54 protein-coding genes (2 of these 54 running past the window's edge) are annotated in these 56,476 nt (G+C 68.6%); 21 read left to right on the top strand and 33 right to left on the bottom strand.

The features are described from left to right. Positions 1-165: the 5' portion of a tautomerase family protein gene (locus tag H0X95_RS22245; RefSeq protein ID WP_006486465.1), read on the bottom strand. The gene continues 219 nt to the left of window position 1, outside the view; 165 of the gene's 384 nt are visible here — the first part of the coding sequence; its start codon is at positions 163-165; the stop codon falls past the left edge of the window. Between the two features lie 113 nt (positions 166-278). Here H0X95_RS22245 and H0X95_RS22240 point away from each other — a divergent pair, with 113 nt between their 5' ends. The 5 genes from H0X95_RS22240 (at position 279) to H0X95_RS22220 (ending at position 4,971) form a co-directional block, all read left to right on the top strand. Next, positions 279-1,136 (top strand): LysR family transcriptional regulator, encoded by an 858-nt coding sequence (locus H0X95_RS22240; RefSeq protein ID WP_059722573.1) that lies wholly within the window; start codon positions 279-281, stop codon positions 1,134-1,136. A 37-nt stretch (positions 1,137-1,173) separates the two neighbouring features. Continuing rightward, a complete protein-coding gene (locus H0X95_RS22235) occupies positions 1,174-2,097 on the top strand; it encodes a DMT family transporter (protein ID WP_059722571.1) in 924 nt (307 codons plus the stop codon). A gap of 67 nt (positions 2,098-2,164) precedes the next feature. Beyond that, positions 2,165-2,944, top strand: coding sequence for a sensor histidine kinase (locus tag H0X95_RS22230; protein WP_059722569.1), 780 nt, complete (start codon positions 2,165-2,167; stop codon positions 2,942-2,944). A 76-nt stretch (positions 2,945-3,020) separates the two neighbouring features. Beyond that, positions 3,021-4,364, top strand: a complete 1,344-nt coding sequence (locus tag H0X95_RS22225) for a hemolysin family protein (RefSeq protein ID WP_006486244.1) — start codon at positions 3,021-3,023, stop codon at positions 4,362-4,364. 22 nt (positions 4,365-4,386) lie between these two features. Then, positions 4,387-4,971 carry a thiamine phosphate synthase gene (locus H0X95_RS22220; protein WP_059722731.1) on the top strand — a complete coding sequence of 195 codons (585 nt, stop codon included), beginning with the start codon at positions 4,387-4,389 and terminating at the stop codon, positions 4,969-4,971. A gap of 57 nt (positions 4,972-5,028) precedes the next feature. Here H0X95_RS22220 and H0X95_RS22215 read toward each other — a convergent pair whose 3' ends face one another. Beyond that, on the bottom strand, positions 5,029-6,681 hold the full coding sequence (locus H0X95_RS22215; protein ID WP_059722730.1) for a DUF3459 domain-containing protein: 1,653 nt from the start codon (positions 6,679-6,681) through the stop codon (positions 5,029-5,031). Positions 6,682-6,999: 318 nt separating this feature from the next. On the opposite strand from H0X95_RS22215, the gene H0X95_RS22210 reads away from it, so the two are divergent. Both H0X95_RS22210 and H0X95_RS22205 read left to right on the top strand, forming a co-directional pair. After that, positions 7,000-7,707 carry a class I SAM-dependent methyltransferase gene (locus H0X95_RS22210; RefSeq protein ID WP_006497276.1) on the top strand — a complete coding sequence of 236 codons (708 nt, stop codon included), beginning with the start codon at positions 7,000-7,002 and terminating at the stop codon, positions 7,705-7,707. A 97-nt stretch (positions 7,708-7,804) separates the two neighbouring features. Continuing rightward, positions 7,805-8,473, top strand: coding sequence for a glutathione S-transferase (locus H0X95_RS22205; protein ID WP_012493186.1), 669 nt, complete (start codon positions 7,805-7,807; stop codon positions 8,471-8,473). A 6-nt stretch (positions 8,474-8,479) separates the two neighbouring features. Here H0X95_RS22205 and H0X95_RS22200 read toward each other — a convergent pair whose 3' ends face one another. Further along, positions 8,480-9,133 (bottom strand): DUF1345 domain-containing protein, encoded by a 654-nt coding sequence (locus tag H0X95_RS22200; protein ID WP_006486145.1) that lies wholly within the window; start codon positions 9,131-9,133, stop codon positions 8,480-8,482. Between the two features lie 133 nt (positions 9,134-9,266). On the opposite strand from H0X95_RS22200, the gene H0X95_RS22195 reads away from it, so the two are divergent. After that, positions 9,267-9,998, top strand: coding sequence for a metallophosphoesterase (locus H0X95_RS22195; RefSeq protein ID WP_006493108.1), 732 nt, complete (start codon positions 9,267-9,269; stop codon positions 9,996-9,998). 34 nt (positions 9,999-10,032) lie between these two features. On the opposite strand, the gene H0X95_RS22190 is transcribed toward H0X95_RS22195, so the two are convergent. Then, positions 10,033-10,734: an RES family NAD+ phosphorylase gene (locus H0X95_RS22190; RefSeq protein WP_006490695.1), complete on the bottom strand. Its 702-nt coding sequence runs from the start codon at positions 10,732-10,734 to the stop codon at positions 10,033-10,035. Then, a complete protein-coding gene (locus H0X95_RS22185; protein ID WP_006490694.1) occupies positions 10,731-11,150 on the bottom strand; it encodes an MbcA/ParS/Xre antitoxin family protein in 420 nt (139 codons plus the stop codon). Before H0X95_RS22185 ends, H0X95_RS22190 begins: the two co-directional genes overlap by 4 nt. Before the next feature lie 235 nt (positions 11,151-11,385). On the opposite strand from H0X95_RS22185, the gene H0X95_RS22180 reads away from it, so the two are divergent. Beyond that, positions 11,386-12,168: an ABC transporter substrate-binding protein gene (locus H0X95_RS22180; protein ID WP_006490696.1), complete on the top strand. Its 783-nt coding sequence runs from the start codon at positions 11,386-11,388 to the stop codon at positions 12,166-12,168. A 1,075-nt stretch (positions 12,169-13,243) separates the two neighbouring features. Beyond that, positions 13,244-13,627, top strand: a complete 384-nt coding sequence (locus tag H0X95_RS22175; protein ID WP_012493184.1) for a GtrA family protein — start codon at positions 13,244-13,246, stop codon at positions 13,625-13,627. A gap of 28 nt (positions 13,628-13,655) precedes the next feature. Here H0X95_RS22175 and H0X95_RS22170 read toward each other — a convergent pair whose 3' ends face one another. Continuing rightward, positions 13,656-15,146, bottom strand: coding sequence for a sigma-54 dependent transcriptional regulator (locus tag H0X95_RS22170; protein WP_059722728.1), 1,491 nt, complete (start codon positions 15,144-15,146; stop codon positions 13,656-13,658). A 444-nt stretch (positions 15,147-15,590) separates the two neighbouring features. Then, a complete protein-coding gene (locus H0X95_RS22165; protein WP_012493182.1) occupies positions 15,591-16,508 on the bottom strand; it encodes a metal-dependent hydrolase in 918 nt (305 codons plus the stop codon). Between the two features lie 581 nt (positions 16,509-17,089). On the opposite strand from H0X95_RS22165, the gene H0X95_RS22160 reads away from it, so the two are divergent. From H0X95_RS22160 to H0X95_RS22150, 3 genes are all read left to right on the top strand, one after another. Next, the gene (locus H0X95_RS22160) at positions 17,090-17,431 is read left to right on the top strand and encodes an FKBP-type peptidyl-prolyl cis-trans isomerase (protein WP_006479474.1); all 342 of its coding nucleotides are present in this window, start codon (positions 17,090-17,092) and stop codon (positions 17,429-17,431) included. Positions 17,432-17,457: 26 nt separating this feature from the next. Continuing rightward, positions 17,458-18,231, top strand: a complete 774-nt coding sequence (locus H0X95_RS22155) for a helix-turn-helix transcriptional regulator (RefSeq protein ID WP_006482167.1) — start codon at positions 17,458-17,460, stop codon at positions 18,229-18,231. Positions 18,232-18,357: 126 nt separating this feature from the next. Beyond that, entirely contained in the window at positions 18,358-19,866 is a 1,509-nt protein-coding gene (locus H0X95_RS22150; RefSeq protein ID WP_059722568.1) for an MFS transporter, read from the top strand. An 81-nt stretch (positions 19,867-19,947) separates the two neighbouring features. Here H0X95_RS22150 and H0X95_RS22145 read toward each other — a convergent pair whose 3' ends face one another. Further along, positions 19,948-20,418 (bottom strand): winged helix-turn-helix transcriptional regulator, encoded by a 471-nt coding sequence (locus tag H0X95_RS22145; protein WP_171984176.1) that lies wholly within the window; start codon positions 20,416-20,418, stop codon positions 19,948-19,950. Between the two features lie 154 nt (positions 20,419-20,572). Between H0X95_RS22145 and H0X95_RS22140 the strand changes: the two genes are divergently transcribed. Next, the gene (locus H0X95_RS22140) at positions 20,573-21,808 is read left to right on the top strand and encodes an MFS transporter (RefSeq protein ID WP_058902864.1); all 1,236 of its coding nucleotides are present in this window, start codon (positions 20,573-20,575) and stop codon (positions 21,806-21,808) included. 133 nt (positions 21,809-21,941) lie between these two features. Here the strand turns inward: H0X95_RS22140 and H0X95_RS22135 are convergent, their stop codons facing one another. From H0X95_RS22135 to H0X95_RS22090, 10 genes are all read right to left on the bottom strand, one after another. Further along, positions 21,942-23,108, bottom strand: coding sequence for a glycosyltransferase family 4 protein (locus H0X95_RS22135; protein ID WP_006482818.1), 1,167 nt, complete (start codon positions 23,106-23,108; stop codon positions 21,942-21,944). Further along, positions 23,108-24,292 carry a glycosyltransferase family 4 protein gene (locus tag H0X95_RS22130; protein WP_196446222.1) on the bottom strand — a complete coding sequence of 395 codons (1,185 nt, stop codon included), beginning with the start codon at positions 24,290-24,292 and terminating at the stop codon, positions 23,108-23,110. Before H0X95_RS22130 ends, H0X95_RS22135 begins: the two co-directional genes overlap by 1 nt. Beyond that, the gene (locus H0X95_RS22125) at positions 24,289-25,755 is read right to left on the bottom strand and encodes an O-antigen ligase family protein (RefSeq protein ID WP_006482820.1); all 1,467 of its coding nucleotides are present in this window, start codon (positions 25,753-25,755) and stop codon (positions 24,289-24,291) included. Before H0X95_RS22125 ends, H0X95_RS22130 begins: the two co-directional genes overlap by 4 nt. Before the next feature lie 10 nt (positions 25,756-25,765). Next, positions 25,766-26,911: a glycosyltransferase family 4 protein gene (locus tag H0X95_RS22120; RefSeq protein ID WP_059722565.1), complete on the bottom strand. Its 1,146-nt coding sequence runs from the start codon at positions 26,909-26,911 to the stop codon at positions 25,766-25,768. Between the two features lie 43 nt (positions 26,912-26,954). Further along, entirely contained in the window at positions 26,955-27,914 is a 960-nt protein-coding gene (locus H0X95_RS22115) for a glycosyltransferase family 2 protein (protein ID WP_059722563.1), read from the bottom strand. A 62-nt stretch (positions 27,915-27,976) separates the two neighbouring features. After that, positions 27,977-30,202, bottom strand: a complete 2,226-nt coding sequence (locus tag H0X95_RS22110) for a polysaccharide biosynthesis tyrosine autokinase (protein ID WP_006497287.1) — start codon at positions 30,200-30,202, stop codon at positions 27,977-27,979. Between the two features lie 50 nt (positions 30,203-30,252). Further along, positions 30,253-31,431 carry a polysaccharide biosynthesis/export family protein gene (locus tag H0X95_RS22105; RefSeq protein ID WP_006482941.1) on the bottom strand — a complete coding sequence of 393 codons (1,179 nt, stop codon included), beginning with the start codon at positions 31,429-31,431 and terminating at the stop codon, positions 30,253-30,255. Then, positions 31,425-31,868 carry a low molecular weight protein-tyrosine-phosphatase gene (locus H0X95_RS22100; RefSeq protein WP_006482944.1) on the bottom strand — a complete coding sequence of 148 codons (444 nt, stop codon included), beginning with the start codon at positions 31,866-31,868 and terminating at the stop codon, positions 31,425-31,427. Before H0X95_RS22100 ends, H0X95_RS22105 begins: the two co-directional genes overlap by 7 nt. A 30-nt stretch (positions 31,869-31,898) precedes the next feature. Next, positions 31,899-33,311, bottom strand: coding sequence for a UDP-glucose dehydrogenase family protein (locus H0X95_RS22095; protein WP_006497289.1), 1,413 nt, complete (start codon positions 33,309-33,311; stop codon positions 31,899-31,901). Positions 33,312-33,385: 74 nt separating this feature from the next. Next, positions 33,386-34,759 carry an undecaprenyl-phosphate glucose phosphotransferase gene (locus H0X95_RS22090; protein WP_034203384.1) on the bottom strand — a complete coding sequence of 458 codons (1,374 nt, stop codon included), beginning with the start codon at positions 34,757-34,759 and terminating at the stop codon, positions 33,386-33,388. Between the two features lie 431 nt (positions 34,760-35,190). Here H0X95_RS22090 and H0X95_RS22085 point away from each other — a divergent pair, with 431 nt between their 5' ends. After that, positions 35,191-36,747 carry a mannose-1-phosphate guanylyltransferase/mannose-6-phosphate isomerase gene (locus tag H0X95_RS22085; protein ID WP_059722562.1) on the top strand — a complete coding sequence of 519 codons (1,557 nt, stop codon included), beginning with the start codon at positions 35,191-35,193 and terminating at the stop codon, positions 36,745-36,747. 130 nt (positions 36,748-36,877) lie between these two features. Here H0X95_RS22085 and H0X95_RS22080 read toward each other — a convergent pair whose 3' ends face one another. The 8 genes from H0X95_RS22080 to H0X95_RS22045 all read right to left on the bottom strand — a co-directional run bounded on the left by H0X95_RS22080 (position 36,878) and on the right by H0X95_RS22045 (position 43,920). After that, positions 36,878-37,819, bottom strand: coding sequence for a DUF6566 family protein (locus tag H0X95_RS22080; protein WP_006482942.1), 942 nt, complete (start codon positions 37,817-37,819; stop codon positions 36,878-36,880). A 735-nt stretch (positions 37,820-38,554) separates the two neighbouring features. Then, positions 38,555-39,136, bottom strand: coding sequence for a DUF3501 family protein (locus tag H0X95_RS22075; protein WP_006482947.1), 582 nt, complete (start codon positions 39,134-39,136; stop codon positions 38,555-38,557). A 29-nt stretch (positions 39,137-39,165) separates the two neighbouring features. Beyond that, on the bottom strand, positions 39,166-40,503 hold the full coding sequence (locus H0X95_RS22070; RefSeq protein WP_006482946.1) for a heterodisulfide reductase-related iron-sulfur binding cluster: 1,338 nt from the start codon (positions 40,501-40,503) through the stop codon (positions 39,166-39,168). Between the two features lie 123 nt (positions 40,504-40,626). Beyond that, positions 40,627-41,049 (bottom strand): rubrerythrin family protein, encoded by a 423-nt coding sequence (locus tag H0X95_RS22065; protein WP_006497294.1) that lies wholly within the window; start codon positions 41,047-41,049, stop codon positions 40,627-40,629. A 265-nt stretch (positions 41,050-41,314) separates the two neighbouring features. Then, positions 41,315-42,583, bottom strand: a complete 1,269-nt coding sequence (locus tag H0X95_RS22060; protein ID WP_006482940.1) for an RNA polymerase sigma factor — start codon at positions 42,581-42,583, stop codon at positions 41,315-41,317. Then, positions 42,580-42,996, bottom strand: a complete 417-nt coding sequence (locus H0X95_RS22055) for a VOC family protein (RefSeq protein WP_058902855.1) — start codon at positions 42,994-42,996, stop codon at positions 42,580-42,582. Before H0X95_RS22055 ends, H0X95_RS22060 begins: the two co-directional genes overlap by 4 nt. 25 nt (positions 42,997-43,021) lie before the next feature. Continuing rightward, positions 43,022-43,441 (bottom strand): YciI family protein, encoded by a 420-nt coding sequence (locus tag H0X95_RS22050; protein WP_006482945.1) that lies wholly within the window; start codon positions 43,439-43,441, stop codon positions 43,022-43,024. A 125-nt stretch (positions 43,442-43,566) separates the two neighbouring features. Then, positions 43,567-43,920, bottom strand: coding sequence for a YciI family protein (locus H0X95_RS22045; protein ID WP_006482933.1), 354 nt, complete (start codon positions 43,918-43,920; stop codon positions 43,567-43,569). Between the two features lie 206 nt (positions 43,921-44,126). On the opposite strand from H0X95_RS22045, the gene H0X95_RS22040 reads away from it, so the two are divergent. The 4 genes from H0X95_RS22040 (at position 44,127) to H0X95_RS22025 (ending at position 48,604) form a co-directional block, all read left to right on the top strand. Further along, a complete protein-coding gene (locus H0X95_RS22040; protein ID WP_059722560.1) occupies positions 44,127-45,983 on the top strand; it encodes an ExeM/NucH family extracellular endonuclease in 1,857 nt (618 codons plus the stop codon). Between the two features lie 297 nt (positions 45,984-46,280). Then, positions 46,281-46,667, top strand: a complete 387-nt coding sequence (locus tag H0X95_RS22035; RefSeq protein ID WP_006487804.1) for a DUF883 family protein — start codon at positions 46,281-46,283, stop codon at positions 46,665-46,667. 64 nt (positions 46,668-46,731) lie between these two features. Continuing rightward, entirely contained in the window at positions 46,732-47,316 is a 585-nt protein-coding gene (locus H0X95_RS22030) for a BPSL1445 family SYLF domain-containing lipoprotein (RefSeq protein ID WP_006479499.1), read from the top strand. Between the two features lie 235 nt (positions 47,317-47,551). After that, entirely contained in the window at positions 47,552-48,604 is a 1,053-nt protein-coding gene (locus H0X95_RS22025) for an AI-2E family transporter (RefSeq protein ID WP_058902853.1), read from the top strand. 46 nt (positions 48,605-48,650) lie between these two features. On the opposite strand, the gene H0X95_RS22020 is transcribed toward H0X95_RS22025, so the two are convergent. The 7 genes from H0X95_RS22020 to H0X95_RS21990 form a co-directional block, all read right to left on the bottom strand. Beyond that, positions 48,651-49,163, bottom strand: coding sequence for a hypothetical protein (locus tag H0X95_RS22020; RefSeq protein WP_058902852.1), 513 nt, complete (start codon positions 49,161-49,163; stop codon positions 48,651-48,653). A 196-nt stretch (positions 49,164-49,359) separates the two neighbouring features. Further along, positions 49,360-50,376: an NADP-dependent oxidoreductase gene (locus H0X95_RS22015; RefSeq protein ID WP_006487809.1), complete on the bottom strand. Its 1,017-nt coding sequence runs from the start codon at positions 50,374-50,376 to the stop codon at positions 49,360-49,362. 37 nt (positions 50,377-50,413) lie between these two features. Beyond that, positions 50,414-51,202 carry an SDR family oxidoreductase gene (locus H0X95_RS22010; protein WP_006497301.1) on the bottom strand — a complete coding sequence of 263 codons (789 nt, stop codon included), beginning with the start codon at positions 51,200-51,202 and terminating at the stop codon, positions 50,414-50,416. A 234-nt stretch (positions 51,203-51,436) separates the two neighbouring features. Then, positions 51,437-51,673 carry a hypothetical protein gene (locus H0X95_RS22005; RefSeq protein WP_080403574.1) on the bottom strand — a complete coding sequence of 79 codons (237 nt, stop codon included), beginning with the start codon at positions 51,671-51,673 and terminating at the stop codon, positions 51,437-51,439. A gap of 9 nt (positions 51,674-51,682) precedes the next feature. After that, a complete protein-coding gene (locus H0X95_RS22000; RefSeq protein ID WP_059722558.1) occupies positions 51,683-52,273 on the bottom strand; it encodes a phosphatase PAP2 family protein in 591 nt (196 codons plus the stop codon). Between the two features lie 80 nt (positions 52,274-52,353). Then, on the bottom strand, positions 52,354-53,670 hold the full coding sequence (locus H0X95_RS21995) for an Nramp family divalent metal transporter (RefSeq protein WP_043205679.1): 1,317 nt from the start codon (positions 53,668-53,670) through the stop codon (positions 52,354-52,356). Then, complete coding sequence (locus H0X95_RS21990) at positions 53,619-54,695, bottom strand: helix-turn-helix domain-containing protein (RefSeq protein ID WP_006487833.1); 1,077 nt, start codon at positions 54,693-54,695, stop codon at positions 53,619-53,621. Before H0X95_RS21990 ends, H0X95_RS21995 begins: the two co-directional genes overlap by 52 nt. A gap of 496 nt (positions 54,696-55,191) precedes the next feature. Here H0X95_RS21990 and H0X95_RS21985 point away from each other — a divergent pair, with 496 nt between their 5' ends. Both H0X95_RS21985 and H0X95_RS21980 read left to right on the top strand, forming a co-directional pair. Beyond that, positions 55,192-56,115 (top strand): LysR family transcriptional regulator, encoded by a 924-nt coding sequence (locus H0X95_RS21985; RefSeq protein ID WP_006487817.1) that lies wholly within the window; start codon positions 55,192-55,194, stop codon positions 56,113-56,115. A gap of 98 nt (positions 56,116-56,213) precedes the next feature. Continuing rightward, positions 56,214-56,476 carry the 5' portion of an OsmC family protein gene (locus tag H0X95_RS21980; RefSeq protein WP_058902850.1) on the top strand. It continues 139 nt past the right edge of the window, so 263 of the gene's 402 nt are visible here — the first part of the coding sequence; the start codon lies at positions 56,214-56,216; its stop codon lies beyond the right edge, outside the window.

Raw genomic sequence — 56,476 nt, 5'->3', positions numbered from 1 at the left:
ACGGCCGAACACGAAGTTCTCGGCCGCATGCTCGGTTACGACCATGAAGATGTCGTCCTCCGGCACGTTGAACGTGTGCATCAGCGCGCGGTGCACGCCGTCGACGAGGGCCCTGCGGTAGGCGGCCGGTTTGCCTTCGCGTACGGCGATACGGGTGAATGGCATGGTGCTGCTCCTGTCGGTGAGTGACGTTGAAGAACGAAAACACAGCGTCAGGTTAGGCGCGCCAACTTATAATGAACAGTCATTGATGAATATTTCATTCATTTTCATCTGAAATGAAAGTACTCAATCTCGATGCCGTCCGTGCGTTCGTGCTGGTCGCCGACCTCGCCAGCTTCACGCGCGCCGCCGATGCGCTCGGCACCACCCAATCGGCCGTCAGCCTGAAGCTGAAGCGGCTGGAGGCGCATCTCGGCAAGCCGCTGCTGGCGCGCACGCCGCGCGTCGTCAAGCTGGCCGCCGACGGTGAGAATTTCCTGCCGGCCGCCCGCGCGCTGCTCGACGCGCACGAACATGCGCTCGGCGCGATCTCGACCGGCACGGTGCGCCTGTCGCTCGGCGTCAGCGAGCACGTCGCGGTGCCCGACCTGCCGGCCGTGCTCACGAGCCTGCACCGGCAGGATCCGGGCCTGTCGCTGGAAATGCATCTCGGGGCGTCGACGAGCCTGCTGCCGCAATACGACGAACGGCGGTTCGACGCGGTGATCGTCCGCCACGAGCCCGGCGAAGATCCGCCGCGCGACGACGGCACGCTGCTGTTCACCGAGCCGCTGACCTGGCTCGCCGCGCCCGACTGGGCGCCGCGCGCCGGCGAGCCGCTGCCGCTCGCGGTGCTGGCCGGCCCGTGCGGCGTGCGGGCCGCCGCGCTGCGCGCGCTCGACCGCGCGGGGCTGCCGTGGCGCGAGCGCTTCACGGGCGGCGGGGTCGCGGCGGTCACGGCCGCCGCCGCGGCAGGGCTGGCCGTGTGCCCGCTCGCGCGCCGCGTCGCGCCGCGCACGCTCGTCGACGTCGGCGCGAAATTCGGGCTGCCGCCGCTGCCGCAATCGCAGGTCGTGCTGTATTCGCGCGTACGCGACGCCCGCGCCGCGGCCGCGTTGCGCAGGTTCGCCGACAGTCTTGCAATCTCGGCGTAAACTAGCGGGCTCCGCCGCAATCTCCAGACGAATTCCGATGAAGCCCGAAGCCCGCAAGCACCTCCGCGCCAACCTGCTGATGCTCGGCGCCGCCGCGATCTGGGGTTCCGCTTTCGTCGCGCAACGCCTGAGCCTCGACGTGATCGGGCCGTTCCTGTTCACGGGGCTGCGGTTCCTGCTCGGCGCGCTCGTGCTGGTGCCGCTGCTGACGGTCAATACCGCGTCGCGCGCGCAGCTCGCGGCGATCCGGCGCGAACCGGCTTTGCTGCTGCCGGGTGTCGCGCTCGGCGGGCTGCTCTCGGTGTCGATCTCGCTGCAGCAGTTCGGCCTGCAATACACGCGGATCGCCAACGCCGGCTTCATCAGCTCGCTGTACGTCGTGATCGTGCCGCTGATGGGCGTGTTCGTGCGTCACCGGATCGGCGCGGGCACGTGGTTCGGCGCGTTGCTGGCCGCGATCGGCCTGTATTTCCTCAGCATCGACGAGCACTTCTCGGTGCTCTACGGCGACTGGTTCCAGCTCGCGGGCGCCGTCATCATCGCCGCGCACGTGATGGCGGTCGGCCATCTCGCGAAACGTCACGATCCGCTCGTGCTCGCGTTCCTGCAGTTCGTCGTGTGCGGCGTCGCGTGTCTCGCGGTCGGGCTGGCCGTCGAACCGGTCAGCGTCGCGATGCTGCGCGGCGCGCTGCCGACGCTGCTGTACGGCGGGCTGCTGTCGGTCGGGGTCGGCTATACGCTGCAGGTCGTCGCGCAACGCGACGCGGCGCCCGCGCACGCGGCCGTGATCTTCAGCATGGAAGGCGTGTTTGCGGCGATCGCCGGGTGGGCCGCGCTCGGCGAAACGCTGACGCTGCGCGCGCTGGTCGGCTGCGCACTGATGCTCGCCGGCCTGCTCGCGTGCCAGTTGCTGCCGAACGGCGACGCACGGAAAAAGGACGAGGACGCGCTGCCGGCGTGACGCCCACCGTCCCTATAATGGCGATTCGCGTGACTTTCACGCCAACCGCTTCCGACAGGCCTGCTCCGTGACGTCCACTTCCGTCGATCCCGCCGCCGACCTGCTGCGCGAACGCGCAGCGCACTACGCCGCCCAGGCGGCGCTGTTCCTGCGCGACCAGGCGCTCTCCACCGCGTCGCACGACCTGCGCAGCCCGCTGAATGCGATGCACAGCTGGGCCTACGTGCTCGAGCGCCAGCTCGCCAATGCCGATCCGAACCTGCAGCGCGCGCTCGCGGGCATCCGCACGGGCATCGACCAGCAGGTCGCGCTGATCGACGGCGTGCTCGACGCGCCGCGCGCGGAAACGCGCACGCTCGCGCTCGCGCCGCGGCCGTTCGCGCTGCGTGCGCTGCTCGACGACACGATCGCGCTCGTGCGTGTCGCGCTCGCCGACGCACGCCAGGTCGCGCTCGACACGACGCTGCCGGACGGCGAGCCGTCGCTCACGGTCGACCGCGAACGCGTCGCGCAGGCGCTGTGGACCCTGCTGACGACGGCCGTCGAGGCCAGCGCCGCGGGCAGCCGCGTCGCGTTCGCGTGCACGCGCGACGGCGCGCAGTTCACCGCGCGCGCCACCTGCACGGTGAACGCCGACGTACTCGTCGACCCGGAACAACCGCACGCGTTCGAATCGTTCGCGCGGCGCGAAATGCTGCGCGAGCGCGACGCGAAACGCAGCGCGTGGACACTCGCGCTGTGCCAGCGCGTCGCCCTGGCGCACGGCGGCACGTTCACGCACGACGTGTTCGCCGACGGCGCGACCGCCACGATCACCTTCTCGATTCCCTGCGAGGCGCCGGTGTAAGCAAGCGGTCGCCCGATACATTACGAATTCCTTTCTGGCTCTATACTGATGGGCCTGTCATAACCGGAGCGATTCTTTGTTACAGATCTTCGCGCTCATCGGCGCGTTGTTCCTGGTGGCCCTGAACGGGTTCTTCGTTGCGGCCGAATTCGGCCTCGTCAAACTCCGCGCGACGCGCGTCAAGACCCTCGCCCGCAAGCACGGCCTGCGCGGGCGCATCCTCGCCGTCGTCCACGGCCGGCTCGATGCGTATCTCTCCGCATGCCAGCTCGGCATCACGCTCGCGTCGCTCGGCCTCGGCTGGGTCGGCGAACCGGCGTTCGCGCAACTGATCGGCCCGCTGCTCGACCTGATCGGCGTGCAGTCCGAACGCGTCGTGCATCTGATCTCGCTGGTGTTCGCGTTCTCGCTGATCTCGTTCCTGCATATCGTCGTCGGCGAACTGGCGCCGAAATCGATGGCGATCCGCCAGTCGGAGAAGGTCGGCCTGTGGGTCGCGCTGCCGCTCTACGCGTTCTACTGGGCGATGTATCCGGCGATCTGGGTGCTCAATACCAGCGCCAACGCGGTGCTGCGGCTCGCGGGGCTGTCGGCCGACCACGGCGGCGACGCGCACTATTCGACCGACGAGCTGAAGCTGATCCTGCGCAGCCGCCGCAGCGCGGCCGGCAATGCGGCCCAGCCGGCGCGCGGCACGTACAGCAACGACGAATGGAACACGCTCGCGCATTCGCTCGATTTTTCGTCGATGACCGTGTCGGACCTGATGCGGCCGGCCCATGAAATGATCGGCCTGCGGCGCGACCTGCCGCTGCCCGACAACATGGAGATCGTCGCGCGGCACCGTTTCAGCCGCTATCCGCTGTTCGAGGATGCGTCGCGCGAACAGGTGAGCGGGCTGATCCACCTGAAGGACCTGCTGCTCGCGCGTCACGCGGGCGCCGCGCTCGACGATCTGTCCGACTACGTGCGCCCGGTTCAGTACGTGAAGCCCGACACGCCGGCGCTGGAGCTGTTCCGCCGCTTCCGCAAGGGCGCCCCGCACTTCGCGCTGGTCGGCAACAAGGGCGAGAAGCCGATTGGCTTCCTGACGCTCGACAACCTGCTCGGCGCGCTGGTCGGCCAGATCCACGACGAGTTCCGCCAGGGCGATGCGGACTGGAGCCGCCTCGACGACGGCACGCTGATGGGCAAGGGCAGCCTGCCCGTCGTGTCGCTCGAGCAGGCGCTCGGCATCGACATCGACGAAGGCCGCGCGGAATCGGTCGGCGGCCTCGTGATCCAGGCGTTGAGCGACCTGCCGACCGAAGGGCAGCGCGTGTCGTTCGACCGCTTCGACGTCGTCGTGAAGAAGATGAACGGGCCGCGCATCGTGCTCGTGCGCGTCTATCCGAAGATCGCGAAAGAGGCCGACGAATGACGGCCGCACGTTGCGGCGCACGATGAACGCGCCGCTGCCGCGCTGCTGCGTGATCACGCCGGAACCGGCGTCCGCGTCGGCGGCCGATCGGGCCGCGTTCCTCGACCGGCTGTCGGCCGTGCTCGCGCGCGGCGAAACGCTCGTGCAACTGCGCGTGAAATCGCTCGACGCGGCCGCGTTCGCGGCGCTGGCCGCCGCGGCGCTCGCGCGCTGCGACGCCGCCGGTGCGCACCTGATGCTGAACGGCCCGATCGACGCAGCCGGCGTGATGCGGCTCGACGGCGCCGGCTGGCATCTGGACGGCGCCGCCTTGCGCGGCGTCACGCAGCGGCCGCTGCCGGCCGACCGGTGGGTGTCCGCCGCGTGCCACTCGCAAGACGACCTGCTGCTGGCCGCACAGGCCGGCGCGGATTTCGTCACGCTGTCGCCGGTGCTGCCGACGCTCAGCCACCCCGGCGCGCCGACGCTCGGCTGGACGCGATTCGACATGCTGGCCGCCCAGGCCGCGATGCCCGTGTTCGCGCTCGGCGGCATGACGCGCGCGCATCTCGACGACGCGCGCCGTCATGGCGCGTACGGCATCGCGGGGATTCGCGGGTTCTGGTAATTCGGGGCCTTCCGGGCGCGACTGCGCGCGGTCCCGCCGCGTCACAACTTCATCGGCTCATGCATTCAGGTTCGCACGCATCCCGCGCCACGAACCGTCGTCGATGCGACGCACGTCGTGCGTCAACGCGTAGCGATTGACGTCGCCCGTCAGCCACGCGACGAGCGAATACGGCGGCAACTCGCCTTCATCGACCCGGTCGCGCGCGCGCGCCGGCGTCTCGAACACCACCCGCCCGCCCGGTGCGTCGAACGGCACCGCGTCCGGCGACAGGTTCAACGCGATCGTCAAGGTTTCGTCGTCGGCGAGCCGCCACGATGCGCACAGCGCGTCGGCATCGCCGTCGCCGTCCGCCTTCAGCGCGCGTGCGTCCTGCGGCCGGCAATCGGACAGCCTTGGCGCGATCAGCTTCGCGCGCACCGCGAGCGCCGACTGCACGAAATGCGCACGATCGACGTCGCGCGCGGTTTCGTCGAAGACCAGCGGGATCTGCGGCGTGAGCAACGACAGCGCGAGCGCGGCCAGTCCGGCCGCCTGTCCGTGATCGCCGTGGCCGCTGTCGCGCCATGCGCCATCGGACAGCACGAGCGACGTCAGCGCCAGTCCGCCATCGGCGGCCATGCCGTCCGCCGACGCGGCCGGCTGGTACGCCGCGCCCGCCGCGGTCAGCGCGCGGGCGAGCGTGTGAATCGACTGGTGCGTGGAAATGCCCTCGTGGGCCGACGTGTCGCGCCCCGTGAGCCGGTGCAGCGCGCGTTCGCCGCAGCCGTTCCACTGCGCGTCGAAATGGGTATCGGCCAGATGCGCGGGGTGCCGCTCGCTGCCGAGCACGAGATGGATCAGCCGGTCGGCCGGCACGGCCGCGCGCACGCGGTCCGCGATCTCGCGCAGCCACGACACGCCGATCCGGTCGGCTTCGCGCAGGCGCAGCCCGTCGCAACGGTATTCGTCGATCCAGTACAGCGCGTTGTCGCAGAAGAAATCGCACACTTCCGGATGATCGAGCGCGAGCGGCGCGGCCTGCAGCGGATCGTCGCGCGTATGGAAGAACGGCCCTGCGTAGTGGCGCAGCGCATCGGTGCCGCTGCCGAAGCGCGCGTAGTCGAGCTCCAGCAGCACCGCGAGACCGTAGCCATGCGCGGCATCGATCAGCGCCTTCAGCGCGTCGGGGCCGCCTTCGGCCGCGAGCGGCGCGAACGGCAGGCTGTCGTGCGGCGACGCGAGCAGCTCCAGCGCGGTGACGCCGAGGCGCGCGAGCTGCGGCAGGCGACGGCGCACGGCGTCGAAGCCGCCCACCGCGTGCGGGCGAATCGCGTAGAGCGCGATGTCTTCCCACGCGCGCCCGTGCCAGAACGTATTGCGCCACGTGAACGCGCGCGGATCGACGACCTCGCTGGGGCCATCGAGCCCTTCGGGTTGCGAGCGCGACGCGGGATCGGGAATCGACACGGTATCGTCGAGCCGATAGCGGTAACGCGCACCCGCGCCGCAGTCGACGAAGACTTCGAACCAGTTCGGGCCGGCGCTCGTCATCGGCACGAGCGTCGGGCCGTAGCCGATATCGAGTTCGAGCTGGACGTGGGTGCTGCCCGGCGCCCACACGCGGAAATGCGTGCGCGGCGTCGGGCTGAGCGCGCCGCAGGGCTGCGCGCCAAACGGCAAGCAATGGATGTAGTGCTGCGCGTACGGATCGTGCGGACAATCGGACATCATGCGCTCCTCGTGCGTACCGAGCGGCATGGCCGCGCCACTGGCGCAGCGCATCGGGGCCCGGCATGCGACGGCCAGGCTGGGGAGAGAAACGAGTATGCGCCGGATTCGCCACCGCGATGCACCGTGGTCAGACATTTTTAAATGCGAATCGACCCCGGCCAACCACCCGTGGAAACGGGCGACCGTCACGCGCCGGCGAGTCGGGTAGTCGGCATACCGGAATGATCGCTCGCCTTGTTGCGCCGGCCGCGCGCCCCTACGCTCTGCGTGATGCTCGCGGACACGTCGTCCGCGCACCGACCCGAGGACTCCGCCATGTCGCTTCCCGCCAGCGCCGCGAAATTCGATCCGTCACGCGCCCACGAATACGCCGAGCAATCGCGCATCGCGCTGGCCGGCTACGATGCCTGCCACGAACTCGCCGCGTGCATGCTCGCGTCGGCGATCGGGGCGGCCGATGCCCGGATTCTCGTCGCGGGCGCGGGCGGTACGGGGCAGGAAATCTGCGTCACGGCCGCGCTCGAACCGGGCTGGCGGTTCACGGCCGTCGACCCGTCCGCGCCGATGCTCGCGCTCGCGCGCTCGAACGTCGAAGCAGCGGGTTTCGGCGCGCGTACCGCGTTCGTCGAGGACGGCGTCGACGCATTGCCCGACGCGCCCGCGTTCGACGGCGCGACACTGATCGGCGTGCTGCATCACGTGCCGGGCGACGACGCGAAAGTCGCGCTGCTGCACGCAATCGCGCGACGCCTGAAGCCCGGCGCGCCGCTCGTGCTCGCCGGCAACCATCGCCGCTACGCGGACCATCCGCGCCTGCTCGATGCGTGGCAGCAGCGCTGGCGCATGAAGGGCGCCACGCCCGACGCGGTGCGCGCGCAACTCGCGAAAATCCTGCAGGGCGCCGATCCGCCCGCGTCCGAGGAAGCCGTGTTCGCGCTGCTGCGCGACGCGGGCTTCGACGCGCCGCTGCGCTTTTTCGCGAGCCTGTTCTGGGGCGCGTGGATCGCGGTGCGACGCGCCTGACGGTTCGATGCGGCCCGCGATGGCCCGCCCCACGCGATTCGCGAACGCGCCGCAGGCACTCGGTATGATGTCGTTCCCGCCCCCTTCCGGCCTCGACATGCTCACCGTCCATCACCTGAACAACTCGCGTTCGCAGCGCGTGCTCTGGCTGCTCGAAGAACTGGATGTGCCATACGAGATCGTGCGCTACGCACGCGATCCGAAAACGATGCTCGCGCCGGCCGAATTGCGCGCGATCCATCCGCTCGGCAAGTCGCCCGTCGTGACCGACGACGGCCGCACGTTCGCCGAATCGGGCGCGATCATCGAATACCTGGTCGAACGCTACGGCAACGGGCGCCTCGCGCCGCCGCCCGGCTCGCCCGAGCGGCACGACTACACGTACTGGCTGCACTACGCGGAAGGGTCGGCGATGCCGCCGCTGCTGCTCAAGCTCGTCGCGCTGCGGATCGCGCATGCGCCGATGCCGTTCTTCGCGCGGCCGATCGCACGCAAGATCGCCGCGACGCTGCAATCGGGTTTCGTCGATCCGCAGATCGATCTGCATCTCGGCCATGTCGACGGCGCGCTCGCACGCAGCGGCTGGTTCGTCGGCGACGGCTTCAGCGCGGCCGACATCCAGATGAGCTTTCCGCTCGAAGCCGCGACCGCGCGCGGCGGCGGCAGCCGGTATCCGGCGATCGCGCGCTTTCTCGACACGATCCATGCGCGGCCGGCGTACCAGCGGGCGCTGGAGCGCGGCGGCCGGTACGACCTGCTCAAGTAACCGGCGTCAGCTCAGCAGCCCCGCCGCGACGTTGATCGACAAGCCGAGCACGGCCATGTTGAAGTAGAACGACAGGATCGACTGCGCGAGCACCGAGCGCCGCGCGGAGCGGTTCGCGAGCGACACGTCGGCCGTCTGCGACGCGACCGCGAGCGTGAACGCGAAATACAGGAAATCCCAGTAATCGGGCTCCGGGTGTTGGTCCGGAAAGCGGAGCGCGCGATCGCTGCTCGGCGAGCCGTAATAGAGCCGCGCGTAGTGCAGCGTGAAGATGGTCGGGATCAGGAACCACGCGCCGAACAGCGTCGCACCCGTGATCGCGTAGTGGCTGAGCCCCGCACTGAAGCCGACGCTCTTCGCGGTCGCGAGCTCGATCGCGATCGCCGCCACGCTCGCGACGGTCGCGAGGCACACGACCGTCAGCACGGTCGTCGCGTTTTCGTCCTCGCGGATCGCGACTTCGCGCACCTTGTGATGATGCGCGGTGACCATGCGCACCCACATCAGCACGAGATACAGCCAGACCGCGCAGTCCCAGCCAATCAGTGCGCGCGCGGTCGGGCGCAGCGGAAACGGCAGCAGGACCGCGCACAGCACGCCGGCGACGAACGCCGCGACCATGCGCGGCCGGTTGCGTAATACCTGCGGATAAAGCGTCATCGTGTGATTCCGAAAGCGGATGGAAAGGATTCGGCCGGTGCGCGGGAAAGCCGCCGCGCCGGCGGGTAACGCGCCCCGATTATCGCCATTCCGTCGTGACGTGGCGATGGGCGCGAGCGCCTAAGATAAGGGGATGACTGCCCCCGCCCTGCTCTGCCGCCATCCCGCGAACCCGGCCGGCCGCGACTTCGTCGTCGGCGACCTGCACGGCTGCGTGGACGTGCTGCGCGCGCTGCTGCACGACGTCCGCTTCGATCCGGCGCGCGACCGGCTGTTCTCGGTCGGCGATCTCGTCGACCGCGGCCCGGCCTCCGACACCGCGCTCGACCTGCTCGACCGGCCGTGGTGTCACGTCGTGCGCGGCAATCACGAGGAAGTGCTGAGCCTCGTCGCGCGCGGCAAGCTGCCGCCCGACGCGTGGCGCAGGATCGGCGGCGACTGGGGCGCCGACCTGCCGCCGGAACGGCTGCGCGCGCATGCGGCGCGCGTCGACGCGCTGCCGCTCGTGCGGGTGATCGGCGACGGCCCGACGCGCTTCAACGTGCTGCACGCGGAATTCTTCGGCTCGGACGCGGAGCTCGATACCGGCAGCTATCCGCACGACGTGCGCGAGCGGCTGATCTGGGGCCGCGATCTGGTCCAGGGGCTCGCCGATCCGGCGCGGCAGGCCGGGCTGTCGCTGACGTGCACCGGGCACACACCGGTGCGTGAGCCGCAACGGATCGGCGCGCAATGGTTCATCGACACGGGTGCGTTCGCGCCGGCCGGGCGGCTCACGCTCGCCGAGCCGCGCACCGGCCGCACATGGTCGATGACGCAGACCGAAGCGCGCGAACGCCACGCGGGCGACTGGCCGCTCCCCTGACGCGCCGGCCGGCGCCTGCGTCCCCACGCGAACCCTAGCCGACCTGATTCAGTTCGAACACCGCATCGACGGCCGAGCCGTTCCAGTTGTATTCGAGATAGGCCGCATGCTGGCAGTCGCGCAGCAGCGTCGTGCGGAACGCGGCGAGACACTCGCCGCGCGGATCGCGCACCGACGGATAGACGATTCCCGCGCCACCCGCGTTGCGCACCGCGCGACCGAAGGCCTGCCCCGCGCGGTAGTCGACCGGGTCCAGCAGCGCGGGATCGCGCTGCGGCCACGTGCGCACGTCGGCGACGTCGCCGTGCGCGAACACGGTATAGAGCCGCATCTGCTGGCGCATCGGCGGCTCCTTCGTCGCGGCGAGGAACAACCCGCTATGATAGCGCGTTTCGGCAATCGCCGTGTCGCGCGAGCGGGTGCAGTAGAACACGCCGTAGCTGCCGTCCGAAAACCGGCTGCCCAGCGGATTCAGGTGCGTGAACGCGGCCATGATCGGCCCCCAGCCCTGCCCGTAGCGGCGCTCGGCGGGCGGCACGAGCTCGAGCGTGCCGACTTCGTTGCGGATGCGGTCGTTGGTCAGCGATTCGAGTGCATAGAGCGCGTCGAAATCCTCCGCGGACGCGACGCGGTCGAACAGGTTGATGGCAGGAAAACGGGTGGGAATCACGCGATAGGCCGGTGCCCAGTCGACGGTGGTCGTGGGCCACCGGGTGACGTCGGTCGGTGTCGTCACGCCCAGCCACCCCGCATCGCATCGAGATATTGGCGAACGGCCACCAGATCGCCGACGTTGCCGGCCAGCATCCGGTCGAGTGCGCGCTTGCCGCCGAACGGCGCCGCATCGTTGGGCCGCTTGACCCACGCATCGGCCGCGGCGGGCTGCGGCAACAGGATCTGCAACCCCTTGTAGATGCCGAGCAGCAGCGACAGGCGCTCGAGCGTATCGCGCGGCAGGCGCGCCGATTCCGGCGCGGCCTTCCACTTGAAGAACGTCGAGCGGCCGGGCGACCCGAGCAGCACGATCTGCTCGTCGATCGTCAGTTCCCAGTCGCGCGCGATGTTGAAAAACGCGCGCAGGCCGGCCGCCGACATCTGCGCGACCGAAGCGTGCGGCAAGGCGGAATGCGAATCGTAGGCGGGCTGTGACATGACGGTTAGTCTCGAAACGAATCTACTAACAAGATTAGTCCATTCTCGTATTTTTGCAAGGGTCGCACCCAGCGATCGCGCACGTCCATCCGACAAATCGATATTTTTTGTCCATTCTGGACTCTGATTTTATTTTCTGCGTTAATGGCCGTGCGGACCCCGCGTCACGGCGCGGATCGTGTCCGTGGAGACCGTGTCGCACAGAAACCGGATGCACCACGCCAAGGAACGCACCATGAAGAGACTGATTGCCGCTGTTTCGATCGCCCTGCTCGCGGTATCCGCAGGCCCCGCCGTCGCGAAGGACTGGACCACGATCCGCTTCGGCACCGATGCCAGCTACGCGCCGTTCGAGTCGAAAGCGCCCGACGGCAAGCTCGTCGGCTTCGACATCGACCTCGGCAACGAGATCTGCGCGCGCCTGAAGGCGAAATGCGTGTGGCTCGAGAACGATTTCGACGGGATGATTCCGGCGCTGAAGGCGAAGAAGTTCGACGCGGTGCTGTCGTCGATGTCGATCACGCCGCAACGCGCGCAGCAGATCGGCTTCACGACGAAGATCTACAACCAGCCGACGCGGCTCGTCGTGAAGAAGGGCTCGCCGCTGCTGCCGACCGCCGAATCGCTGAAGGGCAAATCGATCGGCGTCGAACAGGGCACGACGCAGGAGACGTATGCGAAGGCGTACTGGGGCAAGCAAGGCGCGAACGTCGTGTCGTACCAGAACCAGGACGGCGTGTATGCCGACCTGATCGCCGGCCGTCTCGACGCGGCGCTGCAGGATGAAGTGCAGGCCGCGATCGGGTTCCTGAAATCGCCGCGCGGCGCGAACTACACGTTCGTCGGGCCCGAGCTCGTCGACGAAAAGGTGCTCGGCATCGGCGCGGGCATCGGCTTGCGCCAGGAAGATACCGACCTGAAGGCGAAGATCGATCGCGCGATCCTCGACATGGTCAAGGACGGCACCTACAAGCGGCTCGCGTCGAAGTACTTCGACTTCGACATCTACGGCAGTTGAAAACGGCGTCGCGCGCGTACGGATACTGCTTCCGTCGCGCGCGTCCGACCGCCCCTCCCCTTGCAACCGGATGGCAACGGCATCGAGCGGTTCGCCGTTGCATCGAATGCAGGTCGTCTTGCGTCGTATGCGGCACGCGGCAGGACCCCTGCATTATTGTTTGGACTGCAGATCGACTCCCTGAGACAACGACACGCCATGCGAATGGATGTCGTGCCGTTCGGGTCAATAGGCGAAGATCGGGCGTCGCGGTACCGGCGCCCGTGTGCACATGCCCATGCGGACCGGGTTCGCGTGCAGGAAAGTGCCGACCCGGCGCGGATGACCGGCAACCAGCCGGATCCGCCTCGCACCGGGCGCGGAGAGATGGCCTGTCGAGGCATGCCGGTCGGCCGCAAGCGCGACGCTCGAGCGGCGATGTCCCGAATCACTGCGATCGCGGCCAGCGGACCGCGGCGTGTGATGATCGATCATTTTTCTACCCCGTTTGCTGTCTGATGTTTGTTCCGGCAACCGGACGATGCCGATGCCCCGGCGATCAGGCGACGACGTCCCGTGCTCGCCGCGACGCGGCTGCTGCCCCGCGCGCGGCCGCCGCATCCCCGCGGACTGCGTCCTGGCCGGTACCGAAGGCTTGCGCCGCCTGACCGGACGGACCTCGCGTCGTCGACTCTCGCATGTCCCTCTTCGCAAGGACCGGGCCAGCGCTGCGCGAGCCCGGCCGGACAAGGCGATGGTCAGGCCGGCTGACGGCCGGCACGGGTGTGGCATACGGGAAGTTACGAAACTGAAACATCGGGGCTGCGGCGCGCGCCGGCCCGGCAACGGCGGGGCCTTGCGGAATAAGGCTGAACAATGGAGCGCGGAATTTTTACCGGCGACGGACCGGCCGACCGGACCGGTTCGGCGCGGCAATTCCTCCGGCGGCCGACGCGAAATGTTTCATGCGCTTTACATGCCGGCGCCGGCGCCGGCGCCGGCGACGCGTACCGTCCATCGCGCTGGACGCGGCGGCCGATCGCATGGCTATACTGCGACTCCGCTTCACGCAACTTCACGCCGACCACCGCCCACGATGCTCCGTACCTTCGCCGCCGAACGTGCCAGACTGATCCGCTTCGGCGTGTCGGGCCTGGGCTCGACCGCGCTGCATGCGCTGATCGCCGCCGCGATGTTCGCGCTGTGCGACGCGACGCCCGTCGTCGCGAACGCGAGCGCGTTCGTCTGCTCGACGGCGTTCTCGTATCTCGCCAATACGCTGTGGAGTTTTTCGTCGCCGGTGACGTGGGGCAACTTCATGCGCTTTCTCGCGGTCGCGATGGCCGGCCTCGCCGTGACGATGCTGCTGGCGCACGGCACCGACGCACTCGGGCTCGCCCGCGCGTGGAGCATCGTCGCGGTCGTGCTGTGCGTGCCGCCCGTCACGTTCGTGCTGCACCGGCTGTGGACCTATCGCTGAGCCGGCCCGCACGGATCGCGCCCGCCGCTCAGCCGACCCGCTGATGCCCCGCGTCGCCCGACGGCGCGCCGTCGTGCCCGCCGCTGTCGCCATTCCCGCCGTTGCCGCCGTTGTTGTCGTGATCGTTCAGCCCGTGCTCGATCATCATCCGGTAGAGCGTCACGCGTGAAATGCCGAGTTCGGCGGCGGCCTTGTTGATCCGGTGGTCGTTGCGCAGCAGCGCATTCTCGATCGCGGTGCGTTCGGCCAGCGCCCGCGCCTGTTCGAGCGTCACCGGTTCGGTTTCGCCGGGCGTGTCGAGCCCGAGATCGTGCGGCGTCAGCAGCCGGCTCTCGGCCATCACGATCGCGCGCCGCACGCGGTTGATCAGTTCGCGTACATTGCCGGGCCACTCGTAGCGCCGCATCGCGTCGAGCGCGGCCGACGTGAAGCCGCTGATCTTGCGGCCGCTGTCGGCCTTGAATTTCTGCAGCACGTAGTGCGCGAGGATGTCGATGTCCTTGCCGCGCGCGCGCAGCGGCGGCTCGTGAATGCGCAGCACGCACAGCCGGTGATAGAGATCCGCGCGGAAGCGCCCGGCCTCGACCGCGCCGTCGAGATCGACGTGCGTGGCCGAGATGATCCGCACGTCCACCGCGATCGATTCCTGCCCGCCGAGCCGCTCGATCTTGCCCTCTTGCAGGAAGCGCAGCAGGCTTGCCTGGCTTTCGACCGGCATGTCGCCGATCTCGTCGAGAAACAGCGTGCCGCCGTTCGCCGATTCGATCCGGCCCGCGCGCCGCTGGTTCGCGCCGGTGAACGCGCCGCGTTCATAGCCGAACAGTTCCGACTGCAGCAGGTGATGCGGAATCGCGCCGCAGTTGATCGCGACGAACGGCCCCTTGCCGCGGCCGGAGCGCTCGTGAATCGCGAGCGCCGTCAGCTCCTTGCCGGTGCCCGACTCGCCCGAGATGAACACGCTCGCGTCAGTCTTCGCGACCTTGCGGATCGTGCTGAACAGCTGCTGCATCGCCTCGCAGTTGCCGATCATCCCGTGTTCGCCGATCGACGCCGCGTAGGCGGCGCCGTCGACGCGATCGAGCGCGGCCATCCCGCGCGCATGGCCGAGCACGTGCGAAATCCATTCGTACGGCAGCGGCAGCGTCACGTAATCGAAACAATAGCTGCGGATCAGTTCGCGCACGGCGGGGCCGATCGTGATGCCGGCCTGCGCGATGGAAATCCAGCCGATCGCCGGCTGGCTCAGACACATCTTCAGCGCGGGATAGTCGCGCGACGTGAAGCCGGTGAAATCGACGAGCCCCGCGGCCACGCTCACGCCGGAGGTCATGTTCTGCGCGGCGCCGGCCGTCTTCGCGACCGCGATCTCCCAGCCGAGCCCGCGCAGTTGTGCCAGCAACGGCTCGTCGGGCGTGCGCATGATCACGAACAGCTTGCGTCCGGCCTCGGGGGCGGTGACGGACACGTCCGTCATCTCGGGCGCCGCCTGCCCGTTTGCGTCGGGTGACCTTGCAACCATCGTTGTTCCCCGCTTGGCGTTGGTATCGCGCGCCGGCTCGCCGCCGCGTACGACGGACACGATCGAACCGACATATTGGCCGTATTTCCGTCCGAATAAAATCCCCCTGCGCATGAATCGCGCCGGAGGTCGACGTTGTCATGAACGGTATATCGATGCGGCCGGCCCGCGGCTAGATGGGTGTTATCCCGGTGGCGGGCGCCGCGCGCGACCGGAAAGGCCCGGCCCCGAACGCGCAAAGCCGCGCCGGTGCTGGCGCACGGCGATCGTGGAGGACGCGGCGCACGCCCGATTCGTGCGCCGGCCCATGCCGCGCAACCGGTCCGCCGGGCAGGCGGACGCCCGGGCAACCGGTTCCGGTTGATTTTCGTCAATCGTCGGAAGAAGCCGGCTGATGCACGAACGCAACATGCGCGGCGCCCCGCCGTGCGGCGGGGTGAGGGGTCAGCGGCCCGACGCGAGCGGCGCGGGCGTGTTCGCGCGGCCGCGGCCGGCCGGCGCGCCGCCGTGTTCGCCATAGGTGGCGGCCAGTGCATCGACCCGCGCGAGATGGTGGCGATTGTCGTGATCCCACGGGTGGAAGCCCGGCCGGAAAAAGCTCAGCCATTCGCCGGCGATGCGCGGGAACAGCCCGCGACGCGGCCCGTACAGGAACGCGATCATCCGCAGCATGCCGCGCACGTGATGGCCGGCGCCGCGATCGCGCCACAGCAGCGTCGCATGCATCAGGAACACGGTCGGCCAGAACGTCAGCGTCGTCAGCAGATACACGCCGATGCGGATCAGGTAGCGACGCAGCCCCGGCTTCATCGCGGCATTCCACACGTCGAACGACACGGCCTTGTGCTCGGTTTCCTCCAGCGCGTGCCAGATCCACATCTGCCGGTAGCCTTCGACCGAACCGTCGAGGCGCGTCGGGTCGCGCAGCAGCCAGTCGGCGAGCATCGCCGTGTAATGCTCGGCCGCCACCGTATGCGCGAGCTGCACCGAATGCGGCAGCTTGCGCTTCATGTAGCCGAGCACCGTCCACACGCGCTGGTCCAGCTTGCGCGCGGGTAGCCGGTTCGCCTGCATCAGCTCGTTGTATTCGATGTGCTCGCGCGTATGCATCGCTTCCTGGCCGATGAAGCCGAGCACCTGCTGCTTCAGCACGGGATCGTCGATCCGGTCGCGATAGTTGCGCACCGAATCCATGAAGAAGCGCTCGCCGGCCGGAAACAGCAGCGACAGCGCGTTGAAGAAATGGGTCACGTGCGACCCGAGGCCATGCCAGTCCTTCGCGCGTTCGACCGGCAGGTCGAAGCGCAGGTCGCGGCGCACCGGCATGATCCCGGCTGCGGTGGCGGAAGCGGCTGACTTCATGTTCATCGTTCTCCTGTTGCGGAGCCGTCCGGCGCATCGTCCGACGCGGCCGGCGCAAGCCCGGGCGGCGCATCGCGCGCCGCCAAAATCCTGACATCGACAGATGTAACGATAGGCCGCGCGCGCCGGCGCATGCAAGCCGCGCGGTAGATGCGCGCTTCCAAACAGGTCACGGTCGGAAAGACGGAAAAAACGGCGCTCGAACGACATTCGGCCGGGCCGCGATTCGAACGCGGGCGTGCGCGTCGGGGCGAGGCGCCGGATGCGGCGCGGCGCCCCGCCAGCGGCCCGCCAGCCCCGTGCGGCGGGCCTTTCGCGGGATCGGGCAACGCTCGTGCAGCAGGCTGTCACGTGAGCCGTTCGCATCGATTCATACGCGCCGCGCACCGTCGCGGTGCACCCTCGCCCGCGCGGCTCGCGAAAAATTCAAACACGCGTTCCAATTGCGTTCCGGGCGCTCACGCCGGCACGCCCCGCCACGCTGCGCCGCTCAGCGTGAAACGGCGCGAAATCCACGCGCGCCGGCCCGCTGCGCGCTCGCCTACAATAGCGGTTTCACGCAACCTCTTTCAGGAGAAATCATGTCCGTCATCACGACCGAATCGGGCCTCAAGTACGAAGACCTGACCGAAGGCACCGGCGCGGAAGCGCAAGCCGGCAAGACCGTCAGCGTCCACTACACGGGCTGGCTGACCGACGGTCAAAAATTCGATTCGAGCAAGGATCGCAACGACCCGTTCGCGTTCGTGCTCGGCGGCGGCATGGTCATCAAGGGCTGGGACGAAGGCGTGCAGGGCATGAAGGTCGGCGGCGTGCGTCGCCTGACGATCCCGCCGCAACTCGGCTACGGCCCGCGCGGCGCAGGCGGCGTGATTCCGCCGAATGCGACGCTCGTGTTCGAAGTCGAACTGCTCGACGTCTGACCCTGCACCCGGCCGTTTCCTTCCCGATGGAACGCATCGCCTCCCCCGCCATCGCGCTGCGCCGCTACGCCACGTGCGAAGCGTCGGACGTGCACGACTTCCACCAGGTCGTGCTCGGCGTCGATGGCGCGATGGTGATGGCGGTGGACGGAATCGGCCAGCGCATCGACCGGCACGCGGCCTGGCTGATTCCGGCCGGCGCGCGTCACGACTACGCGGGCCTCGGCGACAATCGCCAGCTCGTGATCGACCTGCCCGCCGCGTCGCTCGCGGTACCGCAGCGGCTGTTCGACCATGCGCGGGCCGTGTCGATCGACCCGGCGCTCACGTCGCTCGTCGCGCAGGTCGCGGCGGCCGCCGCGCAACACGATGCGCCGGACGGCGACGCACGGCAGGCCGCCGCGCACCGCTTTCAGTGGCAGGCCGCGGCGCGCCTGTGCGACGCGCTGCTCGACGATGCGGGCATCGCCGCGCCCGCGTCGGGCCTCGATTTCGCGCGCATCGACCGCTGGCTGCGCGCGCGGCTCGCCGAACCGCTGCGCATCGCCGATCTCGCCGCGCACTGCGGCTACGGGATGCGGCGCTTTCATCAACTGTTCGTCGATGCATTCGGCGAAACGCCCCATCGCTACCTGCAGCGGCTGCGGCTCGACGCCGCGATCGTGCTGCTCGCCGACGGCCGGCATGCGCTGGTCGACATCGCGGGCAGCGTCGGCTTCGCGGACCAGAGCACGTTCACGCATGCGTTCACGAAGCGCTTCGGCGTGGCGCCGGGACGCTGGCGCGGCGAACGGCATTGAACGCATCGGCCTCGCTGAATACGCATCGACGCACGTAGCCAGCGGCACGCATTCGCGTCGGCATCCGTATCGACGCTTCGCGTCCCGCTGAAACATCGCCTGTCCGTCGCCGCCTACGATGGACGCATGGATACGACCACACCGTCCCCCGCTTTCCCGCCCGCGCTCGCGCGCGTCGTCGCCACCGTCAGCATCGGTTTCGTCGTCACGCAGCTCGACGTGACGATCGTCAATATCGCGCTCGCGCATCTCGCCGCCGACCTGCACCTGCCGGTCGCCGGCCTGCAATGGGTCGTCGATGCGTACACGCTCGCGTTCGCGGTGCTGATGCTGTCGGCCGGTGCGCTCGGCGACCGCTTCGGCGCGCGCCGCCTGTACGTCGCCGGCCTCCTGCTGTTCGCGCTCGCGTCGCTTGCATGCGGCGCCGCCGTCGCGCCCGCGATGCTGATCGCGGCCCGCGCGCTGCAAGGCGTCGGCGCCGCGGCCATGCTGCCGAATTCGCTCGCGCTGCTCAACGACGCGTGCCGGCACGACCCGCGCCTGCGCGCCCGCGCGGTCGGTGGGTGGACGGCGGCCGGGTCCATCGCGATCGCGGCCGGCCCGGTCGTCGGCGGCCTGCTGATTGCCGCATGGGGCTGGCGCGGCATCTTCCTCGTGAACCTGCCGCTGTGCGCGGCGGGGCTCGCCGCTACGTTCGCGTGGGTGCCCACGCGCCGCGAGCAGGTTGCCCCGGCACGCTCGGCCCGTTCGCTCGATCCGCGCGGCCAGTTCGTCGCGATCGCGATGCTGACCGCGCTGACCGGCGCCGTGATCGAATGGCGGCCGCTCGGCTTCACGCACCCGGTCGTGACCGGCGGCTTCACGCTGGCGGCGCTGGCCGCGCTCGCGTTCGTCGCGATCGAATCGCGCACGGCCACGCCGATGCTGCCGCTGACGCTGTTCCGCCGCCCCTCGTTCAGCGCGGCCGTGCTGTTCGGGATCTGCGTGAACCTCACGTACTACGGCACCGTGTTCGTGCTCGCGCTGTACCTGCAACGCGCACGCGGCGAATCGGCGTTGGAGGCCGGGCTCGCGTTCCTGCCGCTCACCGGCGGGTTCCTGCTGTCGAATCTCGCGAGCGGACGCGTCGTCGCCCGCCACGGCCCGCGCATGCCGATGGTGGCCGGCGCGCTCGTCGCCGCGCTCGGCTACGGGTCGCTGCATGTCGTCGATGCCGCGACGCCGCTGGGCGCGCTGCTCGTGCCGTTCCTGCTGATTCCGTCGGGCATGGGCTTCGCGGTGCCCGCGATGACGACGGCCGTGCTCGCATCGGTCGCGCCCGACCGGGCCGGCATCGCGTCGGCGGTGCTCAATACCGCACGGCAGGCCGGCGGTGCAATCGGCGTCGCGGCATTCGGTGCGCTCGCCGGCGGCGGCGGTGCAGCGCAGGTCGTCAGCGGGTTGCGGATCGAAACCGCCGTGTCGGTCGCGCTGCTGCTCGCGGCCGCACTGCTCGCGACCCGTGTGCGGACCGATGCGGATCGCGGTGCCTCTCCCGCGCCTCGGGCGACGCCACCGGTCGATCGCACGCGTGCGGTCACGCGTCACCGAGGTGAGGCTGGATCAGGTAACGCCGACGAAAGAAGGTCTGCGTGAATCGACTCGCGTAGCCGGCAGTGCCGCGCTCGTGCTGTCGCGCCGAATGCCATCCGACGGCACGACCCTCGCGCATGACGCTCACCGACGCGCCGCGCCCGCTTCGTCATCGATCTTCTTCACGACCGTATCGGCCGCCTTCAAAGGCCGGCCGTCGTCGTGCCGCAACGCGAGCTTGCGGATCGCACGCCCGGTGCCGCGATCGATCAGCACCGAATGCCGCTCGCCGCGCGCGAACAGGTTGGCCTCGCCCCACTGCCGCAGCATCACGATGACCGGAAACAGCCCCTCGCCCTTTTTGGTCAGCACGTACTCCTGATACGCGGTGCCGTCGGACGCCGGCACGACGGCGAACACGCCTGCGTCCACCAGCATCTTCAGCCGGTCGGACAGGATGTTGCTCGCGACGCCGAGGCTCGCGCGGAAATCGCCGAAGCGGCGCACGCCGTCGAACGCATCGCGCACGATCAGCAACGCCCAGCGATCGCCGACGATATCGGTCGCGCGCGCCACCGGGCACGGCGAATCCGCAAGACTTTTCTGCCTGGCCATGTTGCTCTCCGCAATCACGCCGGCCGCCTTCGCAGGCATGCCGGCCATCCGGGCACGGGCCGCTGGCCCGTCACCCAACAGGTTGCATTTTAAAACTACTTTCCCTACACTCCAACCCAGTTTCAAATTGCAACTACATTGCGTGAGGCAACCCATGGAATCGTCCTGCCATTCCGGCACCGTTGCATCGAACGCGCCAACCGGCGCGATCCATCCGGCTGAGGGCGCCCGCCTGTCGTCGGCACGTGTCGTGCTGCTGGCCGTCTGCTGCGCGGCGAGCGTCGCGAACGTCTACTACGCGCAGCCGCTGCTCGATTCGATCGCGCGGGATTTCGGCGTATCGCTGGCCGCCGTCGGCGGCGTCGTCACCGCGACGCAGCTGGGCTGCGCGCTCGCGCTGCTGTTCGTCGTGCCGCTTGGCGACCTGCTGAACCGCAAGCGCCTGATCACCGTGCAGCTTCTGCTGCTGACCGCGGCCTGCATCGGCGTGGCCGCCGCGTCGACACGCGTCGCGCTGCTGGCGGGAATGGTCGCGGTCGGATTGCTCGGCACCGCGATGACGCAAGGACTGATCGCGTGCTCGGCCGCCCTCGCCGGCGCGGGCGAACGCGGGCGCGTGGTGGGCGCCGCGCAGGGCGGCGTCGTGGTCGGGCTGCTGGCCGCGCGCTCGCTGGCGGGTGTCGTCACCGACATCGCGGGGTGGCGGGCCGTCTATCTCGTATCGGGCGCCCTCGCGATCGCGATGCTGGTCGTGCTGTCGCGGCTGTTGCCCGCTATGCGCGAACCGCGCGAACGCATCGGTTACGCGGCGCTGCTGCGGTCGATGGTGGCGCTGCTGCGCGACGAACGTGTGTTGCGCGTGCGCGGCGCGATCGCGCTGCTGATGTTCGCGGCGTTCAGCATCTTCTGGAGCGCGCTCGTGCTGCCGCTGAGCGCGCCGCCGCACGCGATGTCGCACACGCAAATTGGTGCATTCGGCCTCGTCGGCGCACTCGGGGCGGCGGCCGCCGCCCGCGCGGGCCGGCTCGCGGATCGCGGGCGCGGCGAAGCGACGACCGGCGCCGCACTCGCGCTGCTCGCATGCGCGTGGCTGCCGCTCGCGTTCGGCAATACGTCGATCGCGCTGCTGATCGTCGGCATCGTGCTGCTCGACGTCGGCGGACAGGCCGTGCACGTCGTCAACCAGAGCATGATTCTCGGCGCGCGGCCCGACGCGCATGCGCGCCTCGTCGGCTGCTACATGCTGTTCTATTCGGCCGGCAGCGGGCTCGGCGCGATTGCGGCGACGATGATGTACGCGCGCGCCGGCTGGACCGGCGTCTGCGTGCTCGGTGCGGCGGTGAGCGTGGCCGCGCTCGGCGTGTGGGCCGCGACGCTCAGGCGCGCGTGAGGCGCGCCGGCCGTGCGGATCGAACGGGAAAAGCCGGCCCGCCCTCGGCGGGCGGCCGGCACGCGAACCGGCCGCGCACGCGCGCCGGTCGGGCTTTCGGTTCCGCTGCGGTTCGGCGGCGCGCCGCGGGCGTTCAGCCGGCTGCCTGAATCGCCTCCTCGTACACGCCGGCCACGCGGCGCGCGATCACCGCATTGTCGAAATGATCGCGTGCATAGCGCTTGCACGCGGCCTCGTCGGGCAGCGCGATCGCGCCCGACAGCGCACCGCCGAGCCCTTCCGCGATCGCATCGGCGCCCGTCGACGGCAACACCAGATCGTTCGACAACCCGGCGACCGCCTCCGGCAGCCCGCCGACCGGCGTGACCAGCACCGGCGTGCCGGACGCCAGCGATTCGACGGTGATCAAGCCGAAGCCCTCAAGCGCGACCGTCGGCACGACGCTGACCGTCGCCGCACGATACAACGCCGCGAGATGATGATCGGGCACGAAACCGAGCAGCTTCACGTTGTCCTGCAGCCCCGCTTCGTCGATGCGCTGCTGCAGTTCCTCGCCGATCTTGCCCTTGCCGGCGATCAGCAGCAGCACGTCCGGGTGACGGCGCTTGACGAGGCCGATCGCATCGATCAGGTCCTCCAGCCCCATGCGCCGCACGAGCCGGCGCACGGCCAGCACGATCGGCCGGTCCTGCGGCAGTTGCAGCTTGTGCCGCGCCTCGGCGGGCGTGAGCGGCGTGTCGAACTGCGCGGTATCGACGCAGCCCGGGATCACACGCACGCGCGACGGATCGATCCCGTAGCGGTTCGTCAGGATCTGGCCGAATGCCTGCGACAGCACGATCAGCCGCGACGAGCGCGTATAGACGGCCTGTTCGAGATAGCGCTTCGCGCGCTGTCCGAGCGACGCGGCGCCCTCGACCTGGCTTTCGTCGGCCCACGGCCCCTGGAAGTGCGACACCTGCGGAATCCCGCGCGTCACGTCGAGCCCCGGGAACGTGTACAGCGCGAAGTGCGACGAAATCACGTCCGGCCGCGCGCTGCGGATCTCGTCGCGCAGCGCGCGCCGCGCGGCGAGCATCCGGCGCGCGAGCGGCTCCGACGCGGGACCGAAGCCCTGGATCGCCCCGCCCGTGTCGTCGGCGACCTTCGGCGAGCCGGCGACGAGCCCGCGCACCTCGACGCCCGCGCCGGGCAGCGCGCCGACGAGCGAGTAGTACATCCTGTCGAGGCCGCCCGCGCGTTCGGGAAACCAGTGCATGCCGATCTGCAACGATTTGATCGGCCGGGAAGATTGGGACATCACGGTTGCTCCTGCGTGATTGCATGCTCGACCCGCTCGAAGGCGGACGGCTGCGTGGGTTGGCCGATGCGCCGGTAAAGCGCGACGTACTGGGCGCCCATGTGCGCCCAGCCGAAACGGGTCATCAGTTCGCGGGCCGCGTCGCCCATCGCGCGACAGGTGTCGCGCGATGCCGCGAGCGCGCCGATCGCCTGCGCGAGCGCGGCGGGATCGTCCGGGTCCTCCAGCACGATCCCGCATTCGCGCGTGATGATTTCCGCGCCGCCCGCCGTGCGCGCGGTGACGATCGGCAGCCCGGCCGCCATCGCCTCCAGCAGCGACAGGCTCATCGCTTCGTAGCGCGACGGAAACACATACGCGTCGACCGAGCGCATCAGCGTCGGCATGTTCTTCACGAGACCGAGGAAATGCACGCGCGAATCGATGCCGAGCGCGCGCGCTTCTTCCGGATACGGGCTGCCAGGCAGATAGCCGGCCACCGCGAGATGCACGTTCGCGGGCAGCTTCGTCAGCGCCTTCAGCACGGTGCCGAGGTTCTTGCGCGGCGTGCGCAGGTCGCCGACGAACAGCAGCAGGAACGCGTCGTCCGGCAGCTTGAATGCCGCGCGGTCGGCCTGCGCGCCCGCGAACGCGCTGCCGTCGACGCCGTTGTAGATCACGCTGATCTTGCGGCTGTCGATGCCGAGCCCGGCGATCTCGTCGGCCACCTTCTGCGATACCGCGATGATCGCGCGCGAACGCTTGTACGCCCAGCGCTCGAGCACGGTATTCACGCGCGTATAGACGTACTGGTAAGCCGACCACAGCCCCTTGGTGGGCCCGAACGGATAGTACGGACTCTTGAACCAGCCGCCGTGCACGAAGTGCGCGGTATTCACGTCGGCCTTGATCCACGAGATGAAGCCGTTCACGTGCAGCACGTCGTATTCGCCGCGGTGCGCGCGCAGCCACGCCGCGCTTTTCAGCGCGAACACCTGCTGCTTGACGAGATTCGACGGCCAGAAGCCGCCGACCTTCACCGGCACCCAGCGCACGCGCGGGTCGGCCAGCAGCTCGGGCGCGACGTGCGACGCGACCAGCGTGACCTCGTAGTTTTCGGCCAGCGCCGCGCGCGCGATTTCGTAATTGACGCGGCCCTGCCCGTCGTTATGTCGCACGACGTGCGTGACGATCGCGATTCTCAATGGTCGCCTCCCCGTGAACGCGCGGCGGCCAGCAGGCGTTGCGCCTTCTGCCAGTGCGCCGCGGCAAGTATCGAAAAAATGGCTGTGAACATCAGCAGGCCGCCGGTGCCGATCAGCGAGTTCGTGAACACGAGCATCGCGAAGGTCGACAGGCACAGGCTCAGGCATGCCGCGACGAATTTGTCCTGGCGCAACTTGAACGCCGCGCGCAGCGTGCGGCCGAACAGCATCACGACGCCGGCGAGATACAGCAGCGTGCCGGGCCAGCCGAGCACGAACGGCACGTTCATCACGCCGCTGTCGAAGCTGCCGTATTTGCCGAGTTCGCCGCTGTCGCTCGACAGCTTCGTGGACGCGCCGGTCGCGCCCATCCCTTCGCCGGCGACGTCGGTGAACGCCGTCTGCGCGAAGGTCGCGTAGAACTTGTTGCGGTCGTCGTAGCTGCGGTCGTCCTTCAGGTTCGTGATCGACTGCAGGCGCGCGCCGAGCCGGTCGGCCACCGGCCCGACGGTCAGCAGCGGCACGCACAGCCCGACCAGCACGACGCCGCTGATCAGGATCCGCATCCGCACGCGGTTGCTCGATTGCACGAGCTGGATCGCGAGCGCGATCACCCAGCCGCCCCACGTCGAGCGCACGAGACACAGAGCGAACGACACGAAGCCGGCCGCCCCGGCGAACCAGCGGATCTTCTGCGGCGCCGCGAACACGAACACCAGCGCGCCCATGATCGCGAACGCGAACGGGCCGGACGAATTCATCGTGCTGAACACGCGCACGCCGTACGGCACCGGCTCGCCCTGCGAGCCCATGTCCGAGCCGATCATCCACAGCACGTCCCACTGCGGCATCACGAAGTACTGCACGATGCCGTACAGGCCCATCACGAGCATGCCCCACATGAACGTGGACAGCAGCACGTCGCGATACTCGGGATAGTCGCGCGCGTTGACCATGATGTGAAAGCCGATCAGCACCGGGTACACCCAGTTCGCGAGATCGTAGGTCGCGGCCATCACGCCGCTCGACACGATCCCGACGAGGTACGCATACGCGAGCCCGAACAGCATGAGCAGCACCGGGATGCCGCGCCGCTGCGCGAGCACGCGGTAATGCCTGAGCAGCCCCAGGCCGGCGATCATCGTCACCGCGAGCGGCGCCACCTGGATCAGGCTCGTCGGCGTGAACGCGCCCTTCGACCAGTCGGCCAGGCGACGCACCTCCGGGCTCAGGAACCACACCCACCACATGAAGCCGACATAGCGCGCCGGGCTCTTGAAATACAGCCAGATGCCGACCGCGATGGCCAGCACCGGGAACGCGAGCGTCAGCACCTTGCCCTGGTGGATGGCGATCAGCGCGGCGGTAAACGTCCACAGCCCGGCCTGGCCGGCCCAGTGCTTCGGCTCGGCGAACCAGCTGCGGGCGCGCGACGGCGCACGTTCGGCGGCAATCGTACTCATCGATCCGCTCTCAGCGCGACGACGGACGCGAATCCGCGAGCGGCATCGCGACGCCGGCCGCCGCGGGCGTGCGGCGCCGGCGCAGCATGTCGCGCGTGATCCGCACGTGCTGCTCGGCGAACGCCTGCGTGGTCAGGTCGCGCTCGCGCAGGCACGCGGCGGCCGCCCGCGCGCAGTCGAGCGCCGCCACCGGATCGGCGACGAAGCGATCGGCGGCCTGACGCATCGCCTGCGCGTCGAACGCCGGCACGTAGGCGGCCGTATCGTGCGGGAAGTAGTCGCTCAGGCCGCCCACGTCGGACACGATCATCGGCTTGCCGACGGCTGCCGCCTCGAGCATCACCGTGATGCCGGACGCGTGGAAATTCGGCCGCAGCGGCACGACGATCACGTCGGCCCACGCGTACAGTTCATGCTGCTTCGCGAGCCCCGACGCGGGGCCGATCTTCACGTTCGGCGCGTGCCATTCGCGCGGCACGCGGCGGCGCGTCGCGAGCCGCACGTCGTAGCGCGCGTCGCCGCCGAACGCGGCGAGGAACGTGCGCCAGTCGCGGTCGCGGTCGTTACCGATCGCCGCGATCCGCAACGGCCGGTTCGGCGTCCATTGCTGCGGCTCGACCGGCGGGAAATCCTGCGTGTTCAGCCCGTAGTAGACGAACTCGGCGTCGCGTCCGAGATAGCGGCGGCACAGGTCGGCATTGTCGCGGGCGAGCGTGGTCAGCGCGTCGGCGCGCGCGATCAGCTTGCGGTACAGCCAGCGGCGCGGGCCGCCGAAGCTGCCCCACTTGTCGAACAGCCACACGCTCTGCGCGAGCAGCAGCGGGCCCTTGCCCTGCTCACCGGCGAGCTTCAGGATCAACGCGGCAGCCAGATGCTCCTGCTCGGTATGCGTCCAGATCACGTCGGTATCGAGCAACGCCGCGCGATTGCGCCACGCATGCACGACGTCGAAGCCGAGCGCCGCCTTCAGCGCGCGGCGCGCGACGCTCACGACGCGGTTTTCGGCGCCGTCCTGCGAATAGGTCAGCCGGAATTCGTCGGATTCGGCGTGGTGATAGCCGTACAGGCAGCCGATCTCGTCGCCTTTCCGGTAGGTACGCGGATCGGCGCCGTGGAACAGATGGACGTGGACTTTCGTTGCAGCCTTCGTGGTCATGCGAGCCCTCCGGAGGGGGCCGCGCGCGGTGCGCGCGGGCCGTTCAAAACGTTACCGGCGGCATCGCCGCACGGTGGGGGGCGAGATTCGTGCGGCGCGCATCGCGCGCGCCGCGGCGCACCGCGCGCCAGTGCGCGAGCACACGCTCGCGCCGGGCGCCAGGCAGCGACAGCAGCACGTGCGCGAAGCCGGGATAGACGCGCGTACCGACCAGCGTCCACCACCACCACGCGATCTCGCGCCGCAGCGGTGGCAGATGCTCGCGCAGGATCAGATGCAGGTTGTACGCGCCGTTGCTGATCGCGTTCAGCGACGCGGCATCGCGCCGGTCGTCGTCGAAGCGCTCGGCCGGGAAGTGATCGACCGCGATCGACGGGTCGTAGACGAGCTTCCAGCCTTCGCGCTGCACGTGCATGCTGAAGCCCATGTCGTTGTGCACCTGCGCGCCGGCGCCGCGCAGCCGCGTGTCGAAGCGCAGCCGTTCGATCGCCGCGCGCCGGTAGCTCATGTTGGCGCCCTTGAGCATGTCGACTTCGCGCGCGCCGCCGACGCCGAGGTGATGATTGCCGACGATCTTGCCGGACAGCGTGAGCTGGCCGACGAGCTCTCTCGATTCGTCGAGCACGCGGCCTTTCTCGTGCACCCAGTCGCGTCCGCCGACCGCGCCCACGCGCGGATCGGACAGGAACGCGGCTTCGATGCGCGCGAGCCAGTCGGGACGCGGCGCCGCATCGTCGTCGGTGATCGCGACGATGTCGCCGTTCGCCGAGTCGAGCCCCTTGTTCAGCGCGGCGACCTGCCCCGGCACGTCGACCGGCACGAGGCGCAGCGGCAGCGCGCCGCCGACCGCCGGATCGGCGAGCCGTTCGTGCGTGGCGTCGTCCTCCGGGCGCGCGACGACGATCACCTCGTCGGGCAGCCGCTGCTGCCGCTGCAGCGCCAGCAGGCAGCGCGCGAGGTCGGCGGGACGCCGATAGGTCGGAACGAGCACGGAAATTTTCATTCGAGGTTCTCCAGTCGGCCGGGCCGGCGCGCGTGGCGCCGGCCCGGTTTCGCGCGACCCGGTCACGCGCTCAGGTATTCGTGCACGGCCGCATAGCCGCGGCCGTAGCCGCGCGCCTTCGGCGGCACGCCATTGAAGATCCCGCCTTCCAGATCGACGCCCGCGGTGCGCAGGCGCTTGATCGCATCAGCGATCTCGCCTTCGGTATGCATGCCCGAGCGCAGCACGAGGAAGGTCGAGCCGGCCATGCGGCCGATGATGGTCGCGTCGGTCACCGCCAGCACCGGCGGCGAATCGATCAGCACGACGTCGTAGCGCTTGCCGAGCCCTTCGAGGTATTGCGGCAGGCGCGTCGACATCAGCAGCTCCGACGGGTTCGGCGGACGCGTGCCGGCCGAGATGAACGACAGGCCCTGCACCGGCGTCTCGCGCACGGCATCCTCGAGCGCCGATTGATCGCTCAGCAGCTCCGACAGGCCCGGCTGCACGGTGAGGCCGAAGTAGCGGTCGAGCATCCCGCGCCGCATGTCGGCGTCGATCAGCAGCACGCGCTTGCCCGAATGCGCGAGCAGCACCGCGAGGTTGACCGTCAGGAAGCTCTTGCCGATGCCCGGCGTCGGGCCGGTCAGCACGATCACGCGGTTCTTCGCGTCCATCATCGCGAACTGCATCGCGGTGCGCAGGCTGCGCATGCTCTCGACGCTCAGGTCCTTCGGCCGCAGGCTCGCGAGGATCGGCCGCGCACGGCTGCCGCCCTTCTCCGCCGCCGCGTCGAGCTTCACCTGCTCGGCGCTTTGCGGCACCAGCCCGTACAGCGGCAGGTTGAACGCGCGCTCGATGCGGTCCGGGTCCTCGATGCCCTGGAACAGGTTGCGACGCAGGAACACGACGCCGGTGCCAAGGATCAGCCCGAGGAACACGGCGGCCGACAGGATCAGCACCTTCTTCGGCTTGACCGGCGCGCCCGGACGCAGCGCCGAATCGATCAGGTGGATGTTGCCGCCCGTGCCGGCCTTCTGCACCGACAGTTCCTGCACGCGGTTCAGCAGCAGCACGTAGATGTCCTCGGCGACCTTCGCGTCGCGCTGGAGCTGGACGGCCTTCACTTCGGTCGCCGGCAGGCTGCGGAAGCGGTTGCTGAACTTGTCCTTTTCGCCCTGCAGCTCCGCGAGCTGCTGCTTCGCGGCGATCACCATCGGGTGCGAATCGGTGAAGCGCTGCGCGAGCGACGCGAGCTGCAGGCGTTGCGCGGCGATCTGCTGCTCGTACTGCACGCTGCCTTCGAGGTAGACCTTCGCCTCGTCGCTCGCGTTGATCGAGCCCGACGTGCGCTGGTATTGCGTGAGCGCGGCCTCCGCGCGTTCGAGATCGGCCTTCAGGCGCGGCTCCTCGCCCTTCAGGAAGTCGAGCATCTTGGTCGCTTCGGCCTGCTTCGCGACCACGTGCTGGTTCAGGTACGACTGCGCGAGCGCGTTCGCGATCGCGGCGGTCTGGTCCGGGTCCTTGCCTTCGAGCGAGATCTGCACGACGCCGGTCTGCTTGCCCTGCTCGCTCACCTGGATGCCGGCCTGGAACCCGCTGATCGCGTCGAGATCGTTGTAGCGAACCACCGTGAATTGCGTGCCGGGGCGCGCGACGAGCTTCTGCACGAGCAGCGTCACGCCGCCGCCCTGCGCCGATTCGCCGACGCGGCCCGCCAGCAGCCGCGTGCCGTTCTCGTCGACCAGCGAATAGGTGCCGTTCGGGCCGGCCGTCAGCGTCAGCTTCTTGCCTTCGAGCGCCGGCACGACGTTGATCGTGTCGATGTCGGCGACTTCGCCGCCCCACGCATACGATTTCAGGCCGAGCCACGGCCGCGACGGTTCGCCCGGCGTCGCGAGGCGCGCGGCGAGGCTGCCGATCACCGGCAGCGTCTTCGGCGCGACCGTGAAGTTCAGCTTGAACTGGTCGACGACCGGCGCGACGACGCCGCGGCTCTTGATGATCTCGATTTCCGCGTCGGTCGGCGCCTGCTGCGGGCCGCTGTTGATCGACGCGCCCGTCTGCGTCTGCGTGAGCGCCTGCGACGTATTGTCGTTGCCCTCGACCCGCACGTGCACGTCCGCCTGGTAGACCGGCTTCGCGATGAAGCAGTAGAGGCCGGCGAGCGCGACGACCGTCACCGCGATGCCGAGCAGCAGCCAGATGTCGTCCATGATGACCTGGAGCAACTGGCCGAGGACGACGTCCTCTTCCTCGGTCTTCGCGGTCAGGTCCGCGTAGGAGTGTTTCGCTTGCGTGTTCACCATTCGTTCCCGCTTGAGTGGTGCCGGGGGGCGGACGCCACCCCGGCGGGCTATCAGCGCGTGATTTGCCGCATGTAGAAGATCGTCTGGATCGTCGGCAGCACCTGCTGCAGCACGCGGTTGAACTGCACCGAGCTGGCCGTGCTGACGTAGACGACGTCGAGCGGTTGAAGCGGGAAGCGACTCGACAGCATCAGCGCGTCGGGCTGCGTCATGTCGAGACGGAACACTTCAGGCTTCGTCGGGTTGTCGCGCATCCCGCGCATCACGTAGATCTTGCGCGGGTTCGCATCGGTGTCGAGAATCCCGCCGCCCGCGGTCAGCGCATCGGCGATGGTCAGCCGGCCCTTGAGCATCGGCACCGTGACCGGCGTCTTGACCTCGCCCATGATGAACACGCGGCTGTCGCTGCGGTCCGGCACGTTGACGATGTCGCCCGGCTGCAGCATCACGTTCTGCTTCACTTCGCCGCGATCGAGCACGCCGTTCGCGTCGAGCGTGTACAGCTTGCCGTCGCGCGTCAGGCGCACGCGCTGCAGGTCGGCCTCGGCGGTCGAGCCGCCCGAGCGCGAGATCGCGTCGACGAGCGTGAGCGGCACGTCGCTCACCGCGAGCGGGCCCGGCTGCTTGACCTCGCCCGTCACCTGCACCTTCTGGCTGCGGAACGACAGCACGCGCACGTCGAGCTGCGGATTCTTCACATAGCGCGCGAGGCTGGACGCCATCTCGTCGCGGATCTGCGCGACCGTCTTGCCCGCCACGCGGATGCGGCCGACGAACGGGAAGAAGATCGTGCCGTCGGCGGCGACCGTCTGGCCGTACGGATCGGCCTGGCCCGGCAGCGCGGTCGTATACGGCTGCTGCAGCGCGCCCGCGACCGATTGCGTCGTGTTGCCGCCGCTCGAGAACGACTGGCCCTGCGGCGTCGTCAGCTCCGGGTGATCCCACACGGTGACGCCGAGGATGTCCTGCGGGCCGACGCGATACGTGTACTGCGACGGATCGGTGTAACGTCCCGGCGGCAGCGGGTGATCGACCTGCGCTTTCTGCAGCTGGTCCATCACCACTTTGGCATCGATGTAATGAACCGGATAGGTTTCGGCCGCTTCCTGCCGGCCTTCGTCCTTCAGGTTCGACGAGTCGAGGTAGTTGCCGGGCGCGGTTGCACAGGCTGACAGGAAAGTCGTCAGCGCGACGGCAAGCGCCACCGGGCGCATCGGGCGTTTCAGCATAGTTTCTGTAGCCATCCTTGAACCAGACGTTCGATCAGTGAGTAGCTCTCGCGGTAGTCGGCCTCGGGGCCGCCGTGCGGGTCCGCAATCTCGGCCCCTTCCCACTTGCCGAGCAGGTGAACCTTGCCGCGCGCGAACGGATCGACCGCTTCGACGGCCGCGATCTGTCGGCGCTCGCTGACGAGAATCAGGTCGGCGTCGCGCACGATCCGGCGCGACAGCCGCCGCGAGCGGTGGGTCGTCGCATCGACGCCGCGCTCGGCCAGCAGTTGCCGCATCACCGGATCGATGCCGTCGCCGTCGTTCGCGTGCACGCCGGCCGAGTGGAACGTCGGACGCGGGCCGCCGCGCGACGCGGCGTGCGACTTGAACAGCATTTCCGCCGCCGGGCTGCGGCAGACGTTCGCGTGGCAGACGATCAGGATGTTCCGGAACATGGCGTCTCGTAACGAGTGACGGAAAGCGGGTTACGCGCTGGCGCGCGCAGCGCCCGGCACGCGGGCGGCGACTGCCTGGCGCGAGCCCGGCCGCCCGATCGGGTGATACTCGATGCCCTGCTCGCTCATCGTCTCCGGCTCGTACAGGTTGCGGCCGTCGAAGATCACCGGCGTCTTCCACAGGCGGCCGAGCGCGACGAAGTCGGGGCTCTTGAACGCCTTCCATTCGGTGACGATCACGAGCGCGTCGGCGTCGCGCGCGGCCTGCGCCTCGTCGTCGACGAAGGTGAGGCGTTCGAGCCAGCTCGGGTGATCGGCCAGATCGAGCGCGATCACGCGGCGCGCTTCCTGCTGCGCGACCGGGTCGTACGCGGCGACGCGCGCGCCGCGCGACAGCAGCTCGGCGATCAGCTCGCGGCTCGGCGCCTCGCGCATGTCGTCGGTGTTCGGCTTGAACGCGAGGCCCCACAGCGCGAACGTGCGGCCGCTCAGGTCCTCGCCGAAGCGCGCGACGATCTTGTCGGCGAGCACGCGCTTTTGCGTCGCGTTGACCGACGACACGGCCTTGAGGATCTGCAGCGACTGGCCGTGCTCGTCGGCCGTGCGGATCAGCGCCTCGACGTCCTTCGGGAAGCACGAGCCGCCGTAGCCGCAGCCGGCGTACAGGAAGTGGTAGCCGATGCGCGGATCGGAGCCGATCCCGCGGCGCACGGCCTCGATGTCCGCGCCGAAACGGTCGGCGAGGTTCGCCAGCTCGTTCATGAACGAGATGCGCGTCGCGAGCATCGCGTTCGCCGCGTACTTCGTGAACTCGGCCGAGCGCACGTCCATGTACAGCGTGCGCTCGTGATTGCGGTTGAACGGCGCGTAGAGCTTCTTCATCAGCTCGCGGGCGCGCTCGCCCGGCACGTCGTCGTCGCAGCCGATCACGATGCGGTCCGGCCGCGTGAAATCGTCGACGGCCGCGCCTTCCTTCAGGAATTCCGGATTCGACACGACCGAGAACATCTGGTCGCCGCCGCGCTTCGCGAGCTCCTCGGCGACCGCCGCGCGCACGCGCTCGGCCGTGCCGACCGGCACCGTCGACTTGTCGACGATCACCTTGAAGCCGGTCATGTAGCGGCCGATGTTGCGCGCCGCCGCGAGCACGTACTGCAGGTCGGCCGAACCGTCCTCGTCGGGCGGCGTGCCGACCGCGATGAACTGCACGTCGCCGTGCGCGACCGCGGCCTCGATGTCGGTCGAGAAGCGCAGGCGGCCCGCCGAACGGTTGCGCGCGATCACTTCCTTCAGGCCCGGCTCGTGGATCGGCACGCCGCCGTCGTTCAGGATGTCGATCTTCGCCTGGTCGACGTCGAGACAGAACACGTCGTGCCCGATGTCGGCGAGACAGGCGCCGGTGACAAGCCCTACGTAACCGCTGCCGATGATAGTCAGATTCATGATGTGTCGGACCCCTTGACCAATGATTCGAAATTCGTAAAACCGGAATGCCTGCGTGACGCAGCGCGTCGGTGTCAGTACGCGTTGCTGCCGGTGAACCCTTTCCACAGCGTCAGCACGACGATCTTGATGTCGAGCCAGAACGACCAGTTCTGCATGTAGTACAGGTCGAGCTTCACGCGGCCCATCATCTTCTCGATCTGGTCGGTTTCGCCGCGAAAGCCGTTGATCTGCGCCCACCCGGTGATGCCGGGCTTGATCCGGTAGCGGAACATGTAGCCCTTGACCAGATCCTTGTAGATGTCGTCGTGCGCGAGCGCATGCGGGCGCGGCCCCACCACCGACATCTCGCCCTTCAGCACGTTGATGAACTGCGGCAGCTCGTCGAGGCTCGTGCGGCGCAGGAACCGGCCGACCGGCGTCACGCGCGAGTCGTTCTTGGTTGCCTGCGTGACCTGCCCGGCCACTTCCTGATGCACCTTCATCGAGCGAAACTTGTAGATCTCGAACTCGTGCCCGTCGATGCCCTTGCGCTTCTGCCGAAAGAACACCGGCCCGCGCGAGGTCAGCTTGATCAGCGCCGCGATCAGCACCATCACCGGCGCGAGCGCCGTGAGCGCCGCCAGCGCGAACAGCCGGTCGAACACGAACTTCGGCAGGATCCGCACGTCGGTGATCGGCGACGCCGCGAGGTTGATCGCCGGCACGCCGAGCACCTCGACCACTTCCTGGTTGAAGAACGACAGCGTGCGCACGTCCGGAATGAAGCGGATGTTCACGAAGTCGTGGCGAAACACCGTCACGATCTGGTGAATCCGGCGCTCCTCCGTGATCGGCAGCGTGAGCCACAGCTCGCTGATCGCGCGGCTGCGCACCAGCCACACCAGCGATTCGAACTGCCGCTCGATGCGCACGTCGTCGAGCGCGACTTCGCCCGGCGCCTCGCTTTCGTCGTACACGCACACCGGGTTGAAGCCGGCCTCCGGCCGCGCCCGCATCTGCGCGATCAGCCGCCGCGCCGCCGGCGTGCCGCCGACGATCGCGACCGCCTTCAGGTTGTAGCCGCCGCGGCGCAACTGCCGCAGCACGACGTGCACGCAGGCCTTCGAGCCGGCGAGCAGCGCCATCGTCACCAGCGCCCAGTAACCCAGCCACAGCCGCGACAGGTCGCCCGACTGGTGAAAGCTGAAGCTCATCAGGATGCCCGCGAGCTCGACCGCGAGCCACGCGAACGCGACGCGCCCCATCAGCCCGACGAGACGCTTGCCGCGCCACGACTGGTAGATGCCGACGGCCGGAAAGAACACGACGACCAGCAGGCAGTCGAACAGCACCGTCGTGCGCTGCAGGTCGCTGAGCCCGATGCTGCCGTCGTGCAGCGCGGCCGCGATCAGCGCGCCCGTCACGACCATCGCGATATCGATGACTCTCGCCAGCACGCTCAACATGTCCGTTTCCTCTTCCTTGAACAGGCGTTTGCCGAACAGCTCCTCGTGCGACCCGTGCCGCACCTTCGATTCAAACGTTGCATGATGCTATTGAAGCGACAAGAAAATTCCCCCTCAAGCGCACAAGTATTTCGAAAAATAATCGGAAATTCTTGCCGCGATCTTTTTTAATTAAATCGGCAGGTTTTCCCGAATCGGGCGGAAACGGGGATTTTTTCAGACTCGTTACGCTTGCCGTGCACCCTTTGCGGGCGGGCACATCCGGCCGGCGACCGGAATTATTTTTTATTTTTTTATTTCCAGCCGATGCCATCGAGGAAAATTCTTCCGGATGAATGCGTGGCGGATATTCGGCATTGGGTCCGGTTTTATTGTCGATTTACTTCATGCTACAACGACAGGCACTGACTTCAACCGTGGAGAGTGTCATCATGAATGCTCCGGCAGTGGCCGCCGAAACGCGCCATTCTTCTTCCGCCGCAACCGCCGTCGGCACGCCCGGCGCCGGTATGCCCGCAGCCGGTATGCGTCTCGCCGTGCAGCCCGTGATTCTTGCCGGCGGTTCCGGCACGCGCCTGTGGCCGATGTCGCGCGAGCGTTTCCCGAAACAGCTGATCGGCCTGCTCGGCGATCATTCGCTGCTGCAGTCGACCGCGCTGCGCCTCGACGGCCTGACGGCCGATCACCCGCTGAACGACGACGTGCTGATCGTATGCGGCGAGGATCATCGCTTCACGACCGCCGAACAGCTGCGCCTGACGGCCAAGCGCGCGACCATCATGCTCGAGCCGCTCGGCCGCGACACCGCGCCCGCGCTGACGCTCGCCGCGCTGCGGCTCGTCGCCGACGGCAACGATGCGGTGATGACCGTGATGCCGGCCGACCATGCGGTCGCCGACCTGCCGCGCTTTCACGCGGCCGTCGCGGCCGGCGTGCACTGCGCCGCGCAAGGCAAGATTGCGACCATGGGCATCGTGCCCAAGCACGCGGAGACCGGCTACGGCTACATCCGCGTCGGCGCGCCGCTCGGCGACGCCGGGACCGGCACCCTCGACGTGCGCCGCCTCGACCGTTTCGTCGAGAAGCCGCACCTCGAACTCGCGCAGCAGTACGTCGCGTCGGGCGAATACTGGTGGAACAGCGGCATCTTCATCGTGCGCGCGTCGGTCTGGCTGAAGGCGATCCGGCAGCTGGAACCCGCGATCTACGCAGCCTGCGAACAGGCCGTCGCCCAGGGCCGGGACGATGGCGATTTCTTCCGCGTCGATCGCGAGGCGTTCGCCGCGTCGCCGTCGAACTCGATCGACTATGCGGTGATGGAGCCGCTCGCGAGCCAGCCGCAACTGTGCGAGAGCGTGGTCGTGCCGCTCGACGCGGGCTGGTCGGACGTCGGTTCGTGGGACGCGATCTGGCAGATCTCGGCGAAGGACGAGACCGGCAACGTCGGCCGCGGCCACGTGCTGTTCGAAGGCGCCGAATCGACGTTCGCGCATTCGGAAAGCCGCCTCGTCGCGTGCGTCGGCACGCAGAACCTGGTCGTCGTCGAAACGCCCGACGCCGTGCTCGTCGCGGACAAATCGCGCGTGCAGGACGTGAAGAAGATCGTCGGGCACATCAAGGCGCGACAAGGCACCGAAGCGACCGATCACCGCAAGGTCCATCGTCCGTGGGGCCACTACGACTCGGTCGACACGGGCGAGCGGTTCCAGGTGAAACGCATCGTCGTGAAGCCGGGCGCGCAACTGTCGCTGCAGATGCACCACCACCGCGCCGAGCACTGGATCGTCGTGCGCGGCACCGCTCGCATCACGCGCGGCGACGAAACGTTCCTGCTGTCCGAAAACGAATCGACGTACATTCCGCTCGGCGTATCGCACCGCCTGGAGAACCCGGGCAAGATGCCGCTCGAACTGATCGAAGTGCAGTCGGGTGCGTATCTCGGCGAGGACGACATCGTCCGCTTCGACGATACCTACGGCCGGCAGTAACGCGCCATGCACCCCGGGCGCCGCTTCGACGGCGGCGCCCGGGCAATACGGACATGATGGAAAAACCGGACGGGCGCGCGGCGCGGGCATCGTGGCACACGACGGCCCGCGCGTCGCGCGGGGACGACGATCAACCGACGCGATACGCGTATTCGCGACGCTCCGACTGCACGGGATCGTTGCGGCTTTCCGACAACGCACCCGCGCGACGCTCGGCGATGAAGCGCTTGATGTCCGATTCCGCACGCGCCAGCGCCGACAAACCGGCCAGCACTTCGCCTTGCGGCTCGCGCGCCGGCGCGTCGCTCGCACCGTGGCGATCGATCCACTGGCGCGCCCAGTCGAGCGCATACTGCTCGGCTTCCTCGGCATCGGTGAAGCGCGGGCCGATCAGGCCCGAGCGTTCGACGCGCCGGTCGTCCTGCGAGATCTCGGCCCACGCGCGATACATCAGGTTCTGCACGGGCTGCGCGGTGCCGCTGATCGTATAGCCGCGATACTCGTCGATCTGCGGCTCGGCCGACGAGAAGCTCGCGGACGACGCCCGCGCATGGCGCAGCTCCGTGGCCGGCGCGCCGGGCACCGAGAACGACACGTCGGCGCGGCCGTCCACCTGGTCGGCCGACATCGTGCTCAACGACGCACCCTCGCCCTCCCAAACGTTTGCCTGCGCAACCGGCAATTGCCACGACTCGGGGTTTTGCCAGAACACGCCACGCAGACGATCGTTGTCGGGCACGGGCTCCGCGCGGCGAGCCGGCACGACGGCCTCCGGCGGCGGCGGAATATACGCGAACGTGCGCCCGCTGAACTGGGTCAGCACGTCGATCATCTGCAGCAGCGTGCCGTTCGCGAGCCACTCCTCGTAGCGACGACGGCACGTCGGCCCGGACGGATAGCGACCGGGCAGCTTGGACCAGGCTTCCCCGGTCGTCAGGATCCACAGCACCGCGTTGGCGACGACACGCGGTTCGGCGCGTGGACGCCCGCGACGGTTCAGCCGGATGGGTTCATCGGCGATCAGCGCTGAAAGGCGAAACCACTCTTCATCGTTAAGCTCATCGAAGAACATAGTCGATCTCTCCACGCAGCCAGGCCGGGGCTGCGATTGGCGGCGCCGTCGCGACACATCGCGTCGCGGGGCGGCCAGGTTGCACATTATGGTTATCCGGCGTTGTGCATACCGGGCGACACCGCACTTTCACGGTGCCGCGATTCCCGGCAATGGCGCACAAATCGCGGTCTCACTCCAATGTGGGAATTTTTGTGCACGAAGCATACCATCCCTAGGGTTTATCTCAATATGACAATGACTTAATGTTACGCACTGAAACAACCTGCCATGGGCGGGCAATCCATTTACGCTTGAATTTTTTTGCGAGATCTTTATGCCGATGGCTGCAAAGGCCCGTCCGGCGGGGCTCCGCAGCGTCTGAAGAATGCGCTGAAACAGGCGGTTTCGGGCTGCTCCGACCCCTGCCGGCAACACCGCCCGGAATAGCCTCCGAAAATCGGTAAATCAGGGGAAAATTCGTAACAAGATATTCATGAATCGGTAAATCATTCAAATTGCGCTGAATCAAATTATCTTCATGCACAATCTCTTTATTGTTTCTCTGCGAGTGATGAAAACACGCTGACGCCGCGCGCCCAATGTGTCCCCGCATGCAAATCCGTCACGCTTGTTACATTTTCGCGGCGAGCGCCGCACGGCCGCGCCGGACGGCGCGGGGCGCGGGTTTCTTCGGGTCGGAACGGAAAAGCGCAAGCCCGCGTGCGTGGCACGCAGCGCGGGGAGGCCGTGGCGCTAGCGCAGATCGCCGGCCAGCGACGCGGTCACGTCCGCGTCCACCCGCTGCGGCGGCATCGTGTAGGCCGGGTGATCGCAGCCGATCGACAGCGCCGCGCCGCCCTTGAGCGCCGCGCGCATCGGCGCATCGAACTCGAAGCGCACGAAGTGCACGGCCGACGTCTTCTCCGCGTTGTCGCGCTCGAGATCCTCGTCGGCGATCGCGTAGACGCTCGCGTGCCCGTCGACCCGCAGGTACACGCGATCCTCCACGCCGATCAGCCGCGCGAGCGCCGCGCGCCGTTCGATTTCATGCTCGTACTCGATCTGCATCGTCGCCTTCAGGTTGGTGCCGTCGGGCACCAGCGGCAGATACGCGTCGAGCTCCCCTTCGATGCCGGCCTCGTCGAAGATCTTCTCGATGTGCAGCATCTCCTGGATCTGATAGCGGATCGTCGTCTCGTCCTCGAACAGGAAACGCAGGTGGTTGCCGAGCGCCACCGCGCGGCGGCGCTTGTACGCGACGAGCCGCGCGTGTTCGGCCTTGCGGATCTTCGCGTACGCTTCGAGCGTCAGCAGGGAGTCGCGGGTCAGCGTCATGGATGTCCTCGTGGATGGCCGGCAGCGGCTCAGATGCCGTACGCGCGGCGCAGCAGCGTCAACGGATGCGCGAGCGGCGCGTGCGGCAGCCCCTTTTCGTCGATGCCCTGCACGATGTGATGGCCGGCGAGCGCGCAGTCTGACGACACGACGTCCGGCTGCGGCTCGGCCATCGCCTTGAACACCGGCGCGCCGATCCGCATCGCCTCCGCATGAAATGCCTTCTTCACGCCGAACGTGCCCGCGTGGCCCGAGCAACGCTCGACCACGTTCACGCGCGTATCGGGCACGAGCGACAGCGCATCGGCCGTCTTGCGGCCGATGTTCTGCACGCGCGCATGGCACGGCACGTGATAAGACACGGTGCCGAGGCCGGTCTTGAAATCGGTCTTCAGCAGCCCGTCGCGATGCCGCGCGATCACGTATTCGAACGGGTCCCAGAACGCGTCGGCCACCGCGCGCACGGCTGCGTCATCAGGGAACATCAGCGGCAGCTCGCTCTTGTACATCAGCACGCAGCTCGGAATCGCGCCGATCAGCGCATAGCCGTCGCGCGCGTAGCGTTCGAGCACCGGGATGTTGACGGCCTGCTTCGCGGCGACGCCGTCGAGATTGCCCTGCTCGAGCAGCGGCATCCCGCAGCACGCTTCGCGCGCGACGAGTTCGTACGGGATCTCGTTGTGCGCGAGGATCGCGAGCAGGTCGTGGCCGATTCCCGGCTCGTTGAAGTTCACGTAGCAGGTCGCATAGATCGCGACCTTGCCGGGCGTGCGTTCGCCGTCGCGCACGGGCGGGTTGTCCGAACGTCTGGCGGCGCGCCGGAACTTGCGCGGCGCGAATTCCGGCAGCCACGCATGACGATCGACGCCGAGCGCCGCTTCGAGCGCGTGGCGCGCGGGCGGCGTGCGGTTCACCGCGTTGACCGCCTGCGTGACGACCGGAATGCCCGCGAAATGGCCGAGCGCATCGGTATTCGACAGCACCTTGTCGCGCAACGTCGCTTCGCCGCGTTTGTAACGCGCGGCCTTGCCGCGCAGCATCAGGTGCGGGAAATCGACGTTCCATGCGTGCGGCGGCACGTACGGGCATTTCGTCATGTAGCAGAGGTCGCACAGATAGCACTGGTCGACGACCTTGCCGAACGCGGCCTTCGGCACTTCCTCGATGTCGCCCGTCGGCGTGTCGTCGACCAGGTCGAACAGCGCCGGAAACGCGCCGCACAGCGACACGCAGCGCCGGCAGCCGGCGCAGATGTCGAATACACGCGTCATTTCCGCATCGATCGCGGCCTGGTCGTAGAACGCTTCGGACTGCCAGTCGAGCGGATGCCGGGTCGGCGCTTCGAGACTGCCTTCCTTGTGGGGCATGGGACGCTCCCGCGTGGCGCGCATGTGCGCAAGCGCACCGCCCGCGCGCTGCGGGCGGCGACAGAACGAACGGCCGGCTGCGGGCCGGTCGCACGGCGATGCCGTGCGGCCCGCGGCGGCTCGTCAGTCGACGAGACTGTCCAGCGCCTTCGTGTAGCGGTTCGCGTGGCTGCGTTCGGCTTTCGCGAGCGTCTCGAACCAGTTCGCGATTTCGTCGAAACCTTCGTCGCGCGCGGTCTTCGCCATGCCCGGATACATGTCGGTGTATTCGTGCGTTTCGCCGGCGATCGCCGATTCGAGATTCAGGCGCGACGAACCGAACGGCAAGCCCGTGGCCGGATCGCCGACGGCTTCCAGGTATTCGAGATGGCCGTGCGCATGGCCGGTTTCGCCTTCGGCGGTCGAGCGGAACAGCGCGGCGACGTCGTTCTGCCCCTCGACGTCGGCCTTCGAAGCGAAATACAGATAGCGTCGATTCGCCTGCGATTCGCCCGCGAATGCGGCCTTCAGGTTCTCTTCGGTTTTGCTGCCCTTGAGTTGAGCCATTTGCGCCTCCGTTCGAGTCGGCGCGGCCACGTGCGACGCCGGGCCGATCAGATATGTGGGGAACGATGCGTGCGCCGGGCGCGCATCGTGCTCTTCAATCTAGGCGCTCGCGTTCGCATCACCCAATAGGCTTTTTCAATGCGGACGATAGTGTCGGGTGCGGGGTGCGAGGCGGACGGTCGGGAAGACGGAGCGCGCGCGTCATGCGTCATGCGTCATGCGTCACGCGTCATGCGTCATGCGTCACGCGTCATACGGCAGCGCGTCACGCATCCATCGCGCGCTTGAGCAGCAATTCGCGCTCACGCTCGTTGCGCGTCAAATCCGCCGCGCGGCGGAACTCCAGCTTGGCCTCGTCGGCGCGGCCGAGCTTCGCGAGCAGATCGCCGCGCACACTCGGCAGCCAGTGATAGCGCGCGAGCGCCGGATCGTCACGCAGCACGTCGACGAGTTCGAGCGCCGCGGCCGGACCGAACGCCATGCCCACGGCCACCGCGCGATTCAGTTCGACGACCGGCGACGGCGCGACTTCGGCGAGCGCGTCATACAGCGCGACGATCTGCGCCCAGTCGGTGTCCGCCGCCTGCCGCGCCCGCGCGTGGCAAGCCGCGAGCGCGGCCTGCAGCGCATACGGCCCGCGCACGCCGCCGAGCTTCGTCGCCCGCTCCAGCGCCGCGAGGCCGCGCCGGATCAGCAACGGATCCCAGCGGCTGCGGTCCTGGTCGAGCAGCAGCACGGGCCGGCCCTGTGCATCGACGCGTGCATGCATGCGCGACGCCTGTAGCTCCATCAGCGCGACGAGCCCGAGCACTTCGCTTTCATCCGGCGCGAGCCCGGCCAGCACGCGGCCGAGCCGCAACGCCTCGTCGCAGAGCGCCGGACGCATCCAGTCGTCGCCCGCCGTCGCCGCATGGCCCTCGTTGAACACGAGGTAGATCACTTCGAGCACCGACGCGAGCCGCGCCGGCCGCGCATCGGCGGCCGGCACCTCGAACGGCACGTGCGCCGCCGCGAGCGTGCGTTTCGCGCGCACGATCCGCTGCGCGATCGTCGGCTCGGGCGTCAGGAACGCCCGGGCGATCTCGCCCGTCGTCAGCCCGCCGAGCAGCCGCAGCGTCAGCGCGACGCGCGCGTCGGTCGACAGCACCGGGTGGCACGACGTGAAGATCAGCCGCAGCAGGTCGTCGCCGATGTCGTCGTCGCTCGCGTCGGCGAGCGCGTCCGCGATGTCGGGGACGACGTGCGCTTCGAGCGCGTCCATCTCGTGACCGAGCTGGTCGCGCTTCGCCGCATGAAGCGACTCCTGCCGGACCCGGTCGAGCGCGCGGCGCTTCACGGCCGTCATCAGCCAGGCGGCCGGGTTGTCGGGCACGCCGTCGACGGGCCAGTGCTCGAGCGCCGCGACGAGCGTGTCCTGCGCCAGTTCCTCGGCCACGCCGACGTCGCGCACCACGCGCGCGGCGCGCGCGATGATCTTCGGCGCCTCGATTCGCCAGACTGCCTCGATCGCACGATGCGTGGCCTCATGCGTCACGACGCCTGCCCCTGGGCGGACGCATCCAGTGGCATGGCCATCAGCTCCCACGTATGACCGTCCGGATCGGTGAACCCGTGGCCGTACATGTTCGGATACTCGCGCGGCGGCTGCGGCGCGGCCCCGCCGGCCGCCAGCGCCTTCGCGACGAGCCCGTCGACTTCGGCACGGCTGTCGCACGACAGGCACGACAACACCTGGATATGCGTGGCCGGATCGATGATCGTCTTGTCGGTGAAGGTCTGGAAAAACGGCCGCACCAGCAGCATCGCGAAGATCGTGTCGCTGATCTTGATGCAGGCGGCCTGCTCGTTGGTATAGGCCGGCACGACCTCGAAGCCGAGCGCCTGGTAGAACGTCTTCGCGCGCGGCAGGTCGGCTACCGGCAGGTTGATGAAAACCATCTTGTGCATGACGGATACTCCGGTGAGGTGGGATTCAGGCGTGGCTGCGGCCGACGTGGAGATCACGGAACCGCTCGACCGCATCGCTCGGCGTAAGGTCGTCGAGCTCGAACAGCGGCCGCACCTCGATCTCGCAGTCGAGCTCGGCGCCGAACGGCGCGGGGAACCGGCGCGTCCATTCGAGCGCCTCGTCGCGCGAGCGCACCTGGATCAGCGTATAGCCGGCGATCAGTTCCTTCGTTTCGGCGAACGGGCCGTCGATCACCGTGCCCTTGCCGCCCGTGTAGCGCACGCGCCAGCCGTGGGCGCTCGACCGCAGGCCGTTGGCGTCGAGCAGCACGCCGGCTTTCGCCAGCTCCTCGTGATAGACCGTCATGGCCTCGACCAGCCGGTTGTCCGGCAACGCGTCGGATTCGCTGACGGCGTTCGCCCGGATCATGATCATGAATCGCATCGTTTACTCCTTGTCGTCGGTGGAAGGCGGCGCCCGTTCCGCGGCGCCTTATCCGGACGACGGGCGGAACACGGCCGGATCGACATGCGCCACGACAAATCAGGGTAAATACCGAGTCGCGACGTTCACAGGAAGCACGGGCCGACCGCGCGCACCTCGACCGTGCACCATTGCGCGGCCGGGCACTGGCGCGCGATTTCGATCGCTTCCTCACGCGTGTCGACGTCGACGAGGAAGAAGCCGCCGACCATCTCCTTCGCCTCGGCGAACGGGCCGTCGAGCAGGCGCGTCTCGCCGTCGCGCACCTGCACGCGCGTGCCGCGCTCGGACCGCTCGAGCGACTCGACGCCGCGCAGCACGCCGCGGGCCTTCAGCGACTCGGCGAAATCGACCATCCGCGCATAGAGCGCCTGACCTTCGTCGAGGGTGCGCTCGGCGCGCTGTTCGGTCGGTTCGACAATCAACAGCATGTAAGACATGGATTTCTCCTGTGGGGACGGGGCGCGGCGGCATGCGCCGGGCGAGCGGCACGCGGCGCCCGGTGCGAAAGCGTAACAGCCGCGAGGCGGCTTGCCGCATCGTTGGCCAATCGGTACTGGCCGGACGGCCATTTCGGCCGCAGCCTGACATTTTGCCTTCAAGATGCGGTCCCGAACTGTCGGATTTTGATCCTGTGGACCGTCTCATGTCACGCCCGCTTCCCCTGTTTGCCGTTGCGCCGTTCGTGGCGTCGTCCGTCGGGCTGTCCGTGGCCCTCTGTGCCCGGCCCGCCGCCGCGCTGCCGGTCAGCAGCGGCTGCGGCGGCGCGGCCACGGCGATCGCCGAGATCCGTCGCGCCGGCGGCCCGTCGCCGCTCGCCGGGCAAACGACGTCGATCGAAGCGGTCGTCACCGCGGCGTTCGGTGGCGCCGACGGCCTGGGCGGCTTCTTCGTCCAGCAGGCCGACGCGCAGCGGCGGCGCCGGCCGGGTATCCCGGAAGGCCTGTTCGTCTACGCACCGAACGCGCGCGCGGCGCCCGGCGATCTCGTGCATCTGACGGGCAAGGTCGACGAGCAATACGGCCGCACGCAATTCACGCTGACGGGCGGCATGGCCGTCTGCGCGCGCGGGCAGACGGTCACGCCGGCGACGCTCACGCTGCCGGTCGCGTCGCCGGCCGTCCTGGCCGCGCACGAAGCGATGCGCGTACGCCTGCCGCAAACGCTGACGGTCAGCGATACCCACGAACTCGGCCGCTACGGCAGCATCGTGCTGAGCAACGGCCGGCTGCGCACGCCGACCCAGGTCGGGCCGCCGGCCGACGCCGCCGCGCACGCCGCGGCCAACGCACTGAACCGCATCGTGCTCGACGATGGGTCGAACCGGCGCGACCCGGCGACCGTCCGCTATCCGCCGCCCGCGCTGAGCGCCGCCAACACGCTGCGCGCGGGCTATACGGTACGCGGCGTCGAAGGCGTGCTCGAATGGCGCTACGGCACCTGGCGGCTGCAGCCGGTGGCCGGCGCGGCGCCCGTCTTCGATCCCGCCGCGAACCCGCGTCGCGCGGCACCGGCCCGGCATCCCGATGCCGACTTGCGCGTCGTGTCGTTCAATGTCTTCAATTATTTCAACGGCGACGGCCATGGCGGCGGATTCGACGCACCGGGCAACCGCGGCGCGAAAACGCCCGCCGCGTTCGCGCGGCAGGAAGCGAAGATCGTCGCGGCGTTGCGCGCGCTGCGCGCCGACGTGATCGGGCTGATGGAAATCGCGAACAACGGCCACGGCGACGCGAGCGCCATCCGGCGGCTCGCCGCGCAGCTCGGCGACGGCTGGCGCACGGTCGACCCCGGCACCGCGCGGCTGGGTCGCGACGCGATCGCGGTCGCACTGCTGTACGACAGCCGCACGGTCGAGCCGGTCGGGCGCGCCGCCACCGTCGCCCTCGGCGGCCGCCATCGCCCGCCGCTCGCGCAGACGTTCCGGCGCATCGGCGGCACGCACGCTTTCACCGTCGCGGTCAATCACCTGAAGTCGAAGAATTGCCCGCACGCGAGCGGCGCCAATCTCGACCAGTCCGACGGCCAGGGCTGCTGGAATGCGGCGCGCACGCGGGCCGCCGCGCGCGTCGCCGACTGGCTCGCCACCTCGCCGACGGGCGTCGCCGCCGGCGGCGTGCTGCTGATCGGCGATCTGAACAGTTATGCGAAGGAAGACCCGGTTCGCGCGCTCGAGGCGCGCGGCTACGCGAACCTGGCGGCGCGCTTCGTCGGCGATGCTGCGTACAGCTACGTATTTCGCGGCGAAGCCGGCAATCTCGACCATGCGCTGGCCACGCCGCCGCTCGCCGCGCGCGTGAAAGCCGTGCGGTTCTGGCACATCAACGCCGACGAACCGCTCGTTCTGCAACCCGTGCCCGATTACAAAACGTCCGCGCGCCGGTCGACTTATTACGCACCCGACGCCTACCGCTCGTCGGACCACGATCCCGTCGTCATCGACGTCGCGCTGGACGACGCCGCCGCGCAACCGGCACCGGGCACAAATCGTGCGCATCGATGACGCGTCGAGTAGTGCATTTGCATCAACAACCAACCTGCAACGGCACTATTTACCTGATGCCCCTGGCGACGCCATATTTACCGGACCTTCACTGCGCCCCGCTGCTCGACACGCTGTACCGCCCCGACACGCGAAATTTTTTCAACCGCTGCGCGGCCCCGCGCGACGGGGCTCCCCGGCGATCCTGCCGACGCATTGAAAATTTGTCTCGAAACTCAATCGGATCAAGTGAATCACATCAGTTGCTGCGATTCGTCTTATCTTCAAATTGCCTGGAATCAAAGGAGGATAAACACCATGGCGCTTACCGACTCGATCGAACACAAGCTGGACCGCGGCCTGTCCGACATCCGTCGCACCGGCCGGCGCGTGGGCCGCACGACGCGCTCGGCGGCCCGCGACCTGCATGCCGACGTGACCGACGATCTGCGCGGGCTAGTCGACGAACTGGAAGATCTGCTGAAGAACGATGGCGATGGCGATATCGCCGCCCTGCGCAAACGCGTGCAATCGCGGCTCGATGAAGCGCGCAGCGCGCTCGACTACGCGTCGGGCAGCGCGGCCGCCCGGCTGCGCGATTCGGCCGAACGCGTATCGCAGGCCGTGCACGACAACCCCTGGCAAACCGCCGGCGTCGTCGCGGGCCTCGCGTTCGTTGCGGGCCTGCTCCTTTCCCGCCGTTGAACGGGGCCGCGTGCAACGCCGCCCGCCCCGCCCGTCATCCATCAGACAACGAAGGAGAACCGCCATGCAGAAGTCCCTCGCCATGAAAGCCGCCGCCGCCGTGATGCTGGGCAGCCTCGCCCTCGCCGGCTGCACGACCACGTCCGGCAAACCCGATAGCGCCGCGGCCAGCGCGTCGAAGCGTCAGTCGATCGACGCCAGCGTGAACGCCACGTTGTCGCGCCTGTATTCGACGGTGCCGGGTTCGCGCGACCTGGTCTCGAAAGCACGCGGCGTCCTCGTGTTCCCGAACGTGCTGCAGGCCGGCTTCATCGTCGGCGCCCAGTCCGGCAACGGCGCGCTGCGGGTCGGCGGCAGCACCGTCGGCTACTACAACACGTCGTCGCTGTCGGTCGGCCTGCAGGCCGGCGCGCAGTCGAAGGCGGTCGTGTTCCTGTTCATGACGCAGGATGCGCTCGACTCGTTCCGCAAGTCGGACGGCTGGTCGGCCGGCGCCGACGCATCGGTCGCGGTCGTGAAGGTCGGCGCGAACGGCGCGGTCGACTCCAACACGGCTACCGCACCGGTGGAAGTGCTGGTCCTGACCAACGCGGGCCTGATGGGCGACCTGTCGGTGAACGGCACGAAGGTCACCAAGCTCAACATCTGACGACGCGGTACGCGGCCTCGCGCCGCGTTCGCTTCCCGGCAGCGCCGCGGCCCCGGCCGCGGCGTTTTCGCATGTGTCTCACGCAGCGGCTATGATGGCGGCACCTTTGCGGGCATACTCCGCATGGGCCGCCCGGCGGCGCATTGCGCCGCGAACCCGTGACGTTCGCGAACCGATCGCGCACGGGACAACGAGATTCAATCAAACCACGCATCAATCTGCGCGAATGTCACCCATGGATAGCGGACACGACCACCAAAAATTCTTCTACTTCCTGCTGTTCGCGGTCACCGTCGGACTGTGCTGGATCCTCGCGCCGTTCTCCGGCGCCGTGTTCTGGGGCACCATTCTCGCGATCCTGTTCCAGCCCGTGCAACGCTGGCTCGCCGCGCGCTTCGGCAAGCGGCGCAACCTCGCCGCGCTCGTCACGATGTCGCTCATCATCCTGATCGTGATCCTGCCGCTCGTGTTCGTCACGGCGACGCTCGTGCAGGAAATCGCGTACGTGTACCAGGAGCTCAAGGACGCGCAGCCGAATTATTCGCAGTACTTCCACGACATCATTCACGCGCTGCCGACGTCGATCCAGAACCTGCTGCAGAAATACGGGTTGACCAACATCCCGGGCATCCAGAAGAAACTGACCGACGGCGCCGCGCAGATCAGCCAGTTCGCGGCCACCCAGGCGCTCAGCATCGGCCAGAACACGTTCCAGTTCGTTGTGAGCTTCGGCGTGATGCTGTACATGGTGTTCTTCCTGCTGCGCGACGGCGGCGAGATCGGCCGCCGCGTGCGCCGTGCGCTGCCGCTCGACGAAGAGCACAAGAACCTGCTGCTCGCGAAATTCACGACGGTCGTGCGCGCAACGGTGAAGGGCAACATCGCGGTCGCGCTCGTCCAGGGCGCGCTCGGCGGGCTGATCTTCTGGATCCTCGGGATCGAGGGCGTCGTGCTGTGGGGCGCGCTGATGGCGTTCCTGTCGCTGCTGCCCGCGATCGGCGCGAGCCTCGTCTGGGTGCCGGCCGCGCTCTACTTCCTGATGATCGGCGCGGTCTGGAAGTGCGTGATCCTCGTCGCGTTCTGCGTCGGCGTGATCGGCCTCGTCGACAACCTGCTGCGCCCGATCCTCGTCGGCAAGGACACGAAGATGCCCGACTGGGTCGTGCTGATCTCGACGCTCGGCGGGATGGCGCTGTTCGGCATCAACGGCTTCGTGATCGGGCCGCTCGTCGCCGCGCTGTTCATGGCCAGTTGGGACATCTACGCACGCTCCGAACAGGGCGAATGACGCCCGTCCGGCCGCCGGCGCTCCGCACGCGTGCGGAGAGCGGCGGTCAAGGATGACGGATATGGATCACGACGGGCGCCACGGCGCCCGTTGCTTCATCCGCCGCGACCGTCATCACGCCGCCATACGGGCCGACGCGCTGCACCCGGCCCGGCGCCAGCAGCACGCTTTGCCCGGTATGCGCATCGCGCCACGTGGCACGCACCGCCGTGCCGCTCTCGGGCGCGAACGGCGCGCCGTCGGGCCCGACCAGCGCCACCTGCGCACCGGCCAAACGCCGGCCATGCGCATCGAACCGGACCGTGGCCGTTGCTCTGCCGTCGACCGCCTGCTCCGCGTCGACGGGCACACCCGCCGGGGCATCGAGCGTCACGTCGTAGAGATCGACGAGCGAGCCGGTGAACCGGACGACGCCATCCGACGCGGGCTGCCCAGCCGCCATCGCGTTCGACGTGGCAGCCGACATCGCGAGTACGACACCGAGCCCGAACAGCATCTTCCGCACGACGCCGGCGCCTCCTGCCGTTGCCGTTGCCGACCGCTTCGCGTTGTTCCGCATGGTTCCTCCCCTCTACCGCGTCACCAGAAAAACAGGCGGCGTGACGTGTCGGTCACGCCGCCTGTGTGCTGGCAATCACTGTAGGGAGAGCGGCCCGGACAATATATGGGACAAGTCCTAAACTGCAGCCGAATTGATCGAACTCAGCGCGGCCGGCACCGCCCCGCTGCGCGGTGCGACCGAGGTCGCACGCCCGTCACGCGTGCGGATCGACGCGCAGCACGAGCTTGCCGCGATGGTCGCCGTCGAACAGGCGGTTCAGCACGTCAGGGGCGTTTTCGAGACCGTCGGCCACGGTTTCCTCGGCCTTGAGCCGGCCGTCGCGCAGCCAGCCCGCGAGCGTCTGCACGGCTTCGCGGCTCTTGCGGTAGTCGAGGATCAGAAAGCCGCGCATCGTCAATCGCTTCGAGATCAGCACGCCGACGTCGTCCGCCGCGCGGCCGCTGTTGTAGTTCGAGATCACGCCGCACAGCGCGACGCGCCCGCCGATCACCATCCGCGACAGCACCGCCCGCATCACCTCGCCGCCGACGTTCTCGAAGTTCACGTGCACGCCGTCCGGCGTCGCCGCCTTCAGTTGCTGGCGGAAATCGTCGGCCTTGTAGTCGACGGCCGCATCGAAGCCGAGCGTGTCGGTCAGGTAACGGCACTTGTCCGCGCCGCCCGCGATGCCGACCACCCGCGCGCCGTGGATCTTGCCGATCTGCCCGGCGATCGAGCCGACCGAGCCGGCCGCCGCCGACACGACGAGCGTTTCGCCCGGTTGCACCGGCGCGATGTCGGTCAGCCCGTAGTACGCGGTCAGCCCGCTCATCCCGCACGCGCCGAGCAGGGTCGGCAGCGGCAGGCCCGACTGCGCGGGCAGCTTCACGAGCTGCGCGGCCTGCTCGGCCGGCACGACCGCGTAGTCCTGCCAGCCGACCAGCCCCTGCACGAGATCGCCTTCCGCGAAACCCGCATGGCGCGACGCGACCACGCGGCCGATCCCGAGCGCGCGCATCACCTCGCCGATCGCGACGGGCGGCAGGTACTGCGGCACGTCGCTCATCCACACGCGGTTGGTCGGGTCCATCGACAGGTACAGCACGCGCACGAGCACCTCGCCGTCGGCGAGCGCCGGCACCGGTGTCTCGACGAGCGAAAAATGGTCGCGGCCGACCCGCCCTTCCGGGCGCGTCTTCAGCAGCAGCTGGCGGTTCACGGGTGTCGACATGATGTACTCCTCCAATCGTTGTAATTCGGGATGCGCGTCAGACCGCGCACATGCCGCCGTCGATCACGAGTTCGGCGGCCGTCACGAAACGGCTCTCGTCGGACGCGAGATACACGGCCGCATGCGCGACGTCGTCCGGCTCGCCGAGCCGGCGCAGCGGAATGCCGCGCGCGAGCTTGCGCGTCGCGTCGCGTTCGCCGAGCGACTGGAACAGCGGCTCGACGATTCCCGTGCGAATGAACGCCGGGTGAATCGAATTGCAGCGCACGTCGATCTCGCGCCGCGCGCAGTCGATCGCGATCGACTTCGTCAGCGACGCGACCGCCGCCTTCGATGCGTTGTACGCGGTGAAATCCGGCTCGACCTTGAACGCGGCGACCGACGAGATGTTGATGATCGACGCGGGATGGCTCTCGGCCAGATACGACAGCGCGTGCTTGCAGCCGAGCACGATGCTCTCGACGTTGATCGCCATCACGCGGCGCCATTCGTCCAGCTCGATTTGCGCGGGCGAACCGATCGAGCCGACGCCCGCATTGTTGACGAGCACCGACAGAGCGCCCATCGCATCGGTCGCCTGCGCGAGCAGCGCCTGCCAGCGCGCTTCGTCGCGCACGTCCTGGGTCGCGGCGAACGCGACCGGTGTCGCGTGGCCCGCGTTGAGTTCCTGCGCGAACGCGTCGAGCACCGCCGCTTCCGCGATGTCGGTCAGGAACACGCGCGCGCCCTGCTCGACCATCCGGCGCGCGATCGCGCGGCCGAGGCCGCCGGCGGCGCCCGTGATGTATGCGCACTTGCCAGCGAGGCGCGAAGAAACGATTGTCATGTGACCAGCTCCTGTCGTGAATCGTCGTCGCGGAACGCTGCCGCGACGGGGTTTCCGTGTCGCTGCCAACCGACGTGCGCCGGTCGCCGCTGCGCCGACATGACGGCGCGCCGCACGGATTCCGGGAGTATATCGAGATGAACGCGGCGCGCGCCGGACCGGCCGGGCGGCGCGCCCGCGCTCGAACGACAGCCAGCGTACGCGAATGCCGCCGATCGATGAAATGAATATTCGTTATGCCCGGCCATAGGCACCGTTCATGAGCCGAACGTACCGGCGCCCATGCGCGAACAGCACGGCGCGACCGGTCGGATGGGCTGCGTCGGCTCGTCGATTATCGGGATAACGGGCGTTGCGTTCCGCGTGGGCGAGGAAGCCATCGAGAAGATGATCCGGCGTCGAATCCTGCACCGCGCCGGAAAGCGCCGGACGAACGCCGGCGGCAGGAAAGCGGGCCGCAGCGCCCGCCATCGGCAACCGTCAGAAGCCGTCGCCCGACGGCGCGCGCACGAACGCGCAGAGTTGCGGCGAATGCGTGTCGATCATCTGCTGGAACGGCGCACGGTGCCCGTACGCGATACCCGACACGAGCAACAGGCAGACCGCCGCGACGCGCGGCGAGAACGCGCGCTGCCGCACGCCGTCGTAGCCGCGCAGAAACACCAGCGCGACCAGCGCGCCGAGCACCCAGCCGACGACGACTTCCGGCACGGTGTGCGAGTGATCGAATACGCGGGCAACGGCCGTGATCGCGCCGATGGCCAGCCCGGCCGCGATGCCGGGCGCCTTGCCGTGCCGGAACGCCTGCCACAGCATCGACAGCGCGACCGTCCATACGGACGTCGACAGCATCGTATGGCCGCTGATCACGCGGAAATCGAACTGCGCAAGCTCGATGCCGCAGCCGGCATACAGGATCTTCGTGGCGCCGACGACGCCCATCCCGGCGGCCAGCAGCACGCCCCAGCGGGCGGCGAGGCGCCAGTCGGTCAGCGCGAGCCACGCCGCGCAGGTCAACGCGATCGGCAGGGTCAGCGCGGCATCGCCGATGTTGCTGATTTCACTCCACATGATGGACTTCGGAGACGATCGAAAGACCGCAGTTTACCGCAGGCACGCAGCGTGCCTGTGTCAGCCTGTGACAGGCTGTATCAACCGGCGACACCGGTAATCAACAGCAGGTTCGTGCCGGTGATCACGGCGAACAGCGCCCACGCGGCCACCTGCATCCCGCGCCCGATCGCGTGCTCGCCCATCGTGCGGCGATCGCTGACCGAGCGGATCAGCGGCCACATCGCGAACGGCAACTGCAGGCTCAGCAGCACCTGGCTCCACACGAGCAGTTGCCCGACCGAGCCGTCGCCGAGCCACAGCACGCCGATCAGCGCCGGCACGAGCGCGAGCCCGCGCGTGATCAGCCGGCGCTGGTAACACGGGATCTTCGTATGCAGGAAGCCGTCCATGATGACCTGGCCGGCGATCGTGCCGGTCAGCGTCGAGCTTTGACCCGACGCGAGCAGCGCGATGCCGAACAACAGCGCGGCCGCACCGCCGGCGATCGGCGTGATCAGCCGGTACGCCTGCTCGATGTCGGTCACGTTGTGCTGGCCCGTCGCATGGAATGCCGCGCCCGCGACGACGAGGATCGCCGCGTTGACGAGCATCGCGACGAACAGCGACACGCAGGTATCGATGCGCACCAGCGCCAGCGTGTCGCGGATCACGCCGCGCGCACCGCCGACGACGTGCCGCGTCTGCACGACCGACGAATGCAGATACAGGTTGTGCGGCATGATCGTCGCGCCGACGATGCCGAGCGCGAGCACGATCGCGTCCTTGCGGTCGTGACCGGGATCGCCGGGCACGAGCCCGCCGACCACCGCATGCCAGTCGGGCGGCGTGATCGCCACCTGCGCGACGAAGCAGAACGCCATCGTCGCGATCAGCCCGAGCACGATCGCCTCGATCTGCCGGAACCCCTTGCCCTGCAGGCCGAGCACGATCACCGTGTCGAGCGCGGTGAGCACGACGCCCCACGCGAGCGGCACGCCGAGCAGCAGCTTGAACGCGAGCGCGCAGCCGAGCACTTCCGCGATGTCGCACGCGATGATCGACACCTCGGCCGTGATCCACTGCACGACGCGGCCGAACCGGCCGTAGCGGTCGTAGCTGGCCTGCGCGAGATCCTTGCCCGCGACGAGACCGAGCCGCGCCGCGAGCATCTGCAGGAAGATCGCCGCGAGGCTCGAGAACGCGACGACCCACAGCAGCGAATAGCCGAACTGCGAGCCGGCCTGGATATCGGTCGCCCAGTTGCCGGGGTCCATGTAGCCGATCGCGACCAGCAGGCCGGGGCCGAAGAAACGCCTGAGCTTCTGCCAGCGCGGCGCGGCGGCGTCGATCGTGATGCTGCCCTTTACTTCCGACGGGCAGAAAGGGGCGGTGGCGGTAGTGGGGAGGAAGGGCATGGAAACCGGGAATCGAGATCGCGATCCGTCGATTTTACGGGTATCCGTCCCGTTTTATCGTGCGCGACCACGCACGCGTCGCACCCCGCTCCGTCAACGTCGCCGTCGCCGTCGCAACATGCGGCGGCTCGTCCTTCGTCCGGAACGGGCGACGCCGCGCCCTGCGCGAGGATCTTTTCCCGCTCGGCGACGCGAAACTCGGTCGGCGACATCAGCAGCCGCTGCCGAAACAGCTTCGCGAGCCGCTCGCCGCTGCCGAAGCCGGTGCGCCGCGCGACCTTGTCGGCCGGCAGCGTCGTATGGATCAGCATGTGGCACGCCCGTTCGAGCCGCACGTGCTGGACGAACTCGGTCGGCGTCACGCCGATTTCCTTCTTGAAGCGCCGCAGGAAATTGCGCTCGCTCATCGCGGCCGCCTGCGCGGCGCTCGCAATCGAGATGCGGTTCACGCTCTGCGCGCGCAGCCGTTGCGCGGACATCCGGATCGACGGGCTCGCACTCAGTTCGCGGAACGCCCACATCGACTGCGCATAGCGCTGCTCGACCGGCCGCATCATGTTGCTGGCGATCTCCTGCGCGGCGCTGTCGCCGAGGTCGACGCGGAACATGTCGAGCGCGGCGGCGAACACGTCGGTCTCGCCGGCCTGCAATTCGATCGTCGTGGTGGCGCGGCGCGCGGCCCTGCCCGGCCGCACGTCGATCGCCGACGAGGGCCGTCGCGTGGCGGCGAGCGCGGGCAGATCCATCGCGTCGACGATCCAGCGCGCATGCCGGCGAATGTCGGTCAGGCGCCGCTGCAAGGCGTCGTCCCAGTTGACGGCCGCGCGCTCGCCATGAAGATGAAAGAACGCGAGCGCCCGGCGGCTGTGTTCGTCGCCGAGCGGATCGGCCGCGATGCGCACGCCGGACGACGACTGCAACAGTCCCCCGCTTTCGGAGACGTACTTCAGCTGGTAATCCGCGCTGTACGCGTGCAGGCGATTCGCCAGATTGAAAGCTTCGCCGAGGCGCGCGGCCTGGGCCAACGAAAACCCCGTACTCAAATAGATAACGACCCACCGCTGATCTGCTGCATTCACTGGCCAAGCCCCCGACTTGTTCGACTTCTTCTAATACCGTCGAACTGTCAGGCTTATATTTGGTTTGAATGCGTGCGACAGGACGGCTATCCCGAAATATGAAGCGACGGCATCTTAGCCGAACGGGTAGCGCCTTTGGCGCGAAATGGCCGACGGGGACAGCATGATGGCGGATTACTACAGGCTGCTGCCCGCCGCTGGTATGCCGGCACAGAATCGCGTATGCGATGCGGTCGATTATTGCGGCCGTCATCCGCAATGACGGGGGTAATGACAGGCGTATTCGAGGGCGATGTCCATCGGCAAAACAGACGTTCGCGTATCGGCCCGAACGGCATCGACACGCATCGAACGCGCGCGATCGCCGCGCATGTCAACCGGCGCATCCGTTGCCTGCACATCCTTTAGAATCGATCGTCCTTCACCACGCCGCCCGCGCTCCGTGCCCGCCGCTCACCGTCTCGACCTGAACCTGTTTCGCGTGCTCGACGCCGTCTACGTGCACGGCGGCATCGGCGCGGCCGCCCGCGCGCTGCATCTCACGCAGCCGGCCGTCACGCATGCGCTCAACCGGCTGCGCGCGCATTTCGACGATCCGCTGTTCGTGCGCCAGGGCAACCGTGTGGTGCCGACCGAACGCACGCGGTCGATCATCGCGGACGTGCAGCTGCATTTGAAAGGCTTGCAAGGCACCGCGCGCGATCCGGCCGCCTTCGATCCCGCGACGCTCGACCTGAGCATCGCGGTCGGCATTCGCGACGTGCTCGAATCCATCGCATTGCCGCGCATCGTCGCCGCGTTCGCCGACGAAGCGCCGGGCCTGCGGCTCGTCAGCCGGCGCATCGCGGTATCCGACATCGAGCGCGAGCTCGCTTCGGGCAATCTCGACCTCGTCGTCGACCGGCGCGTACAGACCGGCCCGCGCATCGCCACCGAACACCTGCTCGACGATTCGCTCGTCGTCGCGCTGCGCCGCGATCATCCGCTCGCGCGCGACGCGCTGCGACGCAGCGACTATTTCGCGGCGCAGCATATCGCCGTGTCGTCGCTCGGCGAGCCGCAATCGCTCGACGTCCTGCTCGGCAACGACGGACGCTTCCGCGACATCCGGCTCACGTGCCAGCACTATTTCGCCGCCTGCCAGATCGCCGCGGCCGGCGACCTGCTCGTCACGCTGCCGCACACCTATGCGCTGCGCATGGCCGCGCTGCTGCCGATCGTCGTGCGACCGCTGCCGCTGCGGCTCAAGCCGTTTCCGCTGCTCGCGTACTGGCACGAATCGCGCGACACCGATCGCGCGCATCAGTGGGTGCGCGAACGCATCGCCGCGCTCGTGCGCAGCAGCGCCGGCATCGCCGACGCGTAGCAGCGCAGCAGGCGCCCGCGCGAACGGGACGGTATGCTGACGGCTGCACGCCGCCATGCGGCGCCCGCTTTCCTTGATCCGCTTACCGGAGACTTGCCATGTCGCTCATCCACGCCGCCGCCGTCCTCGATGCCGACGCGCCCAACTACGTCGTCCAGTTGCAGGCCGGCACGCATGCGCTGACCGGTGACGAAGCGCCGCGCGAAGGCGGCCAGGATCGCGGGCCGGCGCCATACGAATTCGTGCTGGCCGGGCTCGCGCAATGCACGGCCGCGACGCTGCGCATGTACATGCAGCGCAAGACGTGGCCGGCCGCGCGCATCGCCGTGCGCACCGAGCTGCATGCCGATCGCGAAGGTGT

The organism is Burkholderia sp. 9779_493 (genome assembly GCF_015712215.1).
Classification (GTDB): domain Bacteria; phylum Pseudomonadota; class Gammaproteobacteria; order Burkholderiales; family Burkholderiaceae; genus Burkholderia; species Burkholderia cenocepacia.
Note: the sequence above shows the minus strand (reverse complement) of the source record. Positions and strands in the feature narration are given on the sequence as shown.

Bases quoted from the DNA above. Each gene is read 5' to 3' on its own strand.
- H0X95_RS22240 (WP_059722573.1), top strand. From the start codon at position 279: ATGAAAGTACTCAATCTCGATGCCGTCCGTGCGTTCGTGCTGGTCGCC.
- H0X95_RS22235 (WP_059722571.1), top strand. From the start codon at position 1,174: ATGAAGCCCGAAGCCCGCAAGCACCTCCGCGCCAACCTGCTGATGCTC.
- H0X95_RS22220 (WP_059722731.1), top strand. From the start codon at position 4,387: ATGAACGCGCCGCTGCCGCGCTGCTGCGTGATCACGCCGGAACCGGCG.
- H0X95_RS22215 (WP_059722730.1), bottom strand. From the start codon at position 6,681: ATGTCCGATTGTCCGCACGATCCGTACGCGCAGCACTACATCCATTGC.
- H0X95_RS22210 (WP_006497276.1), top strand. From the start codon at position 7,000: ATGTCGCTTCCCGCCAGCGCCGCGAAATTCGATCCGTCACGCGCCCAC.
- H0X95_RS22205 (WP_012493186.1), top strand. From the start codon at position 7,805: ATGCTCACCGTCCATCACCTGAACAACTCGCGTTCGCAGCGCGTGCTC.
- H0X95_RS22200 (WP_006486145.1), bottom strand. From the start codon at position 9,133: ATGACGCTTTATCCGCAGGTATTACGCAACCGGCCGCGCATGGTCGCG.
- H0X95_RS22195 (WP_006493108.1), top strand. From the start codon at position 9,267: ATGACTGCCCCCGCCCTGCTCTGCCGCCATCCCGCGAACCCGGCCGGC.
- H0X95_RS22185 (WP_006490694.1), bottom strand. From the start codon at position 11,150: ATGTCACAGCCCGCCTACGATTCGCATTCCGCCTTGCCGCACGCTTCG.
- H0X95_RS22180 (WP_006490696.1), top strand. From the start codon at position 11,386: ATGAAGAGACTGATTGCCGCTGTTTCGATCGCCCTGCTCGCGGTATCC.
- H0X95_RS22175 (WP_012493184.1), top strand. From the start codon at position 13,244: ATGCTCCGTACCTTCGCCGCCGAACGTGCCAGACTGATCCGCTTCGGC.
- H0X95_RS22170 (WP_059722728.1), bottom strand. From the start codon at position 15,146: ATGGTTGCAAGGTCACCCGACGCAAACGGGCAGGCGGCGCCCGAGATG.
- H0X95_RS22165 (WP_012493182.1), bottom strand. From the start codon at position 16,508: ATGAAGTCAGCCGCTTCCGCCACCGCAGCCGGGATCATGCCGGTGCGC.
- H0X95_RS22160 (WP_006479474.1), top strand. From the start codon at position 17,090: ATGTCCGTCATCACGACCGAATCGGGCCTCAAGTACGAAGACCTGACC.
- H0X95_RS22155 (WP_006482167.1), top strand. From the start codon at position 17,458: ATGGAACGCATCGCCTCCCCCGCCATCGCGCTGCGCCGCTACGCCACG.
- H0X95_RS22150 (WP_059722568.1), top strand. From the start codon at position 18,358: ATGGATACGACCACACCGTCCCCCGCTTTCCCGCCCGCGCTCGCGCGC.
- H0X95_RS22145 (WP_171984176.1), bottom strand. From the start codon at position 20,418: ATGGCCAGGCAGAAAAGTCTTGCGGATTCGCCGTGCCCGGTGGCGCGC.
- H0X95_RS22140 (WP_058902864.1), top strand. From the start codon at position 20,573: ATGGAATCGTCCTGCCATTCCGGCACCGTTGCATCGAACGCGCCAACC.
- H0X95_RS22135 (WP_006482818.1), bottom strand. From the start codon at position 23,108: ATGTCCCAATCTTCCCGGCCGATCAAATCGTTGCAGATCGGCATGCAC.
- H0X95_RS22125 (WP_006482820.1), bottom strand. From the start codon at position 25,755: ATGAGTACGATTGCCGCCGAACGTGCGCCGTCGCGCGCCCGCAGCTGG.
- H0X95_RS22120 (WP_059722565.1), bottom strand. From the start codon at position 26,911: ATGACCACGAAGGCTGCAACGAAAGTCCACGTCCATCTGTTCCACGGC.
- H0X95_RS22115 (WP_059722563.1), bottom strand. From the start codon at position 27,914: ATGAAAATTTCCGTGCTCGTTCCGACCTATCGGCGTCCCGCCGACCTC.
- H0X95_RS22110 (WP_006497287.1), bottom strand. From the start codon at position 30,202: ATGGTGAACACGCAAGCGAAACACTCCTACGCGGACCTGACCGCGAAG.
- H0X95_RS22105 (WP_006482941.1), bottom strand. From the start codon at position 31,431: ATGCTGAAACGCCCGATGCGCCCGGTGGCGCTTGCCGTCGCGCTGACG.
- H0X95_RS22100 (WP_006482944.1), bottom strand. From the start codon at position 31,868: ATGTTCCGGAACATCCTGATCGTCTGCCACGCGAACGTCTGCCGCAGC.
- H0X95_RS22095 (WP_006497289.1), bottom strand. From the start codon at position 33,311: ATGAATCTGACTATCATCGGCAGCGGTTACGTAGGGCTTGTCACCGGC.
- H0X95_RS22090 (WP_034203384.1), bottom strand. From the start codon at position 34,759: ATGTTGAGCGTGCTGGCGAGAGTCATCGATATCGCGATGGTCGTGACG.
- H0X95_RS22085 (WP_059722562.1), top strand. From the start codon at position 35,191: ATGAATGCTCCGGCAGTGGCCGCCGAAACGCGCCATTCTTCTTCCGCC.
- H0X95_RS22080 (WP_006482942.1), bottom strand. From the start codon at position 37,819: ATGTTCTTCGATGAGCTTAACGATGAAGAGTGGTTTCGCCTTTCAGCG.
- H0X95_RS22075 (WP_006482947.1), bottom strand. From the start codon at position 39,136: ATGACGCTGACCCGCGACTCCCTGCTGACGCTCGAAGCGTACGCGAAG.
- H0X95_RS22070 (WP_006482946.1), bottom strand. From the start codon at position 40,503: ATGCCCCACAAGGAAGGCAGTCTCGAAGCGCCGACCCGGCATCCGCTC.
- H0X95_RS22065 (WP_006497294.1), bottom strand. From the start codon at position 41,049: ATGGCTCAACTCAAGGGCAGCAAAACCGAAGAGAACCTGAAGGCCGCA.
- H0X95_RS22055 (WP_058902855.1), bottom strand. From the start codon at position 42,996: ATGCACAAGATGGTTTTCATCAACCTGCCGGTAGCCGACCTGCCGCGC.
- H0X95_RS22050 (WP_006482945.1), bottom strand. From the start codon at position 43,441: ATGCGATTCATGATCATGATCCGGGCGAACGCCGTCAGCGAATCCGAC.
- H0X95_RS22045 (WP_006482933.1), bottom strand. From the start codon at position 43,920: ATGTCTTACATGCTGTTGATTGTCGAACCGACCGAACAGCGCGCCGAG.
- H0X95_RS22040 (WP_059722560.1), top strand. From the start codon at position 44,127: ATGTCACGCCCGCTTCCCCTGTTTGCCGTTGCGCCGTTCGTGGCGTCG.
- H0X95_RS22035 (WP_006487804.1), top strand. From the start codon at position 46,281: ATGGCGCTTACCGACTCGATCGAACACAAGCTGGACCGCGGCCTGTCC.
- H0X95_RS22030 (WP_006479499.1), top strand. From the start codon at position 46,732: ATGCAGAAGTCCCTCGCCATGAAAGCCGCCGCCGCCGTGATGCTGGGC.
- H0X95_RS22025 (WP_058902853.1), top strand. From the start codon at position 47,552: ATGGATAGCGGACACGACCACCAAAAATTCTTCTACTTCCTGCTGTTC.
- H0X95_RS22020 (WP_058902852.1), bottom strand. From the start codon at position 49,163: ATGCGGAACAACGCGAAGCGGTCGGCAACGGCAACGGCAGGAGGCGCC.
- H0X95_RS22015 (WP_006487809.1), bottom strand. From the start codon at position 50,376: ATGTCGACACCCGTGAACCGCCAGCTGCTGCTGAAGACGCGCCCGGAA.
- H0X95_RS22010 (WP_006497301.1), bottom strand. From the start codon at position 51,202: ATGACAATCGTTTCTTCGCGCCTCGCTGGCAAGTGCGCATACATCACG.
- H0X95_RS22005 (WP_080403574.1), bottom strand. From the start codon at position 51,673: ATGGCGGGCGCTGCGGCCCGCTTTCCTGCCGCCGGCGTTCGTCCGGCG.
- H0X95_RS22000 (WP_059722558.1), bottom strand. From the start codon at position 52,273: ATGTGGAGTGAAATCAGCAACATCGGCGATGCCGCGCTGACCCTGCCG.
- H0X95_RS21995 (WP_043205679.1), bottom strand. From the start codon at position 53,670: ATGCCCTTCCTCCCCACTACCGCCACCGCCCCTTTCTGCCCGTCGGAA.